General features: G+C 48.7%; 45 protein-coding genes, 1 rRNA gene and 2 pseudogenes (1 of these 48 only partly in view). 35 read left to right on the plus strand and 13 right to left on the minus strand.

Annotated features, from left to right (window positions below):
* From typA to BQ7397_RS04935, 18 genes and pseudogenes are all read left to right on the plus strand, one after another.
* On the plus strand, positions 1 to 1,468 hold the 3' portion of the coding sequence (gene typA / locus BQ7397_RS04850) for a translational GTPase TypA (RefSeq protein ID WP_077074977.1). It extends 353 nt beyond the left edge of the window; 1,468 of the gene's 1,821 nt are visible here — the last part of the coding sequence; its start codon lies beyond the left edge, outside the window; the stop codon is at positions 1,466 to 1,468.
* Positions 1,469 to 1,480: 12 nt separating this feature from the next.
* Positions 1,481 to 1,945 (plus strand): YbaK/EbsC family protein, encoded by a 465-nt coding sequence (locus tag BQ7397_RS04855; RefSeq protein WP_077074978.1) that lies wholly within the window; start codon positions 1,481 to 1,483, stop codon positions 1,943 to 1,945.
* Between the two features lie 70 nt (positions 1,946 to 2,015).
* A complete protein-coding gene (locus tag BQ7397_RS04860) occupies positions 2,016 to 2,297 on the plus strand; it encodes a hypothetical protein (protein WP_077074979.1) in 282 nt (93 codons plus the stop codon).
* A gap of 84 nt (positions 2,298 to 2,381) precedes the next feature.
* Positions 2,382 to 2,954: a hypothetical protein gene (locus tag BQ7397_RS04865; RefSeq protein ID WP_077074980.1), complete on the plus strand. Its 573-nt coding sequence runs from the start codon at positions 2,382 to 2,384 to the stop codon at positions 2,952 to 2,954.
* The gene (locus tag BQ7397_RS04870) at positions 2,951 to 3,757 is read left to right on the plus strand and encodes a CvfB family protein (protein WP_077074981.1); all 807 of its coding nucleotides are present in this window, start codon (positions 2,951 to 2,953) and stop codon (positions 3,755 to 3,757) included. The genes BQ7397_RS04865 and BQ7397_RS04870 overlap by 4 nt, the downstream gene beginning before the upstream one ends.
* Positions 3,757 to 5,031: a 23S rRNA (uracil(1939)-C(5))-methyltransferase RlmD gene (gene rlmD, locus BQ7397_RS04875; RefSeq protein ID WP_077074982.1), complete on the plus strand. Its 1,275-nt coding sequence runs from the start codon at positions 3,757 to 3,759 to the stop codon at positions 5,029 to 5,031. The genes BQ7397_RS04870 and rlmD overlap by 1 nt, the downstream gene beginning before the upstream one ends.
* Positions 5,032 to 5,111: 80 nt before the next feature.
* The gene (lepB, locus tag BQ7397_RS04880) at positions 5,112 to 5,672 is read left to right on the plus strand and encodes a signal peptidase I (protein ID WP_077074983.1); all 561 of its coding nucleotides are present in this window, start codon (positions 5,112 to 5,114) and stop codon (positions 5,670 to 5,672) included.
* 67 nt (positions 5,673 to 5,739) lie between these two features.
* A pseudogene (locus BQ7397_RS09485) lies at positions 5,740 to 5,913 on the plus strand (23S rRNA (uracil(1939)-C(5))-methyltransferase RlmD); the annotation flags it as partial.
* Between the two features lie 279 nt (positions 5,914 to 6,192).
* Positions 6,193 to 6,420, plus strand: coding sequence for a helix-turn-helix transcriptional regulator (locus tag BQ7397_RS04890; RefSeq protein ID WP_068454591.1), 228 nt, complete (start codon positions 6,193 to 6,195; stop codon positions 6,418 to 6,420).
* 5 nt (positions 6,421 to 6,425) lie between these two features.
* A complete protein-coding gene (locus BQ7397_RS04895) occupies positions 6,426 to 7,403 on the plus strand; it encodes a helix-turn-helix domain-containing protein (RefSeq protein WP_077074985.1) in 978 nt (325 codons plus the stop codon).
* A gap of 66 nt (positions 7,404 to 7,469) precedes the next feature.
* Entirely contained in the window at positions 7,470 to 8,063 is a 594-nt protein-coding gene (locus BQ7397_RS04900; protein ID WP_077074986.1) for an MptD family putative ECF transporter S component, read from the plus strand.
* Positions 8,063 to 8,737: an energy-coupling factor transporter transmembrane component T gene (locus BQ7397_RS04905; protein WP_077074987.1), complete on the plus strand. Its 675-nt coding sequence runs from the start codon at positions 8,063 to 8,065 to the stop codon at positions 8,735 to 8,737. The genes BQ7397_RS04900 and BQ7397_RS04905 overlap by 1 nt, the downstream gene beginning before the upstream one ends.
* Entirely contained in the window at positions 8,734 to 10,188 is a 1,455-nt protein-coding gene (locus tag BQ7397_RS04910; protein WP_077074988.1) for an ABC transporter ATP-binding protein, read from the plus strand. The genes BQ7397_RS04905 and BQ7397_RS04910 overlap by 4 nt, the downstream gene beginning before the upstream one ends.
* On the plus strand, positions 10,181 to 11,920 hold the full coding sequence (locus BQ7397_RS04915) for an ABC transporter ATP-binding protein (protein ID WP_077074989.1): 1,740 nt from the start codon (positions 10,181 to 10,183) through the stop codon (positions 11,918 to 11,920). The genes BQ7397_RS04910 and BQ7397_RS04915 overlap by 8 nt, the downstream gene beginning before the upstream one ends.
* A 1-nt stretch (position 11,921) precedes the next feature.
* Positions 11,922 to 13,643 (plus strand): ABC transporter ATP-binding protein, encoded by a 1,722-nt coding sequence (locus BQ7397_RS04920; protein WP_077074990.1) that lies wholly within the window; start codon positions 11,922 to 11,924, stop codon positions 13,641 to 13,643.
* A gap of 79 nt (positions 13,644 to 13,722) precedes the next feature.
* Positions 13,723 to 14,982: pseudogene (locus BQ7397_RS04925) on the plus strand (recombinase family protein); the annotation flags it as partial.
* A gap of 164 nt (positions 14,983 to 15,146) precedes the next feature.
* Positions 15,147 to 15,335, plus strand: a complete 189-nt coding sequence (locus BQ7397_RS04930) for a hypothetical protein (RefSeq protein ID WP_077074991.1) — start codon at positions 15,147 to 15,149, stop codon at positions 15,333 to 15,335.
* Positions 15,336 to 15,382: 47 nt separating this feature from the next.
* A complete protein-coding gene (locus BQ7397_RS04935; protein ID WP_077074992.1) occupies positions 15,383 to 16,129 on the plus strand; it encodes a hypothetical protein in 747 nt (248 codons plus the stop codon).
* 131 nt (positions 16,130 to 16,260) lie between these two features.
* On the opposite strand, the gene BQ7397_RS04940 is transcribed toward BQ7397_RS04935, so the two are convergent.
* The 3 genes from BQ7397_RS04940 to BQ7397_RS04950 form a co-directional block, all read right to left on the minus strand.
* Positions 16,261 to 17,892, minus strand: a complete 1,632-nt coding sequence (locus BQ7397_RS04940; RefSeq protein WP_077074993.1) for a BspA family leucine-rich repeat surface protein — start codon at positions 17,890 to 17,892, stop codon at positions 16,261 to 16,263.
* A gap of 230 nt (positions 17,893 to 18,122) precedes the next feature.
* Positions 18,123 to 18,851: an elongation factor P 5-aminopentanone reductase gene (ymfI, locus tag BQ7397_RS04945; protein WP_077074994.1), complete on the minus strand. Its 729-nt coding sequence runs from the start codon at positions 18,849 to 18,851 to the stop codon at positions 18,123 to 18,125.
* Positions 18,852 to 18,917: 66 nt separating this feature from the next.
* Entirely contained in the window at positions 18,918 to 19,625 is a 708-nt protein-coding gene (locus tag BQ7397_RS04950; RefSeq protein ID WP_335340701.1) for an aspartate dehydrogenase domain-containing protein, read from the minus strand.
* Between the two features lie 2 nt (positions 19,626 to 19,627).
* Here BQ7397_RS04950 and BQ7397_RS04955 point away from each other — a divergent pair, with 2 nt between their 5' ends.
* Positions 19,628 to 19,858 carry a hypothetical protein gene (locus BQ7397_RS04955; protein ID WP_077074996.1) on the plus strand — a complete coding sequence of 77 codons (231 nt, stop codon included), beginning with the start codon at positions 19,628 to 19,630 and terminating at the stop codon, positions 19,856 to 19,858.
* A gap of 113 nt (positions 19,859 to 19,971) precedes the next feature.
* Here BQ7397_RS04955 and bioB (BQ7397_RS04960) read toward each other — a convergent pair whose 3' ends face one another.
* Complete coding sequence (bioB, locus tag BQ7397_RS04960; protein WP_077074997.1) at positions 19,972 to 20,925, minus strand: biotin synthase BioB; 954 nt, start codon at positions 20,923 to 20,925, stop codon at positions 19,972 to 19,974.
* Positions 20,926 to 21,168: 243 nt separating this feature from the next.
* Entirely contained in the window at positions 21,169 to 21,876 is a 708-nt protein-coding gene (locus tag BQ7397_RS04970) for an aspartate dehydrogenase domain-containing protein (RefSeq protein WP_335340702.1), read from the minus strand.
* A gap of 2 nt (positions 21,877 to 21,878) precedes the next feature.
* Here BQ7397_RS04970 and BQ7397_RS04975 point away from each other — a divergent pair, with 2 nt between their 5' ends.
* Positions 21,879 to 22,109 carry a hypothetical protein gene (locus BQ7397_RS04975; RefSeq protein ID WP_077074996.1) on the plus strand — a complete coding sequence of 77 codons (231 nt, stop codon included), beginning with the start codon at positions 21,879 to 21,881 and terminating at the stop codon, positions 22,107 to 22,109.
* Positions 22,110 to 22,222: 113 nt separating this feature from the next.
* On the opposite strand, the gene bioB (BQ7397_RS04980) is transcribed toward BQ7397_RS04975, so the two are convergent.
* The 5 genes from bioB (BQ7397_RS04980) to nadA form a co-directional block, all read right to left on the minus strand.
* The gene (bioB, locus tag BQ7397_RS04980) at positions 22,223 to 23,176 is read right to left on the minus strand and encodes a biotin synthase BioB (RefSeq protein WP_077074997.1); all 954 of its coding nucleotides are present in this window, start codon (positions 23,174 to 23,176) and stop codon (positions 22,223 to 22,225) included.
* A 243-nt stretch (positions 23,177 to 23,419) separates the two neighbouring features.
* Positions 23,420 to 24,223 carry an aspartate dehydrogenase domain-containing protein gene (locus BQ7397_RS04990; RefSeq protein WP_077075000.1) on the minus strand — a complete coding sequence of 268 codons (804 nt, stop codon included), beginning with the start codon at positions 24,221 to 24,223 and terminating at the stop codon, positions 23,420 to 23,422.
* Positions 24,220 to 24,756, minus strand: a complete 537-nt coding sequence (locus BQ7397_RS04995; RefSeq protein ID WP_077075001.1) for a transcription repressor NadR — start codon at positions 24,754 to 24,756, stop codon at positions 24,220 to 24,222. Before BQ7397_RS04995 ends, BQ7397_RS04990 begins: the two co-directional genes overlap by 4 nt.
* Complete coding sequence (nadC, locus tag BQ7397_RS05000) at positions 24,743 to 25,606, minus strand: carboxylating nicotinate-nucleotide diphosphorylase (protein ID WP_077075002.1); 864 nt, start codon at positions 25,604 to 25,606, stop codon at positions 24,743 to 24,745. The genes BQ7397_RS04995 and nadC overlap by 14 nt, the downstream gene beginning before the upstream one ends.
* A 13-nt stretch (positions 25,607 to 25,619) precedes the next feature.
* Positions 25,620 to 26,519, minus strand: coding sequence for a quinolinate synthase NadA (gene nadA, locus BQ7397_RS05005; protein WP_077075003.1), 900 nt, complete (start codon positions 26,517 to 26,519; stop codon positions 25,620 to 25,622).
* 150 nt (positions 26,520 to 26,669) lie between these two features.
* Between nadA and BQ7397_RS05010 the strand changes: the two genes are divergently transcribed.
* The gene (locus tag BQ7397_RS05010) at positions 26,670 to 26,990 is read left to right on the plus strand and encodes a rhodanese-like domain-containing protein (RefSeq protein WP_077075004.1); all 321 of its coding nucleotides are present in this window, start codon (positions 26,670 to 26,672) and stop codon (positions 26,988 to 26,990) included.
* Positions 26,991 to 27,005: 15 nt separating this feature from the next.
* A complete protein-coding gene (locus tag BQ7397_RS05015) occupies positions 27,006 to 27,965 on the plus strand; it encodes an NADH:flavin oxidoreductase (RefSeq protein WP_077075005.1) in 960 nt (319 codons plus the stop codon).
* A 75-nt stretch (positions 27,966 to 28,040) separates the two neighbouring features.
* Here the strand turns inward: BQ7397_RS05015 and BQ7397_RS05020 are convergent, their stop codons facing one another.
* Together BQ7397_RS05020 and BQ7397_RS05025 are read right to left on the minus strand one after the other, a co-directional pair.
* On the minus strand, positions 28,041 to 28,769 hold the full coding sequence (locus BQ7397_RS05020) for a TIGR03915 family putative DNA repair protein (RefSeq protein ID WP_077075006.1): 729 nt from the start codon (positions 28,767 to 28,769) through the stop codon (positions 28,041 to 28,043).
* Positions 28,766 to 29,983 carry a putative DNA modification/repair radical SAM protein gene (locus tag BQ7397_RS05025; RefSeq protein WP_077075007.1) on the minus strand — a complete coding sequence of 406 codons (1,218 nt, stop codon included), beginning with the start codon at positions 29,981 to 29,983 and terminating at the stop codon, positions 28,766 to 28,768. The genes BQ7397_RS05020 and BQ7397_RS05025 overlap by 4 nt, the downstream gene beginning before the upstream one ends.
* 203 nt (positions 29,984 to 30,186) lie before the next feature.
* On the opposite strand from BQ7397_RS05025, the gene BQ7397_RS05030 reads away from it, so the two are divergent.
* From BQ7397_RS05030 to BQ7397_RS05045, 4 genes are read left to right on the plus strand one after another with little or no spacing between them, the layout of a single operon-like run.
* The gene (locus tag BQ7397_RS05030; RefSeq protein WP_077075008.1) at positions 30,187 to 30,456 is read left to right on the plus strand and encodes an ACT domain-containing protein; all 270 of its coding nucleotides are present in this window, start codon (positions 30,187 to 30,189) and stop codon (positions 30,454 to 30,456) included.
* 14 nt (positions 30,457 to 30,470) lie between these two features.
* Positions 30,471 to 31,826 carry a PFL family protein gene (locus BQ7397_RS05035; protein ID WP_077075009.1) on the plus strand — a complete coding sequence of 452 codons (1,356 nt, stop codon included), beginning with the start codon at positions 30,471 to 30,473 and terminating at the stop codon, positions 31,824 to 31,826.
* Positions 31,827 to 31,840: 14 nt separating this feature from the next.
* On the plus strand, positions 31,841 to 32,893 hold the full coding sequence (locus tag BQ7397_RS05040) for an inorganic phosphate transporter (protein ID WP_077075010.1): 1,053 nt from the start codon (positions 31,841 to 31,843) through the stop codon (positions 32,891 to 32,893).
* Between the two features lie 8 nt (positions 32,894 to 32,901).
* Positions 32,902 to 33,528 carry a DUF47 domain-containing protein gene (locus tag BQ7397_RS05045; RefSeq protein WP_077075011.1) on the plus strand — a complete coding sequence of 209 codons (627 nt, stop codon included), beginning with the start codon at positions 32,902 to 32,904 and terminating at the stop codon, positions 33,526 to 33,528.
* Between the two features lie 457 nt (positions 33,529 to 33,985).
* Here the strand turns inward: BQ7397_RS05045 and BQ7397_RS05055 are convergent, their stop codons facing one another.
* The gene (locus tag BQ7397_RS05055; protein WP_077075013.1) at positions 33,986 to 35,848 is read right to left on the minus strand and encodes an ATP-dependent helicase; all 1,863 of its coding nucleotides are present in this window, start codon (positions 35,846 to 35,848) and stop codon (positions 33,986 to 33,988) included.
* A 104-nt stretch (positions 35,849 to 35,952) separates the two neighbouring features.
* Here BQ7397_RS05055 and BQ7397_RS05060 point away from each other — a divergent pair, with 104 nt between their 5' ends.
* The 9 genes from BQ7397_RS05060 to BQ7397_RS05100 form a co-directional block, all read left to right on the plus strand.
* Positions 35,953 to 36,492, plus strand: a complete 540-nt coding sequence (locus BQ7397_RS05060; protein ID WP_077075014.1) for a phosphatase PAP2 family protein — start codon at positions 35,953 to 35,955, stop codon at positions 36,490 to 36,492.
* Between the two features lie 18 nt (positions 36,493 to 36,510).
* Positions 36,511 to 37,314 carry a nitroreductase family protein gene (locus tag BQ7397_RS05065; protein WP_077075015.1) on the plus strand — a complete coding sequence of 268 codons (804 nt, stop codon included), beginning with the start codon at positions 36,511 to 36,513 and terminating at the stop codon, positions 37,312 to 37,314.
* A gap of 116 nt (positions 37,315 to 37,430) precedes the next feature.
* Positions 37,431 to 39,491, plus strand: coding sequence for a heavy metal translocating P-type ATPase (locus BQ7397_RS05070; RefSeq protein WP_077075016.1), 2,061 nt, complete (start codon positions 37,431 to 37,433; stop codon positions 39,489 to 39,491).
* A gap of 29 nt (positions 39,492 to 39,520) precedes the next feature.
* On the plus strand, positions 39,521 to 40,414 hold the full coding sequence (locus BQ7397_RS05075) for a tetratricopeptide repeat protein (RefSeq protein ID WP_077075017.1): 894 nt from the start codon (positions 39,521 to 39,523) through the stop codon (positions 40,412 to 40,414).
* Complete coding sequence (gene map, locus BQ7397_RS05080; RefSeq protein ID WP_077075018.1) at positions 40,411 to 41,163, plus strand: type I methionyl aminopeptidase; 753 nt, start codon at positions 40,411 to 40,413, stop codon at positions 41,161 to 41,163. The genes BQ7397_RS05075 and map overlap by 4 nt, the downstream gene beginning before the upstream one ends.
* A gap of 1 nt (position 41,164) precedes the next feature.
* Entirely contained in the window at positions 41,165 to 41,767 is a 603-nt protein-coding gene (locus BQ7397_RS05085; protein ID WP_077075019.1) for a peptidylprolyl isomerase, read from the plus strand.
* A gap of 197 nt (positions 41,768 to 41,964) precedes the next feature.
* Positions 41,965 to 43,005, plus strand: a complete 1,041-nt coding sequence (locus BQ7397_RS05090; protein WP_077075020.1) for an LCP family protein — start codon at positions 41,965 to 41,967, stop codon at positions 43,003 to 43,005.
* Between the two features lie 83 nt (positions 43,006 to 43,088).
* Positions 43,089 to 43,358 (plus strand): GNAT family N-acetyltransferase, encoded by a 270-nt coding sequence (locus tag BQ7397_RS05095; protein ID WP_077075046.1) that lies wholly within the window; start codon positions 43,089 to 43,091, stop codon positions 43,356 to 43,358.
* 380 nt (positions 43,359 to 43,738) lie between these two features.
* Positions 43,739 to 45,174 (plus strand): 16S ribosomal RNA (locus tag BQ7397_RS05100); the annotation flags it as partial.

The raw sequence follows: 45,174 nt of genomic DNA on the forward strand, positions 1-45,174 counted from the left end.
CGAGCTGGGCCTGGAGGTCATCGTCTGCATTAACAAGGTGGACCGTCCCGGCGCACGCCCGGACGAAGTGGAAAACGAAGTGTTGGATCTGTTTATCGAGCTGGGCGCCGACGAAGACGTGCTGGATTCCCCCTTTATTTTCGCCTCGGCGAAGGAAGGCTGGGCATCGGAGTCTGCCGATGTGAAGGGCGACAGCATGAAGCCTCTCTTCGAAGCGATTTTAAAACACATCGACCCGCCGACGGGCGATGCGAATAAGCCCGCTCAGCTTTTGATCTCCACCATCGACTACAACGAATACGTGGGCCGTATCGGCATCGGCCGCATCGAAAACGGCACCATTAAAAAGGGCGACAGCATGGTGCTGTTAAACGCCAACGATCCCGACAAGCGGGAGTCGGTGAAGATCAACAAAATGTTTGAATTCGAAGGTCTGGATCGGGAGGAAAAAGATATTTCCTACGCCGGCAATATCGTCGCCGTCACCGGCATCGAGGACATTAACATCGGCGACACCATCGCCGATCCCGACGAGGGCGAGGCCTTGGAATTTGTAAAAATCTCCGAGCCCACCTTGGCCATGACATTCTCCGTCAACGACTCGCCCTTTGCGGGCAGAGAAGGGGACTACGTCACCTCCCGTCAACTCAGGACCCGCCTGTATCGGGAGCTTGAAACCGACGTGAGCTTAAAGGTGGAAGACACGGACAGCACCGACGCCTTTAAGGTCAGCGGTCGCGGCGAGCTGCACCTTTCCGTCTTAATCGAAAATCTGCGCCGGGAAGGCTACGAATTCCAAGTCTCCAAGCCGGAGGTTCTCTACAAAATCGTCGACGGCAAGCGCCTCGAGCCCATGGAAAAAGTCACCATCGACGTGAATCAGGAATTTATCGGCTCCATTATCGAAAAGCTGGGCCGCCGCAAGGGCGAGCTCTTAACCATGCAAGAGCCGGACGGCGGCTACTCCCGCCTGGTCTTTCGCATTCCCGCTCGGGGCCTCATCGGCTACCGTCAGGAATTTATTACGGATACCAAGGGCAACGGCATTATGAACTCCCAATTCGAAAACTACGCCCCCTATAAGGGCGACATTCCCCGCCGCAAAACCGGCTCCATCATCTCCTTCGACACGGGCACCGCATCGGCTTACGGCCTGCACAACGCCCAAGACCGTGGGGATCTCTTCGTGGAACCGGGGGAAGAGGTCTACGCCGGCATGGTGGTGGGCTCCTCTCCCAAGGGCTTGGATCTGGAGGTCAGCGTTACCAAGACGAAGAAGCAAACCAATGTCCGCGCCTCCGGCAGCGACGACGCTTTGCGCCTGTCGCCTATTCGAGATTTAAGCTTGGAGGAAGCCATCGAGTTTATCGAAGAGGACGAGCTTATCGAAATTACGCCGAAGTCCTTCAGAATCAGAAAGACTATTTTAGATTCCAACAAGCGCTACAAAGCCAACAAGAACAAGTAATAGGAGGATGCCATGTCCAGGGAAAAAGCCTACGCCTATTTAGAAAAAAAGGGCCTGACGGATCACTTTATCGAAACGGAAGAATCCACGGCCACGGTGCCTATGGCCGCCGCCGTCTTAGGCGTGACGGAGGGGGAGATCGCCAAGTCCCTTACCTTCCGCAATGCCGAGAAGGAACCGATTCTAATCGTCATGGCCGGGGACAAGCGGGTGGACAATAAAAAGTTCAAGGCTGCCTTCCACATCAAGGCCAAAATGCTTTCCGCCGAGGAGGTCGCCGATGAGATCGGCCACGAAGTCGGCGGCGTCACCCCCTTCGGCGTGAACGAGGGCGTGAAGGTATACTTGGACGAAAGCTTAAAGGTCTACGACGTGGTCTATCCCGCCTGCGGCTCCGCTTACGCCGTATCGAAATTCGCCGTAGACGAATTAATCGACGCCGTGGACGGCGAAGGCTTCGTCGACGTATCGAAATAGCCGAGGCTTTCCCGCCTCTTTGCCATGCCTTGGATATTATCTGATATACTGGTAAAAAAGGAGGGAGTCTATGGAAATGACAAGTATGGTTCAGGACGCCGTGGATCGAAAAAAGGAAAAGAAGCGCAGGAAGCGTCGCCGTCGCCGGGTGCGCCGCTTGATTTTTCTCGTCATCCTCTTGGCCGTGCTCGCCAAGCTGGGCTTTCTCGACGGCTTCATCAGCGACCCCCAAGGGCAGGGGCAGGAGCTGGTGCGCCGCCTGTCGCTTTTCGGCACAACCGTCGTGGAGCATCTCCCGGACATTCGCCTGTGGATTGCAGATAAATTAAATGACATCGCGCAGTTTATGTAAGGCTTCGGCTTCGGCCGGAGCTTTTTCCATGCCCATTGTTTGCTTTTGAGAAGAGGCTGTGGGAAAATAATTTTAGGAGGCGCTATGTTTGGATTAAAGAAAAAACCGAAGACCTTATACGAAAAGATCGCCGCCGATCCCCGGGCGGACATCGGCGACGACGGCAGCTACGAATGGGCCGTGCTCAACAAGGAAATCACGCCGACGCCTGTGAACACCGAGGCACTGGACGTGGGCATTATGGAATACTTCGGCAGAGAAGCCTTTGCCCTGGAGCACATCGACCGCTTTTTTGAAACCCACCGGGCACTGGAAGCCGTGGGTCATTTCGAGCAGTGGCTCTTCGCCTTGGATCAAATGGACCGGCCCTTTTTAGGCCTCGCCATTTTGCTTATGCGGGACAGCGAGGTGATCGAGGCTAAAAAATTCGGCATCTACTTGACCCGCTACACCGATCTGTCCCACAAGACCCAGGCGCGAGTCATCGTGGAAAATTTAGGACGCCACGACGCGTTCAGCTACTACGCCCTGGACGCCCTCTTAAAGAGCGAGGGAGGCAGCTACGCCTTTTACGAGCTGGGCTCCACCCTACAGGGGCGGGGTCACGATATTTACGATCACATGGCCAGAGGGCTATTGGAGAAAGGGAAGAAATGAAATTAGGAAAAGTACAAGAGTTAAAACTGGTTGAAAAGGGCAAATACCTTTGGGCCACCGACGGCGAAAAGGAAGTGCCCATTCACGGCGAATTGCGGGGCAAAGACGGCGAGGTGCGGGATGTGTTTCTGTACCGGGAAAACAACGGACAGATCGTCGGCATGTTGGAGGCGCCCTTCATTCAAGTGGGGGAAGTGGCCAAGCTGAAGGTGGTGGCCAAGTCGAAAATCGGCTACTTCGTCGGCATTAACGCGCCGAAAGATATTTTGCTCCCCTTCTCCGAAGCCACGGAGCGCATCGCCGAAGGGGAAAGCTATCTCTTTACCATGTACGTGGACAAGTCCGAACGCCTGGCCGTGTCCATGGAAATTAAAGAGGCGTTGAAATCAAACAGCCCCTACAAGAAAGGGGATCGGGTCAGGGGTACGGTGTACCACGTAGGCAAGAGCGGCATCCTCGTCGCCGTGGACGACATCTACGACGGCCGTATTCCCAAGCAAGAGATGAAGGGCATCTACCGCGCCGGAGACACGGTGGAGGTGCGGGTGGCCAATGTGCTTGACGACGGCAAACTCACCCTCTCTCTGCGTGACTTCGCCCACGTGCAAATGCTTCAAGACTCCGACGTGCTTCTGGGCCTCATGGATGAAATGGGAGGCAAACTTCCCGTCGGTGACAAATCCGATCCCGAGGAGATCAAGCGGCTCACGGGCATGACGAAAAAAGCCTTTAAGCGGGCCGTAGGCAAGCTCTACAAAGAAGGGAAAGCCGTTCCCGGGCCCACGGAAACGAGACGGAAGTAATGGAAGTCTTCGACAAGGTGCGTCTCGCCGTCACGGACTACGACTATCGGGGTCGTGGCATGGGCAAGGCCGACGGCGCCGTGGTCTTTTTAGACGGCGGGGAAATCGGCGATGTGGTGGATGTGACCATCGTGAAAAAGAAGAAGCGCTTTTTCGAAGGAGAAATTACATCCTACGAGAAAAAATCGCCCTACCGTGTAAAAAATCCCTGCCCCTATACGAACTGCAACGGCTGCGCCTTTTTGTCCTTGGATCGCAAAGAGGAGCTGAGCTGGAAACGGCGGCGGGTGGCCGATGCTGCGGCCCGTATCGGCGACGTGGACGTCACCGTGGATCCCGTCACCCTGCGAGGCGAGAGCACGGGCTACCGCAACCACATGCAATTTCACGTGAGAGACAGAAAGCTCACCCTCTACGGCAAGGGCGGCGAAGCTATTACCGTGAAGCGCTGTTTAATGCAGACGGATCGGGCCAATGAAATCCTCGCGGCCATGCAGGGGGAAAAGTGGCTGGACGACGTGGCCCTCGTGGGCATACGGACCACCCGCCGGGGCGAGAGCATGGTCATCTTGTCCGGGCCCAAGGATATGAGCGACAGCCTTCTTCACGGCGCCGTGGCCTTTGCCGTGGAAGCTGGGGTGGACAGTTTGTACTACACGAAAAATACCAATCCCCGCTTCCACTACGGCAGGAAAATGGAACACCTCTACGGAAAGAAAGAGATCATCGAGACCCTGGCCGGCTACGACTACGGCATCTTCGGCGCCAATTTCTTTCAGGTGAACCCCATGGGCGCCGAGGCCATTATCGAAAAAGTGGTGGGCGCCGCAGCGCCGGGGAAAAACGTGGTGGAACTTTACGCCGGCATCGGCACCATCACCCTGCCCTTAAGCGAACAAGCCACGGCCGTCGTGGCCAACGAGTACGCCCAAGCCTCCGTAGACTACGCACGAAAGACGGCGGAGGATAACGGCGTGACGAACGTGCGCTACATCGCCGGGACGGCGGAGAAGATCATGCCCCGCATCGCTGAAGAGGAGAAGGTGGACGTCCTCGTCGTGGATCCGCCGCGGGCCGGGCTCGATCCCGCCGTCATCGAAAGCGCCATGGAGGCGTCGCCTGAGACCATGATCTACGTCAGCTGCAATCCATCCACCTTGGCGCGAGACCTGGCCCTGTTAAAAGAACAATTTCATATCCAATCCCTCACCCCCATCGACATGTTCCCCCATACGGCTGCGGTGGAGTGTGTGGCGGTGTTGAGGAGAAAATAAAGGTTACTCGAATGTGTGAACTATTTTGTGACAGTTAAAAAGCGAAACGAAGCCATAGTAGGGAGACGAATAATGAAAAAATGTTTTACACTACTAATAATTCGAATATAGCAAGAAATCTAAGAGAGTGGGCTTTATGCATAGTAGCAGCGTTCTTGTTGGCCCTATTCATAAGAACCTTTATTTTTCAGGCTGTTCGTGTTGACGGAAGTTCTATACATCCTACCTTTGAAGATCGAGACTTATTAATTGTCAAAAAATACGAAAATATCATCAACCCTAATAAACACACGAGGGGAGACATTATTATTTTCTCTCCTCCAACTAAATATAGTAAAAAATTATACATTAAAAGAGTAATAGGCTTACCGGGTGATAAGATAAGCATAGAAGAAGGCAAGATATATATTAACGACACACCTCTAAATGAAGCATACATCGAAGATGGTTTGTACACGGAGGCAATTCATTTGGCCGGGCCTCATACTATTTCGGATGATGAACTGTTTGTCGTTGGCGATAATAGGGAGCCCGGAGGAAGCATTGATAGTAGGACTTTTGGCGACGTTCCTTTTAAGAATGTCGTAGGTAAAGTGAGTTATCGAGTTTTCCCATTAACAAAAACAAGACATTTTAATTAAATACTATTTAAAAGAACAATTCCATATAGAGCCCCTTATCCCCATCGACATATTTCCCCATAGGTTGGCGGTGGAGACGGTAGCGCTTTTGTCCAAACTCGATGTCGATAAGCATATAAATATTGAAATTGAGCTGGATGAGCTTGATTTGACAAGTGCTGAAAGTGAGGCAACATATGCTCAAATCAAAGAATATGTTTGGAATAAATTTAAATTAAAAGTTCCGACATTATATATTGCACTTGACTTGACAATTCAAGATAAAAAAAGAAGCAGATCCCCAAGGGCTGCTTCGTCAATTTTCCGTAAGTGTCCGTACACTTACTGTGCTTGCTATAAAAGAATAATTAGAGTAACAAGCGTTAAGCTTATATTTGATTGATTGAGAATATTATATCATAAATACATAAATAGTAAAAAAATCATATTTTGATTAAGTAGTCAGGCATTTACTTTTTTCTAAAAGTGAAGTATACTTCGCACATGAAGCGTACTTCACTTTTTTATGATGAGGGAGTTCATGAAAAATATACTTAAACAATTAAGAGAAAATAAGCAGTGGACCCAAAAGGAATTGTCAACTAAATTAGGAGTTTCTACGAGAACAATAATTTCTTTAGAAAATGGGCATTTTAATCCATCAATAAAAGTTGCATATAAGTGCAGTTTAATATTTGGGTGTCCAATAGAAAAAATATTTTGTCTTGAAGAGAATTACGATGATGATAGGAAAGAGATTTTAAGGTAAATAATATGGATTATATGAACCATCTTTATGGAAGAAATAAGAAAAAAATAATAGAAAATTCAAGGAGCAGGATTTACGAGTGTTGTGATTTGGAAAATGGTAAATATGTGATTACAGAATATGAGATTTATAAGGGAGTGAAAGTATTTTATAACGATATACACACATCAAAAATTACAAGTAGTATTCCTAAGAATTCTCTTAATGAGAGACGATATGAAATCAATCATTGCAGAGAAGGAAGATTTGAATGCGTATTAAGAGATGGAACTGTAACATACATGGAAGCTGGAGATTTTGCGATTAACTTAATAAGCAACAGCTCTAAAGAATCATTTTTCCCCATTAGTCATTATCACGGCGTTACTTTTTGTATAACGCCATCTGAATTTGATGAAGAATTACATCTTTTGGAAAAAATGTTTGAAATTGATTATGAGGTTGTTTTAAATGAACTCTGCTATGAAAATAAACTTTTTATACAGAGAGCAACATCAGAGATTGAGCATATTTTTTTTGAAATGTATAAAGTCCCTGATGATATTGTAATCGGATATTTAAAGGTAAAATTCCAAGAATTATTCTTATATCTCACAGCAGTTAAAAATAATATGTCTTATAGCGATAGACAATATTTTGCCAAAAATAATATTGAAATTGCGAAAAAGATAAATGAATATGTATTGCAGAATTTCACTGAAACAATAACATATGAAAAACTGTCTGAAACATTCAATATAAAAATTACTACAATGAAAAACTGTTATAAGAGTATATATGGTGAAACGATCAATGACACGATAATAAAAAAGAGATTAGAAGAGGCAGCACTTTTGTTGAAAAACTCGGCGTTGTCTATAACAGGGATTGCAATTCAAGTTGGATATACGGATCATTCTAAATTTTCCAATGCGTTCAAAAAAAGGTATAATCTGACTCCTTCGGAATATAAAAAAATATCTAAAACAGCACATCTGGTCTGATTCAGCAAGCGATTTGAGTTAGATAGTGCTAACATAAATATTGCTTATAGAAAAGGAGGAATGTTTATGGAAAGCACAAAAAAATTATCCATAAAAGATTTAGCAACTATAGGAATCTTTTCTGCAATTATGATTGTGGTCTTTATAGCTTTTTCGATGATCACAGGAGCATCTCTATTTTTTAACATGATTTTCAATGCGGTGTTTACAGCGTTAATTTTGGGACCTTTTTTCGTTTATATGGCGATGAAAGTTGGAAAGCCCGGAGTTGCTCTAATTTATAATATCTTACAAGCAGTTTTGGCAACTGTGTTTATGGGACCGTTTATGATTCCTTGGTTTGTAGGTGGTGGTATCATCGCAGAATTATCCATGATAGGCACTGATAGTTATAGGAATATAAAAAGAATTACGATTGCTTGGATTATTACATCTCTTACAAGAGCTGCGCATGGAATGAGTGAAATATGGTTTTTCAAAGATGCGTTTATTAAAACAGGGGTGTCTCCGGAACAGGTTCAGATTCAAACACAATATTATACAGATGCGAAGTGGGTTATTATTTCTTTAGCATTAACTGTGGTGGCGGCTGCAATTGGATGCTATTTAGGAAATAAGATGACAGAAAAACACTTTAAAAAGACAGGTATAATAAAGTAATGCATTTGGACTTACGCTCCAAAGTTGCGGTATTTTTTAGTACAGTATTTTTGGCTTCGGTATTGTCCAAAGATACTGTATTTTTTTTGCTGACCGTCATCCTATTACTATATGTTGCCGTATTAGGATATAGCAAATCTACCGTAAAAATTGTGTTTGCGATAGCAATCATTAGCATTATGAGATTGGTTTCAAAAGGAAACGGATTTGGAATTATGCTTCCTGAAATGTTTCTTTTTATAATTATCAGGACATTAGTTATTATTTTGTCTGTCATACCGATTATAAAAACACCTCCGGGAGAATTGATGGCTGTGATGAAGAAAATGAAAGTCCATAGGAATATAGCATTGCCACTTATTTTTATGATGAGGTTTTTTCCGGTAGTAAGAAGTCAATTTTCGGAGATTATTGATTCATTAAAATTAAGAGGCTTAATTTCTTTTAGAAAGCCGTTTGTTACAATGGAATATTTGTTTGTACCTATGATGTTCTCTTCTTCTAAAATTGCCGAGGAATTGGCTGCGGCATCTGAAGTAAGAGGGATCTCTGCCAATGGAAAACATACATCAAGAAGAGAAATAAAATTTAGAAAAATTGATTCTATTGTAGTTATATTGACTGTTCTGCTTACGGTAGGTTTGTACTTTATGGAAGGAGTGATGATGAGATGATCAAACTTAAAAATGTAAGTTTTTCATATAATCAGGACTCCCGAAATATTATTGAAAATATCAACATAGAAATTAAAAAGGGAGAAGTTGTAGCCTTCATTGGAGCCAGTGGATGTGGAAAGACAACGCTGACCAGGATTATCAATGGGCTTGCGTATAAGTTTTATGGCGGGAAGCTAAAAGGAAACATTACAATAGATGGCATGAATCCATGTGAAAAAGAATTGTACGAAATAGGAAGAAGAGTGGGTTCAATTTTTCAAAATCCTAAAAGTCAATTTTTTGCAGAAAATGTAGAAGATGAAATTGTATTTGGATTGGAAAATTATGGCGTAGACCGAGAAAAAATTTCGAGAAGAATTAGAGAAGCACTTTCCTCAATCAATGGAGAAAATTTAATTGATAAGAGCTTATTTCATCTTTCAAGTGGAGAAAGGCAAAAAATCGCAATTGCTTCTATAAATGCTCTTGATCCACCGATTTATGTTTTTGATGAGCCGTCAGCCAATCTTGATATGAAAAGTGTCGAGGCTTTAAGAAAATTGATGCTTTCATTGAAAACACAAGGGAAAACGATGGTGATTTCCGAACATAGAATTTACTATCTGAAGGATCTTGTTGATAAATATTACTACCTTGAAGATGGTGAGATTAGATATTCTTTTTCGGAAAATGAACTTCTGTCAAGCAGTAATGACTTTTTTAGAACAGCAGGGCTAAGGGCATATTCTTTAGAATGTGTTGTCCCAAAGACAAAGAAAATAAAAGAAGTAAATTCGATGGAGTTAGATAAAATAAGCTTTTCATACAAGAATGAGAAGATCATAAGTGAGCTAAGTTATTCTTTTAAGAGTGGAAATGTTTATGGAATTATAGGAGATAACGGCGTTGGTAAAAGCACTTTATTTAAAATTATGAGTGGATTGCTTAAAGAACAGAAAGGCAATTTGTCTATAAATGGTGAAAAAATTAAGAAAGCAAAAAGAAAGAGAAGAGTATATTATCTGTCAAACAATCCTGACAGTAATTTATTTGAGGCTTCTCTTGAAGATGAGTTGAGACTAAATGATTCAAAGGCAGATATAGATTTAATCTTGCATCAATTTCATTTGGAAGAGGCTAAAGATTTGCATCCTCAAATTTTATCAGGAGGTCAGAAACAGAGATTGACTATTGCAGCAGCAGAACTTTTAAAAAGGGATGTATATTTGTTTGATGAGCCAACAAGTGGATTAGATGGAAATAATATGAGGATTATTTCCGAAAGAATGACAGAACTTCAAGAAAAACAGAAAATCATACTTATCATTTCACATGATTATGAGTTTCTAATGAGTTCTTGCAACAAAGTATTATATTTAGACGGACAATCTTTTAAAGAGTTTTCTGCGGAGAATGATAAAGAAAAAATAATGGAAATATTAAAAGGTGAGGTGAAGAACTATGTTTAATAGCGGATTATTAAAGTATTCCGGCAAGTACAAATATCTAACTGTTTTGTCGTGTGTACTATCCATTTTGAGCGCTGCAATATCAATCATTCCGTTAGTTTGTATCTATCAAATTATAAGATTATATGTCGAAAACTTAAGTACGAAAAGTATTATGCATTATGGAGAAATCGCTGTGATTTCATCCGTTTTAAGCATTGCTTTGTATTTTGTGGCATTATCTTTAGCCCATATATCTGCTTTTAGAGTTGCTAAAAATTTAAAATCACAAGCAATCAATAAAGTGATAGATATGCCATTAGGCTTTTTTGAAATGAAGTCTACAGGCGAGATTAGAAAAATTATTGATGAAAACACCATTTTAACAGAAGATTTTTTAGCACATAAATTACCGGATTTTGCGGCGACTGCAATTATGCCACTTATCATTGTAATTAGTTTTTTCTTTTTTGATTGGAGATTAGGTGCTGCTTGCTTTATCCCGTTAATCATTTCTGCGATATGTATAAAGATGATGATGGGCGGAGAAAATAAATTTATGATGGGTAAAATCATGACATTGCAAGAGCAGATGAACAAAGAAGCTGTTGAGTATGTTCGCGGTATACCGATTATCAAAGTATTTCAGCAAACTGTATTTAGTTTCAAAAAATTTCATAATACGATTATGAGTTATAGAGATTTGGTGGCAGGCTACGCAAAAGCTTGTCGTATGCCTAAAACTATTTTCGGGGTTATGTTAAACAGTTTTTTTGTGTTTTTGATAGCTGTAGCTGTAGCTTTATTTAATTCAGCAAGCGATCCAATCGCAGTATTTTTGGATTTGATTTTTTTCATATTACTTAGCCCTTTAATTTCCACAACAATGATGAGGCTAATGATGACTGGAGAGAACTTAATTCAAGCAAAGGAAGCTTTAAATAGAATTGAAACAATTATCTGTGATGATTCATATATAGAAAATGGTAGTGATGAATTCCCTGAAAATACAGAAATTGTTTTTTCGGATGTTTGTTTTTCATATCCTGAGCAAGAAAAAAATGTTATAGAGCATGTATCATTTGAAATTTCAAAAAATCAAAAGGTTGCTTTTGTTGGTTTATCAGGGTCCGGAAAAAGTACCATTCTTTCTTTGATAGGGAAATTTTTTAAGGTTAACTCAGGAACGATAACGATTGATAGCAAGAATATAAATGAAATAAGAAATAGTGAACTTATGAAAAATATTTCCTTTGTTTTCCAAGACAGCAAACTATTTAACGGAACCTTACTTGAAAATATAAGAGTAGGAAATCCTAATGCATCTTTAGAAGAAGTAGATAAAGCTATTACAGTTGCGCAGTGTCAAAGTATTATTGATAAACTTCCGGATGGTATAAATAGTGTTTATGGTAGTAAAGGGATTTTCCTTTCTGGTGGAGAAAGACAGAGAATTGCATTGGCAAGAGCTTTTGTCAAAGACTCTCCAATCATTGTTTTCGATGAAGCAACATCAGGTTGTGATGCTGAAAATGAGTTTTATATCAATAAAGCAATTACAGAAATTTCAAAGAATAAAACTGTAATTTTGGTGGCTCATAGATTAAATACTGTAATTGATGCAGACAAAATAATTGTCATGGATAAAGGAAAAATCGTTGAGCAAGGTACTCATAATGATTTAGTTGAAAGTAATGGAGCATACGCAAATATGTGGAAACAATATCAAGGTGCTTCAGATTGGAGGCTATAAGATGTTTAATAAAATAAAAGAAAAATATCATTTGTCGGATGCTGAAGCAATACTGATTAAAAAAGGAATATTATTTAACACATTATCCAATATTTCTAAAATGTTACCTGTTGGAATATGTGCTTATGTATTATCGCAGATGTATTCAATCATCACAAATAAAAATTATAGTGTAGAATTGCCTATTTTAATGTATTTAGGTGTATCTGCGACAGCTATTTTACTTATGATTTTGTTATCGTACATAGAATACACAAAAACATTCATTGATATTTACCAAGAGAGTGCAAATAGAAGAATTAGTATTTCGGAATTTTTAAGAAAACTTCCGTTGTCGTTTTTTGCGAAAAGAGATATTTCGGATCTTACTACCGTAGTAATGACAGATACATCAGGAATTGAACATGCGTTAGCTCATGTTATTCCTCAGTGTTATGGGACGGTTTTGTCCACTGTAGTAATCTTTTTGTATATGTTAATATTTAACTTTAAAATGGCAATGTCATTATTTTGGGTGATACCGATTGCTTTTGCGGTAGTTTTATTATCCAGAAAACTTCAAAAGAGTTACAGTGAAAAATTTAAAAGTGAGAAGTTGGCATCATCTGATCAAATACAAACAACACTGGAAATGATTAAAGAGATAAAGTCGTTTTCTTTGGAGGAAAAACAAAAAAAGTCTATAAAAGTTCAGTTGGATGCTTTTGAAAAGAAACAAAGAGAATCTGAATTGTTTTCTGCAACTATTTTAGCGTCAGCACAGATGGTTCTCAAATTAGGTATAGCAACCGTAATTTTGGTAGGAGCTTATTTACTGTTGCATGGAGAAATTGATTTATTCACATATATTATTTTCTTGTTTTCTGCTGGTTTAATATATGATCCTATTCATGCGTTGATGAATTCTTTGACAGAGATTTTCTCCACAGATGTATTGGTTAAAAGAATGGATGATATAAAAAAAGAACATATCAATGTTGAGCCATTTTCTGCGAAAACTGATGATATGAGTATTAAGTTTGATAATGTAACATTCGGATATGATGATGAAGATGTTCTCAAAAATGTTACATTTACAGTAAAATCTGGATCTAAAACGGCATTAGTAGGTTCTTCTGGTTCGGGTAAATCGACTGTATTGAAGTTAGCTGCCGGATTTTATAAAGCAAGTTCAGGCAATATATTTTTAGGTGGAACCGATATTTCAAATGTGGATGATGAATCCTTGCTAAAATATTATTCTGTAGTTTTTCAGGATGTATTGCTTTTTGATGGAACAATTATGGATAACATTCGACTGGGAAATAAAAATGCAACGGATGATGAAGTAATAAAAGCGGCAAAATTAGCAAATTGCGATAGCTTTGTGTCAAATTTACCTAATGGATATATGACTACAATAGGTGAAAACGGCAAGCTGTTATCAGGAGGCGAAAAACAGAGAATATCAATAGCGAGAGCAATCATTAAAGATGCACCAATTGTTTTGCTTGATGAAGTTACCTCGGCGTTAGACATTCAAAATGAAAATCTAATACAGAAAGCGGTTAGCCATATAACAAAAAACAAAACTGTCATTGTGATTGCTCATAAGTTAAATACAATCAAAGATTGTGATAATATTTTAGTTTTTGACAAGGGGAAAATTGTTGAGCAAGGAACACATGAAGAATTATTAAAGCAAAATGGATATTACAAAAAATTATATGATATGAGTGCATGAATATTTTGAACTGGAAAAGAGAGGAAAATTTATGTAATTGTAAGCATAGATGGAGGAAGAACATGGAAAAGTTTATGTATCTATCCGTATTCAAACAATGGAAGGTCGCATTCAAAAAGCAAGGGAAGGAAAATGGAATGGTGGCTTTGCTCCGTATGGATATAAACTTGAAGATGGCAAGCTGTTTATAAATGAGGAAGAGGCAATTGCCATAAGAACGATTTTCAACCAGTAAGTAAATACTACGATAGGAGCCAACGGGCTATCTAGATACTTAGAGAATCATGGAATTAGAAAAATCCCAAGACAGAATGGTAAGAATCCTTTGTTTGATGCAGGTCTTATAAGAAAGATATTAAAGAATCCTGTATATAATGGGAAAATAGCATTTGGAAGAAGAACTTTAGAAAAAATTCATGGTACAAGAAATGAATATAAGCAGGTTGAACAAGATGAATATCTAATATCTGAAGGGATACATGAAGCTATAGTTTCCGATGAAGTTTGGCAAGCTGCTCAGGTTAAGCTAAAATCTCAAGCAAAGAAATATGAGCATGTGAATAAAGGAAAAGATTCACGCACGCACTTGCTTTCTGGAATTGTAAAATGCCCGATATGTGGAGTGGGAATGTTTGGAAACAAGTGTATCAAGAAAAAGAAAGATGGCACAAAATATAAAGATTTTTATTACTATGGTTGTAAACATAGGCAGATGATAAGAGGTCATAAGTGTACATTCAGTAAGCAAATTAGAGAAAAATTGTTAGATGATGCTGTTGCAGAGGTGATTGTCAAGATTGTAAGTAATCCGAAATTTGCTTCTATGATGCAAGAAAAAATCAACATGAAGGTGGATACCTCTGAAATAGAAAAAGAAATAGATAATTACCAAAAGGAATTGAGGAAGAGTCATTCTACAAAGTTTAAGCTAATTGAGGAAATAGATAATTTAGATATTGAAGATAAGCACTATAAGAGAAGGAAACAGGATTTAGACGACAGACTTTATCGCATGTATGACAAAATAGATGAATTAGAATCATCATTAATTGATGCGAAAGCAAAGAAACAGACTATTGAAGCTGAAAAACTTACAGGAGATAACATATTTAAGGTACTGATCTATTTTGATAAACTCTATAAAGTCATGAATGATGTAGAGCGTAGGCAGTTAATTACAGCTTTAATTTCTGAAATTCAAGTTTATGAAGCTAAACAACCTAACGGACAATGGCTAAAATCAATTACTTTCAAGCTCCCAATTATAGACGATGACTTGAATATAAGTTTGGACAATGATGAACAAGTTGAGTGTGAGGCGGTGTTAAGGAGAAAATAAAGAAGCAATCGAGTAAGAAAAGTTAAAAGACTTACTCGATTTTTTATTCGATTGCTCTAATAAAAGCCGGAAGTGTTGCCAAAAGCAGAGTGCCGGGTATATGTTATATACAGAGAAAGTATTCTTGAAATGATTTCCTTTGTCCGAATAGGAGGCTTGAGATTATGAATTTTGCACCGGTAGGAATTTTGCTCGTTATGGAACTTATTATCGCCTTTCTCGTCGCCGTCGGCGCAATCAGCTTGGCGTGCTACACCGTTGTTCGCGTGTGCTATAAGGCGAAGAGCGACGCGTTGAAAAAGCATCCGGTCTTGGAGCGGGAAGAAAAAAACGAGTCGACCCGGCGGGATTAAGGGCGTGGCCCGGAGAAGGAAAGACGGGTAAAAAAGAGGCGATCTCTATGAAAATTAGATTTAAGAAAAAACGCCTTTTAAAAAGGCGCGGGATCTCGATTTTATGTGTTCTTTCGATCTGTCTCTTTGCGGTCGCTTGTCAGAAAGCAGAAGAGGCTGAAAGTCCGTCGCGAAATCAGTATAAACGAATCGAAAAAACCACGGACACCGACTATCCGCAGCTTTCTTTCAATGAAATGGCAAACAGCTCCGATTTGGTCGTGGCGGCAGACTTTCTGGGTTTTACGAAGCCCTTTAAGGTATCGCCCTATGGCGGCGGTGACATATCCATTTACAGAGACGCCGTCTTTAAAGTAAAGAAGGTCTATAAGGGAGAAATGAAAGAGGGAAGAACGGTGACCGTGCGAATCCCCGGCGGTGATGTCGTCGACGATGAGAGACAAACCATCTACGCGGAGCCGACGGAAGCGGATTGGATGTATAATGACGAGAATGAGAAAGTCCTGTTTCTCGCTCGCCCAAGGGCGGATCGATACAAGACGCGGGAGGATTATTATAAATTTGTGACCGGTCCCAACGGCATGTACGATCTGCGGGACAACACCCTTTTCGGGCTTTTCCACGAAGATGTCACCTTCGATGCAAAGGCCCTTGATTCCATCGATCCCGCCGTGGATCCGGCGGCAGAGGAGAAGGCGGAAATGGATGAACGGCTTCGGGAAAAATCCATGACTCGGGAAGAATACGACGCATACTTTGAGCAGATGGATCAATACGGGGCAAAGGAGCCCTAAGGAGCTATAGCGCATAAGTAAACGAGCGGGCCGCGAATTCCATCTACGGCAGTTACAAGACACAAAAAACGCCTCCGAAGAGGCGTAAGAGTGAAAAAGGGAGGGCGAATCATCCGATTCACCCTTCTTTTTTATTTTAGTTTTACGTTCCGCGTGATTTCCACTTCTCGCGTCTCGGCGTTCCAGATAATTTCCTTACCGTCGACCAGGCCCAGGGCGCGGGCAACATTGGCGATGGGAAGGTAGGTGCGGTTATTTTTGATCATGGCCTTGGTGTCGCTTACATAGGTTTTGCCGTTGACGATGATTTTGTTCGTATCCACGGGAATTTCCACACGGTTAGTCTTGTCCGTTAAGACGACGGTGCGGGTCTTCTCTATCCATTGCACGTCCAGGCCCAGGCTTTCCGCCACGTGGCGAATGGGGAGCATGGTGCGATTGTTGTGAATAAAGGGAGCGACGTCGACTTTGCCATTTGTCTTTGCGCCTCGGACACTCCGCTGAATATCTTTCGAACCGATTTTTAATTTAACGGAAAGCTGTACGGTGTTCGGCGCAGAGATTTTCTGCTCTTGGCTTTCGGTCGGTTTCAATTGAAGGCGAGGGGATGATGAGGGATGGGAGGGCTTTTTGGGATTCGGCGCATCGGGCTTGCCGGGTTCACCGGGATTGGGCTTACCGGGATTCGGTTTCTCGGGCGTCGTCTTTTCCCATTTGGCGTAGAGGGTCATGTCTCCCACGACGGCGTCGGCGAAGTCGTATGCCTTGGTGAGTTCGGCCTCCGTGTACCATCCGGCGAATTTATGATCCGCCTTGGTGGGATCTTGGGGCCTCGTTAAGAGAAAGCCTTCATTGACCGTGACCGGGCCGATGGGATTGCCGCCATTGGTTTCGAAGGTAATGGTGTAGGTGTTGTTGCTCTTCATACGGAAGTAGCCGGGCTGATCCGCGCCGCCGTCGATTCGTGCGTACTCTTTGTTGACGTGAGCTTCGTTAAAAGCCGTGCCTTTTCCGCCGACGAGGGAGGTGCAGCCGGCAAACATATTGCTCGCGGATATAATCTTGTCGGTGCTGAAGCCTCCTGTGGCGAAGATCGTGCGCAAGTTTTTGCAATGGTAGAACATATTGGCTGTGTACTCTAAATTGGGGGTGTTAAAGCTGGTGAGATCCAGGGTGCGGAGGGAGGAGCAGCCGTTAAACATGCCGATCATGCTGGTGACCGAGGTGACGTCGAAGCCATAGAGGTCGACGGCTTTCAGTGCGCTGCAGCCGTAGAATAGGTAGTCCGCGTTTTTCAATCGGGTCGTGTCGAAGGAAGCGAGGCTGACGCTCTCCAGTTGGGTGCAGTCTTCGAAGAGATTGTTCAGGTCTTCAACTTGGGAGGTGTCCACGGCTTCTGCAAAGTCGACATCCTTCAATTTCTCATAGTTTTGAAACAAGTAGCTGGATTTTGTCGGGAAGGCGATCTTGGAGTTGTCTTCACTTAAGACGTAATAGCGTCCGTTTTTTTCATAGACTTTGATCTTGTCGCTGCCATTGGCGCCCACGGGAGTGCCGTTCAGGTCTTGGATGTGGGGTGCATTATCTGCTTTCGTGCCGAAGATAATTTCCTTAGCTTTTTCTTTCGGTACGGCTGCGTGAAAGGCATTTTTGTCCAGGGTCGTGTTTCCTTGTGCGAAGGCCGCTCGGGGGCTGAAGATGGCGACGGCCAGGCTGAGGCACATTAAAAGGCCCAAGCCCTTGGCGAAAATGTTTTTAATCATAAGCATTTCTCCTGTTCTTTTGTAATTCTGAAAAATTTTATCATGCACAAAAAACCCCAAGCAAGAACAAAGGGCGTCGAATTTCGTCATAATATCTAAGATCGATGGCGGATTACTTTACAAAACGGGGACTTTTGAAGAAAATTAAATATTTTCGGCAATAAAAAAGCCGCCATCGCGGCAGCTTGCTCTTTTCTTTTTGTATACCTGCGGCGAATCCGCCCGTGGCCCTAACGAAAGTGTCCGTCGATGGGGATGATGTCTCCCGTAATATAGGCGGCTTCGTCGGAGATCAGGTATTTCACCAGGCTCGCAATTTCTCCGGGCTTGGCAAAGCGGCTGACGCCCACTTCTTTGCGAAGGGCGGCCAATTCTTCTTCGGAAAAGTCTTTGCGCATCATGTCCGTGTCCACGATGCCGGGAGCCACGGCGTTGACGCGAATGCCGCTGGGCGCCAGCTCTTTGGCCAGGGCCTTGGTCAGGGAATTGATGGCACCTTTTGATGCGGAGTAGCAGGTTTCCATGGCGGCGCCGGCTTCGCCCCATATGGAGCTGATGTTTATGATGACGCCGCCCTTTTTGTGAAGCATATGGGGAAGGGCACGCTTGGAATTGAGGAAGACGGAGTTTAAATTGGTGCCGAGGATGTTCTGCCAGGTTTCAAAGGCCGTATCTTGCAGAAGAGCGTAGTGGGAGATGCCGGCGTTGTTAATGAGTATGTCCACGTGGCCGAGGTTTTTTTCCGCCGTGTTAAAGAGATAGTCCACGTCTTTTTCTTTGCTTACATCGGCTTTTACGGCGATGGTATAGGGATTGGTTTTGCGAAGTTCTTCGAGGAGTGCATGGGCAGACTTTTCACTGCGGAAGTAGTTGATGACGAGTTTGTACTCCGGATTTAATTTTCTCGCGATGGCCGCCCCGATGCCTCGAGACGCGCCGGTAATCAAAACTGTTTTCATAAGACTATTTTACACATGGGGCGCTGTTTCGCCAAATAAAAAAGCCGCCTTCGCGGCAGCTTTTGTTTAGAAGTATTGGACGGGATCGGCCAGATTTTTCAACAGGGCCGCTACGCTCCATGCGGCGGTGACGCTGGATTTCGGATTTTTCGGATCGGGCTTGGAGGTGATTTCCACCACGGCCTTGGCCTTTTCGTTTTCCACGGTGACGCGGTGGGTGTTGCCGGGACTGTTCGGATCGCTTACGATGCGCACCTTGGTGGCATCGGCCCCTGCGGTGGTGAGTCCCGTGGCTACGGCGACATTGGTATTTTTCGGAAAGCCCTTAATGGCTTCTGTGGCATTTCCCTCGAAGGCGACGACCTTTTCGTCCTCGGGAAGCTCTTTGCCATTTAGGTAGGGGGCGCCGTTTAAGCTTTTCGGCGCTTTCGTGCTTTGAATTTCAGATTGTACCCCGCCCATAAGGGTGAAGGTGCGCATCAAATCAAAGCCGCCGATGGCCCCGGAGGTGATGTGCACTTTTCGGCCCACTTTTTTTGCCGCCGATTCGATGGCATCGTATAGGGCGGTATCGGCCAAGGCGCCCACGGAGGTAATGACCACGTCCTTGCCCGCATCGAGAAGGGGCACCACGTATTCCTTTACGGCGCCGACGCCTGCGATTTCAACGACGATGTCCGTGTCGCCTGCCAAAAGGGCGTCGAAATTTTCGTAAAGGGGAATGGTCTCGCCCGAGGGCGGATCGATACAAGACGCGGGAGGATTACTATAAATTTGTGACCGGCCCCAACGGCATGTACGATCTGCGGGACAACACCCTTTTCGGACTTTTCCACGAGGATGTCACCATCGATGCCAAGGCCCTCGATTCCATCGATCCCACCGTGGATCCGGCGGCAGAGGAAAAGGCGGAAATGGATGAACGGCTTCGGGAAAAATCCATGACGCGGGAAGAGTACGACGGGTACTTTGAGAGTTTGGAACAGTATGGAACCAAGGAGCCGTAGAAGATAAAATCATTGAATAAAGATGTGGCGGGTCATTGGGGCCCCGAGACAGACTGCGTGGTATGAAAAAAGGATCCTCTTCCGTCGGTGAGGATCCTTTTTTTCTATGCCGTCTAAAGGAGGCGAAAGCCTTTAGCTTGTATCATGGCCTTATCGTCGGCGACGGCGGCGCCGCAGGTATTTAAAAAGTCGCCGGTAATAGCCGCATTGACGCCACAGTCGAGGGCGTCTTCGCCGTTTTTCCGTAGATTCCTTCTGCCGCCGGCGAGGCGTAAATAGACCTTGGGAAGGAGAAAGCGAAAGAGGGCGGCGGTTTTTAAGAATTCGTCTTCGGGCAGGAGCGGCCGATCCTCCATAGGCGTGCCCTCGATGGGATGGAGAATGTTGAGGGGAACGGAATCCACGGCTAAGTCCTTTAAAGTCAAGGCTAAATCGATGCGATCTGCGCGACTTTCGCCTAAGCCGAAGAGGGCGCCGGAGCAAACCTCGAGGCCCACGTCCTTGGCCGCGGCGATGGTCGCTATTTTTTCGTCGTAGCTGTGGGTCGTGCACAGGGTTGGGAAAAAAGCGCGGGACGTTTCCAGGTTGTTGTGCAGTCGCTCGAGACCCGCGTCCTTTAAAAGGGTCAGGTCTTCTTTATCTAAGAGGCCGCCGGACAGACACAGGTGCAGACGAGTTTCCTTGTGCAGTCTCCGAAAGATTTCGGCCGTCTTCGCCACTTCTGTTTTCGACAGGCGCCGGCCCATGGTCACAAAGCCGTAGCGCAACACCCCCGCCCCATCGGCCGTCAAGGCGTCGCGAAGGATGGCCTCCTCGTCGAACAGATCGAAGACGGGGACCGAGGCCCGGCTCCGTCTCGACTGAACGCAAAAGGCGCAGTCCTCCGTGCAGCGACCGTTTTTTCCGTCGACGATGGTACATAAATCGAAGCTCTCGCCTAAGAAGCGGGTTCGAATGGTCGTGGCTGCGGCGGCCAGCCGGGACAGGTCCTCATCGTAAAGAGCGAGAGCCTCATCTCTCGTAAGCGGTTCTTCTCGTAAAGCTTTTTCCGTAAGGGATTGAATCATGCTTACCTTCCTTTCCTATGGTTTTATCTTAAACCGTAAAAAGGCTGAGATCAACAATGAAAATGTAAAGATGTCCCGGCGAGGCGTTCTCTTGTTGCTTGTCGTAGGCTGCTCGTGCTTACGACCCTGGTTTTTTACATACTTCGCGGGCCATGTCGAAATGAAAAAAGAAGCGGTGCTTTTTTAACGGAAAAAAAGTTCTATGGCAGTGCCTTCATCGGCTGTGTCATAGAACCTTTTTGCTTAGAAGAATTGGACGGGATCGGCCAGGTTTTTCAACAGAGCCGCCACGCTCCATGCGGCGGTGACGCTGGATTTCGGATTTTTCGGATCGGGCTTGGAGGTGATTTCCACCACGGCCTTGGCCTTTTCGTTTTCCACGGTGACGCGGTGGGTGTTGCCGGGACTGTTCGGATCGCTTACGATGCGCACCTTGGTGGCATCGGCCCCTGCGGTGGTGAGTCCCGTAGCTACGGCGACATTGGTATTTTTCGGAAAGCCCTTAATGGCTTCTGTGGCATTTCCCTCGAAGGCGACGACCTTTTCGTCCTCGGGAAGCTCTTTGCCATTTAGGTAGGGGGCGCCGTTTAAGCTTTTCGGCGCTTTCGTGCTTTGAATTTCAGATTGTACCCCGCCCATAAGGGTGAAGGTGCGCATCAAATCAAAGCCGCCGATGGCCCCGGAGGTGATGTGCACTTTTCGGCCCACTTTTTTTGCCGCCGATTCGATGGCATCGTATAGGGCGGTATCGGCCAAGGCGCCCACGGAGGTAATGACCACGTCCTTGCCCGCATCGAGAAGGGGCACCACGTATTCCTTTACGGCGCCGACGCCTGCGATTTCAACGACGATGTCCGTGTCGCCTGCCAAAAGGGCGTCGAAATTTTCGTAAAGGGGAATGGTCTCGCCCGAGGGCGGATCGATACAAGACGCGGGAGGATTACTATAAATTTGTGACCGGCCCCAACGGCATGTACGATCTGCGGGACAACACCCTTTTCGGACTTTTCCACGAGGATGTCACCATCGATGCCAAGGCCCTCGATTCCATCGATCCCACCGTGGATCCGGCGGCAGAGGAAAAGGCGGAAATGGATGAACGGCTTCGGGAAAAATCCATGACGCGGGAAGAGTACGACGGGTACTTTGAGAGTTTGGAACAGTATGGAACCAAGGAGCCGTAGAAGATAAAATCATTGAATAAAGATGTGGCGGGTCATTGGGGCCCCGAGACAGACTGCGTGGTATGAAAAAAGGATCCTCTTCCGTCGGTGAGGATCCTTTTTTTCTATGCCGTCTAAAGGAGGCGAAAGCCTTTAGCTTGTATCATGGCCTTATCGTCGGCGACGGCGGCGCCGCAGGTATTTAAAAAGTCGCCGGTAATAGCCGCATTGACGCCACAGTCGAGGGCGTCTTCGCCGTTTTTCCGTAGATTCCTTCTGCCGCCGGCGAGGCGTAAATAGACCTTGGGAAGGAGAAAGCGAAAGAGGGCGGCGGTTTTTAAGAATTCGTCTTCGGGCAGGAGCGGCCGATCCTCCATAGGCGTGCCCTCGATGGGATGGAGAATGTTGAGGGGAACGGAATCCACGGCTAAGTCCTTTAAAGTCAAGGCTAAATCGATGCGATCTGCGCGACTTTCGCCTAAGCCGAAGAGGGCGCCGGAGCAAACCTCGAGGCCCACGTCCTTGGCCGCGGCGATGGTCGCTATTTTTTCGTCGTAGCTGTGGGTCGTGCACAGGGTTGGGAAAAAAGCGCGGGACGTTTCCAGGTTGTTGTGCAGTCGCTCGAGACCCGCGTCCTTTAAAAGGGTCAGGTCTTCTTTATCTAAGAGGCCGCCGGACAGACACAGGTGCAGACGAGTTTCCTTGTGCAGTCTCCGAAAGATTTCGGCCGTCTTCGCCACTTCTGTTTTCGACAGGCGCCGGCCCATGGTCACAAAGCCGTAGCGCAACACCCCCGCCCCATCGGCCGTCAAGGCGTCGCGAAGGATGGCCTCCTCGTCGAACAGATCGAAGACGGGGACCGAGGCCCGGCTCCGTCTCGACTGAACGCAAAAGGCGCAGTCCTCCGTGCAGCGACCGTTTTTTCCGTCGACGATGGTACATAAATCGAAGCTCTCGCCTAAGAAGCGGGTTCGAATGGTCGTGGCTGCGGCGGCCAGCCGGGACAGGTCCTCATCGTAAAGAGCGAGAGCCTCATCTCTCGTAAGCGGTTCTTCTCGTAAAGCTTTTTCCGTAAGGGATTGAATCATGCTTACCTTCCTTTCCTATGGTTTTATCTTAAACCGTAAAAAGGCTGAGATCAACAATGAAAATGTAAAGATGTCCCGGCGAGGCGTTCTCTTGTTGCTTGTCGTAGGCTGCTCGTGCTTACGACCCTGGTTTTTTACATACTTCGCGGGCCATGTCGAAATGAAAAAAGAAGCGGTGCTTTTTTAACGGAAAAAAAGTTCTATGGCAGTGCCTTCATCGGCTGTGTCATAGAACCTTTTTGCTTAGAAGAATTGGACGGGATCGGCCAGGTTTTTCAACAGAGCCGCCACGCTCCATGCGGCGGTGACGCTGGATTTCGGATTTTTCGGATCGGGCTTGGAGGTGATTTCCACCACGGCCTTGGCCTTTTCGTTTTCCACGGTGACGCGGTGGGTGTTGCCGGGACTGTTCGGATCGCTTACGATGCGCACCTTGGTGGCATCGGCCCCTGCGGTGGTGAGTCCCGTAGCTACGGCGACATTGGTATTTTTCGGAAAGCCCTTAATGGCTTCCGTGGCATTTCCTTCGAAGGCCACGACCTTTTCGTCCTTGGGAAGCTCTTCGCCCTTAAGGTAGGGGGCGCCGTTTAGGCTCTTCGGCGCTTTCGTGCTTTGAATTTCAGATTGTACCCCGCCCATAAGGGTGAAGGTGCGCATCAAATCGAAGCCGCCGATGGCGCCGGAGGTGATGTGTACCTTGCGTTCCGCTTTTTTCGCCGCCGATTCGATGGCATCGTATAAGGCAGTATCGGCCAGGGCGCCGACGGAGGTAATGACCACGTCCTTGCCCGCATCCAGCAGGGGCACCACGTATTCCTTTACGGCGCCGACGCCTGCGATCTCAACGATGATGTCCGTGTCGTCTGCCAAAAGGGCGTCGAAGCTTTCGTAAAGGGGAATGGTCTCGCCCTTTGCTTCAATGCTTTTTTCGTCGAGGGCTTGATCGAAAATCCCCTTGAGGCGATAGTCTTCCTTTAACTTTTCTAAAATAGCGTCCACGAGAATGTGACCCAGGGCGCCGTAGCCGATGACGGCAATATTTTTCATGCTTCCTCCTTGAAGGTTTCGTCGGGCACTAAGAAGCCCGCTTCGGCTAAAGCCGCCTCCACTTCGTCCAAGGTCTCTTCGTCTCGGGCGAAAATCGTGTGGAAGTGGTAGCCGTCGGTGATGTTTTTTAAAGGCGTGCTCACGCTGTGGTAAATGTCGTCCATAAAATGCTTCACGTCTTTACGCGATTGAATATTAAGCGTGGCGGCGATTTTTCCGTAGTAGCGATGCTCCACAAAGACGTCCTCTACCGTGGCTCCAAGGTCCACAATAAGATTCAGTTCTTCGGTGATTTCGTCGTCCCGGTGCCGACACTTAAATGTGCGGCGAAAGCCCGACGGCGTGTCGATGTAGTAGCCTCGATTGGTGGATTGAATGGGCACGTTTTTTGCCCGCAAAAGGCTGATGTCCTGGACGATGACCTGGCGGGAGACGGAAAAGCTTTTAGCCAGGGCGTCGCCGGAAACGGGCTCGGCGGATTTGCGCAGGGCCTGTTCGATTTCGTAGAGCCGCGTTTCTTTATCGAGGATCATCGGGCCTCAGTCCTTTCATGGAAAAATCCAGTACCGGCGCCGAGTGGGTGAGGGCGCCTGAGGAAATAATGTCGGCGCCTAGGTCTTTGTAATTGGAAATGTTGTTTAAATCGACGTTGCCGGAAAGCTCTACCAGGGCGCGGCCGTCGATGAATTCGATGGCCTTTTTTATTTCATCCGCGCTCATATTGTCCAGCATAATAATGTCCGCGCCGGCCTCCACGGCCTCTTTTACCATGGCCATGGTCTCCACCTCCACCTCGATTTTTCGCACGAAGGAGGCATAGGCCTTGGCCCGCTTCACGGCCTCGGCGACGGAGCCCGCGGCGCCGATGTGATTGTCCTTGAGCATGACGCCGTCGGTGAGATTGAAGCGGTGGTTTTCGCCGCCGCCGCAGCGGACGGCGTACTTGGCGAAGATGCGAAAATTCGGCGTGGTCTTTCGCGTGTCCACGATTTTCGTCTTGCTTTTCGCCAGAGCCTTTGCCATTTTATTGGTGTAGGTGGCGATGCCGCTCATGCGCTGCAGAAAATTCAGCGCCACCCGCTCCGCCGTCAAGAGGGCGCGAACGGGGCCGGTAATGGTGGCGACCAAGTCGCCCTTCGACAGGGCGTCGCCGTCTTCGAAATACCACTCTACGGCGGTGCTTTCGTCGAAGAGGGCGAAGGTGCGTTCAAAAACCGGTGCGCCGGAAAGGATACCGTCGGCCTTGGCGAAAAGCTTCACCGAGCCTCTTAGCTCTCCATCCACCACGGCGTTGGTTGAAATGTCTTCCTCGTTTACGTCCTCTTTTAAGGCGGCCAAAATGGCGTCGTCCATTAAAAAAGGCGCCATAGTCAATTTGCCCATAAAGCTCCTTTCTTTACTTGCTTGCAATGGCCAGCATGCGGTCCAAGGGCACCTTGGCCTTTTCAATTAATTCCGGATCCAGGATCACTTCGTTGTCGCCGGTTTCCAGGACGTGAATGATCTTGTCCACGGTGACCATTTTCATGCCGTCGCAGATCATGTCCGGGAAAATAAATTCCTTGTCGGGATAGAGTTTATTTAATTCCCAGCCGATGCCCTCTTCCGTGAGAATAATATTTTCGTCCTTGTTCAAATCGCCGACAGCGCTCAAAATGCCCTTGGTGCTTCCCGTGTAATCGGCAATTTCAAGAACCTCCGGCTTGCATTCCGGGTGGCAGAACACGGCTGCATCGGGATGTTCCTTCTTCAGAGCATTTACGATATTTGCGTTTAAGCTGTCGTGTACCGGGCAGCAGCCGGCGTTGTTAATGAAGTGCTTGTCGGGGAAGGCGCCTTCCGTGTTTTGTCCCAGGTTGCCGTCGGGGATAAAGAAAATATTTTTGGCGTCGATGGCGGCCACCACCTTTGCCGCATTGGAGGAGGTGAGGCAGTAGTCCGAGTTGGCCTTTACTTCGGCGGTGGAGTTGACGTAGGAAACCACGGCGAGATCGTCGTATTTAGCTCTCATCTCTTTAATGGCATCCACGTCCACCATGTGGGCCATGGGGCAGTCGGCTGCGGGGTCGGGAAGGTAGACGGTTTTTTCCGGATTCAAAATCTTTACCGTTTCTCCCATAAATTCCACGCCGGCCATGACGATGACCTTGGCGTCGATGCCTGTGGCAATTTTCGCCAGGGTAAAGGAGTCGCCGACGTAATCGGCCACGTCCTGTACGGCGCCGTCGACGTAGTAGTGGGCGAGGATCACGGCGTCTTTTTCTTTCTTCAAGCGTGCAAGAGTTTCATTTTTCAAAACAGTCTTCCTTTCTTTCGGGTGCGTTAATAAATCTTTCTTAGGATACCACAAGTCAAAGCATATGACAACACGACTGTCTTGTCAGTAAAGAAAATTGAGACTATTTTCGATTCAAGCTATAATGAAATTAGTATAAAGGAGGCGACCATGGTTTTAAAAAAATTATTCGGAGGCAAGGATCGGGTGCCGTCGGTGCCGGCCAAGGAATTAAAGGACACGGCATCGAAATTTATTTTAGACGTGCGGGAGCCCGATGAGGTTGCGGCGGGAAAGATTCCCGGCGCCCGCACCATCCCCTTGGGCGAGTTAAGTGATCGGGAGGGCGAGCTGCCTAAAAATGAAACGATTTACGTCGTGTGCCGATCGGGAAATCGCAGCAAAAGAGCATGCAGCTATTTAAGCGGACGAGGTTTTCAGTGCGTCAATGTAGCCGGGGGCATGCTGGCCTACAAGGGCCCGACGGAATAGAGGGGAAGAGGAGCCATGAAAAAAATTCACGAGACCCTTCGCGCCGGCGTGGACCTTCGTAGCCGATTGGTGATGCCGCCTATGGCGTCGGAAGCGTCGGTGGGCGGCGAGATCGGGGAAAAATCCCTTGCCTATTACAAAAAAATGGCGACGAACGAGCACTTCGGTCTCTTTATTTTGGAACACAACTACGTCTCCGAAGACGGCAGGGCCAGCGAAAAGCAAATGAGCCTGGCGGACGATAGCAAAATCGAGGGCCACAAAAAATTAGTGGCGGCCATTAAAAGCGTAAGGCCGGACCTTGCCCTCTTTTTGCAATTAAACCACGCCGGCATGAAGACCCGAGGCGATTTAATCGGCGCAGACCCCATGGGCCCGTCGGTGCGGCCCTGGGATAAAATGTGTCGCGCCATGACTGCAGAGGATATGGAGCGGGTCAAGGACGACTTTGTGCGGGCGGCCCTGCGGGCGAAGGAAGCGGGCTACGACGGCGTGGAGCTTCACGCCGCCCACGGCTACCTGCTCAATCAATTCTTGTCCCCCCTGACCAATTTCCGCGACGACGAATACGGCGCCGATCGAATCAAGTATCCCTTGGAAGTATTCCTGGCCATGAAGGAGGCTTTGGGAGACTTCCCTCTTGCCGTGCGAATCGGGGGTGTGGAGGCCATGGAAGGCGGCATTACCGTCGATGAAGGCGCATCTATTGCCAAGGCCTTCGATCGTGCCGGCGCCTGCCTCTTGGACATGACCGGCGGCATGACCGGCTATAGTCGGCCGGGGCACAAGGAAGCGGGCTGGTTTAAAGACCTGAGCCTGGCCGTGAAAAAAGAAACCGAAGCCCCGGTGCTCCTGACCGGCGGCATCACCACACTGGCCGAGGCGGAAAAACTACTTGACGAAGGCGCCGCAGACCTTTTCGGCATCGGCCGCGCCTTTTTAAGGGACCCGAAATGGGAAATGAATAAGCTGTAAGAAGAGCCGTGGCATAAGCCGCGGCTTTTTTGCATTAAAAAACCCCCGGCTACGCCGGGGGCTATTTAGTAAACTCTAAATCATATCCTGCATTTCTGTTAAAAATTCCCAGTACCTCTTGGGCATATTGGATCTTTGCAGCTTTTTATTTTCCCTATCTTGGATGGATATCGCCCGGGTAAAGCCCCTCCAAAGGTCCCGGTAGGTCTCCTCTACCTCGGAATAGGTCTCTTCAAGAGAGTCCACCTCTACAAAAGACAGCCGGCCATCCTGGTAGATCAGGCCCGTCCCCCGGCCCAGGTCGTGGATCATAAAAGTCTCGCGGGGCAGTCGGTTTTCAAAGTGGAGGCCCAGGGGGTAGAGGATATTTCCCTTGGGTCGAATGGGACCATAGAGGGCGCCGTTTTCCAATTCCCGAAAGCGCAAAAGTCCCTTGTAGGAATGGACTTCCGAAGAGACGGTCTTGGCATTTTTTACAATGGCCCGTGCCGGGGGCCGGTCGCTGTAGAGGATGTCCTTACCATCATCTATAAGGAGGTAGATGGTTAAGGCCAGGTCATTTTCAATTTCAGGTCGGTCGGCCAAGATGGCCCACTTAAATTCATTTCTTAAAAAATCCGGAAATCTATCTTTTAAATACTTTAGAACCCTTTGGCTTTTGGCCGGGTTGCTTTGAACCTGGACCAGGTCCGGGAGGAAGGAGGGGGTAAAGCCCCTTTCAAAGCGGATATTTTTTCGATAGGGATAGCCGTCAAAGACCGCCGTTAAAAGGCCCTGAGGGGTCCCGTCATATTGAAAAATCATGGTAGAAAACTCAGTTGCTGAGCCACTTGGTCTCGGCCCACCAGGTCCCTGCGGATGTCTTCCAGGTTTTTCCCGGCTCCGGGCAGGGCCTTGCCTTGGGCCAAAATAAAGTGCTTGGCCCTTTTGACAGAAATATTTAAAGAGCGAAAGCTGTCGGTCGTCAAGGCACTGTAGCGCCGAGCCTGTAAAATCCTTCGGGCATACCCGGGACCAATGCCCGGAATTCGCAAGAGCTCCTCATAGGAAGCCCGGTTGATTTCCATGGGAAAGAGATCCATATGGTGGAGGGCCCAGGAAGCCTTGGGGTCCAGGTCCAGGTCAAAATTAGGCTCTTGGTCTGTTAAAATCTCCCGGGCCTCGAATTGATAAAAGCGCAGGAGGAAGTCCCCCTGGTATAGCCGGTGCTCCCGCTTCAAGGGAGGAGGCCCCGCAAGAACCGGGGCGGTTTGGTTCACAGGAACATAGGCTGAAAAATACACCCGCTTCAGGCCCTGTCTCCGGTAAAGGAGCTCGCTAAGGCTTAAAATGTTCCGGTCACTTTCCCCCGAAGCCCCGATAATCATTTGGGTGGTTTGGCCCGCCGGGATAAAGGTCTTTTTTTTTCCCTTCCGGGCCTCCTCTTGTTCCAGGAGGGTCTCGCTAATCTGACTCATGGGCCTCATAATGGATTTCTGCGTTTTTTGTGGGGCCAGCAGGGCCAGACTCTTGGCAGAGGGCAGCTCAATATTAACGCTGCCCCGGTCGATGTAAGACCCCAGTTCAGCCACTAATCTTGCATCGGTGCCGGGGATAATTTTCATGTGGATGTAGCCATAAAAACCCTTTTCCCGGAGTTTTTTGGCCACCTCGATCATTTTTTCCGAAGTCTCGTCAATATTGGGATAGATCCCGGAGGATAAAAAGAGCCCCTCAATATAGTTGCGCCGGTAAAATTCCAGGGTCAAGTCCACCAACTCATCCGGACTAAAGGTTGCCCGGGGCACATGGTTGGACCGACGGTTTAGGCAATAGGCACAGTCAAAAACACATTGGTTGGTCATCAAGACCTTTAAAAGAGAAATGCAGCGACCATCCTCGCTCCAAGAATGGCAAATCCCACTGACATGGCCATTGCCCATGCCCCCCTTGTTGGCCCGTTTGGATCCGGAAGAAGAACAGGACACGTCATACTTGGCGGCATCAGATAAAATTGTCAATTTTTCAAATAAGTTCATTTTTCTCACCTTTTGCCTATTATACAACAGGAAAGAAGGGTTTTGAACATATGTTTTATTTTTTCTTATTTTAAATTTTTGTTCTTTTTCCTGCAAAAAAAGAGGAGCATAAGCCGCGGCTTTTTTCGTTGACGGAACAGCGGAAATCTCCTGAATCACCTACGATTCTCTATGATATAATGGTTCTATTAAGGAGGGATAGGATGAAAGCAGTCGTCAGTGTCCTGGGGAAGGACCAAGTGGGGATTGTCTGTCGCGTCACGACGCTTTTGGCGCAACACGGTTTTAATATTTTGGACATCAGTCAAACCATTGTCAGCTCTTACTTCACCATGATCGTGGTGGTGGAACACGAGGATGAAGATTTCGCCTTGGAAAGTGTGGTCAAGGACTACGAAGCCTTGGGCGAGTCCATGGGTTTGGACATTCGTATGCAGCATGAGGCGCTTTTCCGCCGCATGCACCGTATTTAGAAAGGACGAAGCTCTTGGATAATTCTTCGATTCTCGAAACGATTCACATGCTGGAGCATGAGAATTTGGACATACGGACGGCGACCATGGGGATTTCTCTTATGGATTGCATCGCCGATGATGTGGATGTGGTTTGCGACCGTGTTTACGAAAAGATCACGAACTTGGGCAGGGACTTGGTGAAGGAGGCCGATGCCGTCGCCGCAAAGTACGGAGTGAGCGTGGTGAACAAGCGCATCTCCGTGACGCCGGCGTCTTTAATTTTGCCTCGGGGCACGAAGGATGATTTCGTGAAGCTCGCCAAGGCCTTGGACAAGGCGGCCATCGAAATCGGCGTGGACTTTATCGGCGGCTTTTCCGCCTTGGTTCACAGGGGCATGACGGATAGTGAAAGGGCGTTGATCGCCGCCATTCCCGAAGCCCTGGCTTCCACGGAAAAGGTCTGTTCCTCCGTGAATGTGGGCTCGTCGAAATCGGGCCTCAATATGGATGCCGTGGCTACCATGGGCAAGGTGATTAAGGAGGCGGCCTATTTAAGTCGCGAGGCGGATTCCATCGGCTGTGCGAAGCTGGTGGTCTTTGCCAATGCCGTGGAGGACAATCCCTTTATGGCAGGCGCCTTTCACGGCACGGGTCTCGGGGATCACGTGCTCCACGTGGGCATTTCCGGTCCCGGCGTGGTGAAGACGGCCTTGGAAAAATTCCGCGGCGCGCCTTTCGACGAAGTGGCTCAGTGCATCAGCCAAATGACTTTTAAGATTACCCGCATGGGCGAGCTGGTGGGAAGAGAAATCGCCAAGCGATTGGACACACCCTTCGGCTCCATCGACCTGTCTCTCGCACCGACGCCTGCCGTCGGCGACAGTGTGGCGCGGATTTTGGAAGAAATCGGCGTGGGCACCGTCGGCGGCCACGGCACCACGGCGGCTTTGGCCATGTTAAACGACGCGGTGAAGAAGGGCGGCATTAACGCCTCGGCCCATGTCGGCGGCTTAAGCGGCGCTTTTATTCCCGTCTCGGAAGACGAGGGCATGATTTCCGCCGCCGCATCGGGGGCCCTGTGTCTGGATAAATTGGAAGCCATGACCTGTGTCTGTTCCGTGGGGCTGGACATGATCGCCATTCCCGGAGACACCACGGCGGAAGCTTTGTCGGCCATGATCGCCGATGAAGCCATGATCGGCATTATTAACCACAAGACCACGGCGGTGCGTCTGATTCCCGTGTGGGGCAAGGGCGTGGGCGAAAACGCCACCTTTGGCGGTCTCTTAGGCGAGGCGCCGATTCTGCCCGTTCACGGCAACGACTGCGCGGCCTTTGCGGCACGGGGCGGGTTTATTCCCGCGCCCATTCACAGCTTTAAAAACTAAATCGAAGGGAAGCTATGACTGTTACCATACAAGAGTTCATCTCCATGATATCGACGAACCCCGCCATTTTCTTCACCACTTTTCTGGTTTTAGCGGTGGTGTTCGTCAACGGCTGGACCGATGCGCCCAATGCCATTGCCACCGCCGTATCGACGCGGAGCATCGCACCGCAAAAAGCCATTTACATGGCGACGCTTTTTAATTTTCTCGGCGTCTTCATTATGACCGCCATCAATGCCAATGTGGCGGAGACTATTTACAATATGGTGGATTTTAACGGCAATACCCATGAAGCCATGATCGCCTTGGCCTCGGCTCAGCTGAGCATCGTGATCTGGTCCACGGCGGCGTGGTACTTCGGGATTCCCACGTCGGAATCCCACGCCTTGATCGCCGGCCTCTCGGGCTCCGCCATCGCCCTTCACGGGGGCCTGGCCGGAATCAACGGGGCGGAGTGGATGAAAAACATTTACGGCCTCTTTCTCTCCACGGTCTTGGGCTTCGTCATGGGCTATGCGGTGGTGAAGGTGATCAAGCGGCTGTTGGCCGGGTCGGACCGGCGTCAGTCCAAGAATTTTTTTAAGAACGGCCAGATTATTTCGGCGGCGTCCATGGCCTTTATGCACGGCGCCCAAGACGGGCAGAAGTTTATGGGGGTCTTTATGCTGGCCTTCAGCCTGGCAGCCGGCACCGGCGGCGGAGGCCATTTCGTCATTCCCGCCTGGCTTATGATTTTGATTTCCTTGGTCATCGGCTTCGGCACCAGCTTAGGCGGCCTGCGCATTATTAAATCCGTGGGCATGAACATGGTGAAGCTGGAGGCCTACGAGGGCTTTGCCGCCGACATCGGCGCCGTCGTCAGCTTGTTTGTGGCGTCCTTGGCGGGGATTCCCGTCTCCACTACGCATACCAAGACCACGGCCATTATGGGCGTGGGGGCGTCGAAGCATTTGAAAAACGTCAACTGGTCCGTCGTAAGCGACATGGGCCTGGCGTGGATATTGACCTTTCCCGGCTGCGGCATCATCGGCTTTGTCGTAACCTATTTGCTAATTAATGTACTCTAGGAGAAGGCATGAAAGACAAAAAGTTCGATTATTTTAAAAAATTCAGCGATATGGCGCAAAAGGCGTCCCAAGCGGCGGATCTCTTGCAGACCACGTTAGGCGCCTACGACGCATCCACTTTGAGGGAAAAGACCGACGCCATGAAGCGCATCGAAAACGACTGCGATCAAATCATGCACGACATTATGAACCGTTTGGCCATCGAGTTTTTGCCGCCTATCGAGCGGGAGGACATTATCGAGATTACGGACAAGCTGGACACGGTGGTGGATCGCATCGAAGAAATTTTGCTGGGCCTGTACATGTATCGGGTCCACGAGCTCATTCCCGAGACCTTGGAATTTGTGGACCTTATCGTTCAAAGCACGAGTATGCTGGAGGAAGTGGTTCTGGAATTCAGCAACTTTAAGCGCTCCAACGACGTGAAGGAAAAAATTATCCGCATCAATTCCCTGGAAGGCCAGGGCGATACCCTGTACTTAAATTCCACCCGCGCCCTTTTCGATTTTAACGGCGAATTCGACGCCCGAAAGACCATAATCTGGAAGGAAATGCTTCAGGTGCTGGAAAATTGCTTGGACAGCATCGAAGAATGTGCCAATGAATTTGAATCGGCCATGTTGAAAAACGGTTAAATAAAAATAGCCCTCTCTATTTTTTGAATACCTTTTTTAAATATAGAGATGCTAGAACCCCTATAAAAAAGAAAATTATACTTATATAACTGGAAGGTTTACCATCGAAAAAATAATAAATAAAAAATAGATTCCACGCCAATGGAAATAATAGAACATACCACCAATATAATTTCTTATTATTATAAACCCATGGCATTAAAATGAGAGTGGAAAAACAAAATGGGCTAAGTATATAATAATTTAATTCCGCTAAAAATCCATATAATTGAGATGTACCTACGAAAAGGATTGGGATACAAGCTATTATTGTTAATGTGAGTGAAATGACAAGTATTTTATTTTTCATTTGGAATACCCTCCTGCTTTAACAATTTTTTTCATTCTTACAGGCGAAATGTTTACTCGATTAAGTCCAACTTTATGGGGTCACTCTACGTTTGCTAGAGGGCCTTTTTTAATGCTTTTTTCGCGCGCTTACGATGGCCTCCTTCGCCCAGAGGAAAAATTCCGAGGGCAGGACGGACTCCCGGTCCACGTGGCGGGGCCTGAGGAGATAGAGTCGCTCCTTGGCCCGGGTCATGCCCACGTAAAAGAGACGCCGCTCTTCTTCCAAGAGGCGGGCCTCCTCGGCGGCGTCGGCATGGGCGCCGGGAAGGGAGGGGATGGCGTCGGCATTTAGGTCGATAAGAAAGACGGCGTCGAATTCCAAGCCCTTGGCGCCGTGCAAGGTGGAAAGGACCAGGCCCTTTTCCCCGGCGCGGGAGCCCTGCATGAGACGATCCAGCGTCTCGAGCCTGCCAATAAAGCGTTGGTAGTCGTCGGTTTTTTTGGCGATGTACTTGGCGTAGTAGAGGATGCGCATGGAGGTGGTCTTGGAGGAGCCGAAGGTGGCGGCGTGCCCCGCAATGTATTCCTCGTATTCCAAATCCTTTTGAATAAAGCGGAAGGCCTCGGCGGGGGCCAGGGTTTTTAAGTGCTGAAAATCCCGCTTCAGGGCCTTCACATTTCGCACGGCGTAATCGGGGAGCTTTAAATCCAAGAGGGCGTCAAAGACCGATGGGCCCACGCCTTTTTTCTGCAATTCTTCGATCATCTTTTTCGACAGATAGCCGCGAATTTTGTAATAGAAAGTGGAAAAGGATGCCAAGTCCCCGGGATTTCGGCTGAATTCGTAAATAGTCATTAAATCCTGAAGGACCCAGTGGCGGAAGAAGCGGCTCTTTCGTTCCTTCGAGGCGAAGGGCATGTTATTGCGCTCCAAAAATTCCACGAGACCGATGGAGGAGACGTGGTTTCTGTAGAGGACGGCCACGTCCTTCAAATCGTGTTTTTCGATTTCCGAGGCGATAAAGGCGTACTGCTTGTCCAGATCGTTGAGCTCCACCGCCCGCACCTCGGGCCCCGCTCCCTTCACCGCCACCGGCGTCTTTTTGTAGCGGGCTTTATTTTGCTCGATGAATTTTGCCGAGAGAGAAATAATATTTTCCCGGGAACGGAAATTTTTTGAAAGGTAGTAGAGCTTTAGATCGCCGTATGAATCCTTCAGGTGAAGGAGCTCGCGAAAATCCGCGCCGCGAAAGCCGTAAATGGATTGGTCGTCGTCGGCGACGATAAAGAGATTGTTCTTGGGCTTTGCTATGGCTTCGATAATGGCGAGCTGGCCCTTGGAGGTGTCCTGGCCCTCGTCCACCTGAATGTAGTCGTAGGTGGCGCGCACCGCCCGGAGCAGTCCCGGATCCTGTTTAAAAATCTCAGGCACCAGGGTAATCATATCGTCGAAGTCGATCCACTGCCTGTCCCGCTTTAAATTTTCGTAGCGATTATAAAATTTCAGAAACAGGGGCGTCGTCGCCTCTTTATTGTATTCCGCCGGGTCCAAAACCTTGTTCTTGACGTAGCTGATCTCCCGAAGGAGGGTCTCCACCTGCTCCTCGTTGGGAGAGCGGTGCATGATTTCCCGCCACAGCTCGGCGGCGATGCGCCACTTGCTCAAGGCGCGATTGGATTCGATTAATGTGTAGCTTACGCCGCGGCGCCGCTCGTCGTTTTTCAGCACCGAGTAGCAGAAGCTGTGAATAGTGGAAAAAGCGGGGGGCGCACTGTCGGGAAAAAGTTTTTTGTAGCGAAGGGCCAAATCCCGGGCCGAGGCCTTGGAAAAGGTAATGGTCAGAATCTTTTTTCTCTCCACGCCCTCGTCGATGAGCCGCTTCGTGCGGCTCAGGAGCATGGTGGTCTTGCCGCTGCCGGGCACGGCGAGGACCAAGGCCGGCCCCTTGTCGTGGGCCACGGCTTTTTGTTGTTCGTCCGTTAATTTCATAGTCACCTCCGTGTGAGTATATCACGAGGCGAGGGGAATTGTCCTTTTCAAGACGAGGAGCTTGGTATATAATTAGAAAAGTAGGTATGTACAGGATGGTGAAGATGAAAAATCCGTTTAAAGCGTTTGACGATTATTTTCTGGATCGTATAAACAAGAAATTGAAAAACAAGTATTGTGATTTCTTTTTTTACAACTATACGAATATTGCGGGACCCGGGTTTCTCGTAGTTCTGTCGGTCTTTATGCTGATATTCGGAAAACGTTGGATCGGAAGTGCCGCCACGGAAATGGTTGTGGCCCTGGTGATCTCGACAGGTGTCGCACAAATTTTAAAGCGCGCCATCAGTCGAAGCCGGCCCTATTGGGTGAGTAAAAATTTAAACACCTACGGCATCGACTTGAGGGATTATTCCTTTCCCTCGGGGCATACGACGGCAGCCTTTACGGTGGCGACGACATTTTCTCTGTATTTTCCGAAACTGGCTCCGCTCTTTGTTGTGATGGCGCTTTTGGTGGCTGTATCCAGAACCTATTTGGCCGTTCACTATCCCACCGATGTCTTGGCGGGTGTGATTATCGGCATGATCGTCGGTTACGTGGTACATATGTATGTTTACGACAACCTGGCATATTGGTTGTAATTTGAGGAGGAAGATAATATGGTAATGACAAATTTCCTGCAAAAGAGAAGAACGGTGCGCGAATTCCAACCGACGAAGCTGTCGGCCATGGAAATGGATTGGCTTAAGGATACCCTGGCCAAATTGGAAAAACAATCGGCTGCCAGCGAAGTCAGCTTCGCCCTTTACGAAAACGGCCAAGCCATTGCCGAAGCACTGAAAGGCAAAGCCGGTTACGGCGGCACCATGATCGAAGCGCCCTATTACATCGCCCTGCGCGCCAAAAGCCACGAAAAGGCCGAATTGATTCGCACAGGTTATTATTTGGAAATGATGAATACGGAGCTCATCGAAAAGAATTTCGGCACCTGCTGGATTACTACCGTGCAAGTGGATAAGGATTTAAAGAAATCCCTTTTCGGTGAAGGCGGCGAATTTGTCGACTACATTATCGGCTTCGGCAAGGCTCTGAACCAAGACGTCTTCGATGAAGAGAGAGTCAGCCCCCGCCTCAGCGTAGACAAAATTGTCTTCAAGGATCATTTGGATACGCCGGCGCCCTTGACGGAGCTTGAAAACTACGGTCTCTTTGACGTATTTTCCTCCATTCGCTTCGCACCCAGCCACATTAACGCCCAACCCTGGCGCTTCCTCTTAAAGGACGACGGCACCATTACCCTTTACATGGACAAGAGCAAGGGTCAAAAGAGCTATGTAGACATCGGCGTCGTCATGTATTACTACGAAGCCATGTTGAAAAATACGGGCACGGAAAAAACCTGGACCTTAATCGAAGGCGCGGACGTTAACGGTTTGGAACCGGTGGCCACCATTTCCCTGTAAAAATTTCAGAATACGGAAGGAGCGTCGCAGGACGCTTCTTTTTTTGTTGTTGACATCGTCGGCATAAGGGCATACAATAAGTATGAGCAAATAATCATATGAATGGAGGAGAATATATGCGCACTTATGAATTGAAAAATTTAAACTGTGCTAACTGCGCGGCGAAAATCGAAACCCGCGTCGGCGAATTGCCCCAAGTCTCCGAGGCCAAGCTGGATTTTATTTCCAAGCGCCTCGTGGTGGAAGGGGCGATTTCAGGTGAAGAGATCCAACAGCTTGTCGACAGCATCGAAGACGGCGTCGTGGTGGTGGAAAAAAATCACGGCGAGAAAAAACAAGAAGCGGAAGAAGAGGAAGGCTCTTTAAAAAACGAACTGATTTCCATTGCCTGCGGCATTATGGCCGCCCTCTTGGTGCAGTTCGTCTATAAGGGATCCTATCAAACGGTGCTCTGGGCCGTGATCCTCGCAGCCGCCGGCTTCGATATTTTCAGAAACGCCTTGAAGGGCATTAAAAACGGCGAAGTCTTCGACGAAAATCTTTTAATGAGCGTGGCATCCGTCGCCGCCTTTTACATCGGCGAACACGGGGAAGCTTTGGCCGTGCTCTTGTTCTACCGTCTCGGCGAAGCCCTGCAGGACTACGCCTTGGACCGCGCCACGGATTCCGTGGAAAGCCTGCTGGCCCGCGATGAAGAGACGGCCCACGTGGAAAAAGACGGTGCCGTCGTCGAAGTGGCGGCAGAAGACGTGGCCGTAGGGGACATCATCATCCTCCGCGCCGGGGACACCTTGGCCGCCGACGGTGAAATCGTCGAAGGGGAAGGCCACATCTCCAATCAACACATGACCGGCGAATCCGTGCCTATCTTAGCGAAAGCGGGGGCGGACATGATGGCCGGGGCCATGGCCATAGATGGCGCCTTTAAAGTGCGCGTCACGAAAGTGGCGGGAGAATCCACTATGGCGAAGATTCAGGGACTGGTCGCCGACGCCAGGTTGAACAAGGGCAAGACCGAAGCCTGGATCACCCGCTTCGCCGCCATATACACGCCGGTGGTCGTAGGGCTTGCGGTTCTCGTGGCCGTGCTGCCGCCTCTGGCATTTTCCGGCGACTGGAATACATGGATCTACAAAGCCTGTGCCTTTTTAATTGTTTCCTGTCCCTGTGCCTTGGTGCTTTCCGTGCCCCTTTCCATGTTTGCCGGCGTGGGCCGGGCATCGAAAGACGGGATGTTTATTAAAGGCTCTACCTCATTGGAAGCCTTGGCCGAAGCCGATGCCATCGCCTTCGACAAAACCGGTACCCTTACCGACGGCAAGTTCACCTTGGCCCAAGTGGACGTGTTAAAGGGAACGGAAGAAGATCTCCTTTCCCTGGCCGCCACGGCGGAACAATACTCCAATCACCCCATCGCACGCTCCATTTTGGAAAAAGCCGCGCCCCAGGGAACGCCTGAGAATTATCGGGAGCTTTCCGGTAAAGGCATTACCTGTACCATCGGCGGCAAGACCGTGGCCGCCGGCAACGACGCCATGCTTCAAGCCATGAGCGTGGAAAATCCCCTCCCAAACATTCCCAAGACGTCGGTCTATGTCGTCAAAGACGGGGAGCTCTTGGGCCGCATCGTTTTTTCCGACTCCATTAAACCCGGAGTGAAGGAGGCGCTGAAAAAATTATCCGCCTTCTTAAAAACCTATCTCTTCTCCGGCGACAAAAAGGAATTGGTAGAGGCCGTAGGCAAGGAGCTGGGCGTAGACGAAAGCGTCGGCGGCCTGCTTCCCGGGGAAAAAGTAGAGGCATTAAACCGCGCCTTGGAACGAAATGAAAAAGTGGTTTACGTCGGCGACGGCATCAACGACGCCCCGGTTCTCGCCAAAAGCGATGTGGGCATTGCCATGGGCACCGGCGGATCGGATATGGCCATCGAAACCGCCGACGTGGTCATCTTAGGCGACGACATCGGCCGCCTTCCCTTCCTCTTCGATCTTTCCAAGCAGACGCGAAAAATTTGCTACGGCAATATCGCCTTTGCCCTTCTCATAAAAATCCTCGTCGTAGGTTTAAACATGTTTAACATCGCCAGCCTCTGGCTCGCCGTCTTTGCCGATGTAGGCGTGTCCTTGATCTGCGTCGTCATCGCCATGAGTCTTTTGAAATACAAGGGGCGAAGCTAACTGTGGTATAATACCATCGGGAGGCGACGATGACTGCAAAATGGAACAACTATCGGACTCTGGCGGAGGATTTTCTCAGCCGAGGCGAGAATAAAGCGGCGTTAAAGGCATATTTGAAGGCGGCGACATTCGCTCCGAACAAAGAAGCCCGTGTGGACGCTTACTTTTCCGTGGCCGATATTTATTGGCAAGACGGCAGAGAAAAGAAAGCGGCGTCCTATTACCGGAGAATTCTGTCCATGGGCAGATACGCCGGTGCCGAGTACGCCTTAGGCGTCTTGGCCCAGGACGAGGGAGACGATGTGGCGGCTGTCGAGCACTTCGAAAAAGCCATTAAAATCGATCCCGATTACGAAAGCGCCTGCTACGAGTTGGCCCTCTTATCCGATGCCATGGGTTACAAAGATCGCGCCTTGGAACTTTTCGAGCGCTGTGCGCAACTGGTTCCCGACAACGGCGTGGTCTGGTCCGATATGGCTTCCATTTACGAGGAGCGCAAGGAGTATAAAAAAGCCCTGGCCCTGGCGAACAAAGCCGTAGCCTTGTCTCCGGCCTACAGCATCGGCTATTACAATCTGGGCGTCATTTACCAAAAGATGTTTAAAAACGAAGAGGCCCTGGCCGCCTACGAAGAGGCCTTGGCCCTCGACGAAAGCTATGCGCCGACTTATTTAAATATGTCGGCCATTTACTTGCGCATGAAAGAGCCGAAAAAAGCCATCGCCATCTTAACCCGAGGAATCGACAGGCACCTGAACAGTGTGAATCTATACTACAATCGCTCCTGCAGCCATATGCGCTTAGGGGAAAAGGACGAGGCCCTGAAGGATTTGAAGCGGGCCATCGCCATGAATCCCCACGCGAAATTGTGGGCATCGAGGGATGTGGATTTAAAAGAAATCGTCCGGGAGGTAGAGGATTGATTATAATAAAGACGGAAAAAGAAATCGAAAAAATGCAAAGGGCAGCGGACCTTTTGATCCAAGTGCACCGCGCCCTCAGAAATGAAGTGAAGCCCGGGGTCACCACCCTGGAGCTGGACCGCTTTGTGGAAAAATTTATCACCGACCGCGGCGGCTATCCGGAGCAAAAGGGCTATCAGGGCTTTCCCTACAGCATCTGCGCGTCGGTGAACGACGAAATTTGCCACGGCTTTCCCAGCGAGCGCAAGCTTGAAGACGGTGACCTTTTGACCATCGACATGGTGGTGAATGTGGACGGCTACCTGGCCGATTCTGCCTGGAGCTACGCCGTGGGCGAGCTCTCTGACGAAGCGCAAAAGCTTATGGACGTCACGAAAGAATGCCTGTATAAGGCCATCGACATCGTGAAGCCCGGCACCCGTCTCGGCGACATCGGGCACGTGATCCAAACCCACGCCGAAGCCAACGGCTTTTCCGTGGTGCGGGATTTCGTGGGCCACGGCATCGGCACCAATATGCACGAGGATCCCCAGGTCCTTCACTACGGCCGGCCCAATCGGGGCGTGCGCCTGGAAGAAGGGATGGTCTTTACCATCGAGCCCATGATCAATGCCGGCGACTGGCCCATTGCCATGGATAAAAACGGCTGGACCGCCCGCACCCGCGACGGCTCTTTGTCCTGCCAATACGAACACACCCTGGCGGTGACCAAAGACGGCGTCATCGTCCTGACGGAGCAAGGAGAATAAAATGCTAAAGCAACTGGAAGCGCCGAAGGTCGGCGACACCATGGTGAAGCTCACCACCACCCTCGGCGACATTACCCTGCGCCTGTTTCCCGACGCGGCGCCGAAAGCCGTGGAAAATTTCACCACCCTCGTGGATCGCGGCTACTACGACGGTATTATCTTTCACCGCGTCATCGACGACTTCATGATTCAGGGCGGCGATCCCACGGGCACCGGCCGCGGCGGCGAAAGCATTTGGGGCAAGGGCTTCGAAGACGAATGCACCCCCGAATACAGAAACCTCGTCGGCGCCCTTTCCATGGCCAATGCCGGTCCGAACACCAACGGCAGCCAATTTTTCATCGTGCAAGGCGCGCCGGTGGGCGACGACATCATCCGCCAAATGGAAGATGCGGGAGAAAAATACGGCTATACCCAAGACGTCATCGACGGCTACAAGAAATGCGGCGGCGCCTTTTGGCTCGACGGCAAGCACACGGTCTTCGGTCAAGTGGCGGACGGCATGGACGTGGTTCACGCCATCGCCAAGGTGGAAAAAAACGCCATGGATAAGCCCCTGGAAGACGTCGTGATCCAACGGGCGAACACCTATACCTACGAATAAAACGGGCCCGAAGGCCCGAGGAAGCAAACGGCCACGCTGTTTGCTTTTTATGTGCCTTGAAAAAATTTCGGCACCCTTCCTTATATAAGGTTGTCTCCGGCAGCGGAAAGTTTCATTTCAAAGAGAACGAAAGGAAACTTTTATTGCCAAGAGCCCTTCGATTCGGTAAGATAGTACGAGATAAAAAGAGGTGTTTCATGAGAGTACTTAAAATCATTGTGGCGGCACTCGTCATTGCCGTCCTGTCGGGGGCCTTGGCCTTGGGCTATAAAATGGTCGATCGACCGATATCCAAAAGAACTAAGGAACCGACGCTGGAAGAAGCGAACAACAGCCTGGAAAAATTAAACACGACCAATCCCTTTACCGGAGACGATCCCCTGCACATACTGCTTTTCGGTATCGACAAGACGGCGACCACGGACATGACCGAGGAGGGAAACCCCACCCGAAGCGACGTCATTATGCTCGTCACCATCGATCCCGTGACCAAGCGGGCACAGCTTTTGTCCCTGCCCCGTGATACCTATGTGGACATCGAAGGCCACGAGGGCAAGACCAAGCTGGGCCACGCTTACGCCTACGGCGGCGAAAAGCTGGCGGAAGAAACGGTGGAAAATTTCCTCGACGTAAAAATCGACTACTACGCTACGGTGGACTACAACGCCGTGGAACGACTGGTAGATGCCGTCGGTGGCATCGACGTGGACATCCCCTTCGACTACAGCTACGAAGACACCTACGTCGTGCCCAATCTGCACATCGACTTTAAAAAAGGCAAGCAGAAGCTGGACGGCGCCAACGCCGTGCGCTACCTGCGCATACGGAAGATCTACGAGGATCAGGACATCGACCGGATCCAGGTTCAACAGCGCTTCCTCATGCAGCTGTTCGACAAAGTCAAGCGGCCCATGATGATACTGAAAATCCCCGAGCTCATCGACATCGCTCTGGACAATATTGAAACCAATCTGTCCTATGGGCAAATCGCCTACCTGGCAAAAATGGGCTTGGACATGGATCGCGACGACATCCAAACCGACACCCTGGTCGGCGATAATCAACGCATCGGCAAGATCGAGTATTATGTCGTGGATCAGGCCTCGGCAAGAGAACAGGTGCGCCGCTTCGCCCAAGGCAAGATCGGCTACTACGAAGAGCTCAAGGAACAAAAGAAAGCAACTGACGACACATCCAATGCCGCCGAGAATAACGGCGCGGCATCCGCAGAGGAATAAAGAAAGCTCTCGCTTCGGCGGGAGCTTTTTTCGTGGTTGGGTATAGAGTAAACGGAAGGTAAAGAATAAGAAAGGAACGAATGATGGAAATTAAACATACAGACGGACGCTTTTACATCGGCGATGCCGATCATCCCCAGGGAGTGCTGGACTATCGCATGAAAGACGACAAAACCGTACAGGCCTATCACACGCAAACATCGGAGGACGTGCGCGGCCAAGGTGTAGCCGGGAAACTCTTCGACGCATTTATCGCCTACGTAAACGAGCGCGATCTAAAGGTACAGGCCGACTGCTCCTATGTGGAAAAGAAAATGAAGGAGAACGAGGACTACAGCCGCCGCCTCGTATAGGCAGCTTTCAACTTTACATGACGGTAAACTCCCGCAAATATCCCCTTGACAGAAAAATGGGGAGTTAGTATAATAGCCTAGTCATCGAGTCTAAAAGTCACGCCGCGTCTTGAAATCAAGACGTGAAAAAAGCGATTGACAAGAAGAGAATATCGATGGTAAACTATAAAAGTTATCGCGCGAGGCGTGCGGAAAGAATTTTTACAAAGTATTAAAAAGTTCTTGACAAAGCATGGCCTGCGAGATATACTAAATAAGCTGTTTCGAAAGAGACAGCACTGAACCAAGTTAATTAAATGGTATAAGAGATTAAACCATAACAATCTAAAAGCTTAAAGCGGAACACAGTCAGTGAATCCGAGCTAAGCAAACTCAAAGTTTTTATTGAGAGTTTGATCCTGGCTCAGGACGAACGCTGGCGGCGCGCCTAACACATGCAAGTCGAGCGATGAACATTCAATGATCCCTTCGGGGTGATTTGGCTGGGATTAGCGGCGAACGGGTGAGTAACGCGTGAGGAACCTGCCTCTTACAACGGGATAGCCTCGGGAAACCGGGATTAATACCGTATAAGACTCCGACATCTCCTGATGATGAAGTCAAAGCGTATGCGGTAAGAGATGGCCTCGCGTCTGATTAGTTAGTTGGCGGGGTAACGGCCCACCAAGACGACGATCAGTAACCGGCCTGAGAGGGTGAACGGTCACATTGGAACTGAGACACGGTCCAAACTCCTACGGGAGGCAGCAGTGGGGAATCTTGCACAATGGGGGCAACCCTGATGCAGCGACGCCGCGTGAGCGATGAAGGTTTTCGAATCGTAAAGCTCTGTCCTATGGGAAGATAATGACGGTACCATAGGAGGAAGCCCCGGCTAACTACGTGCCAGCAGCCGCGGTAATACGTAGGGGGCGAGCGTTGTCCGGAATTACTGGGCGTAAAGGGTTCGCAGGCGGCATGGCAAGTCCGATGTAAAAGGCGAAGGCTCAACCTTCGTAAGCATCGGAAACTGTCAAGCTTGAGTGAAGGAGAGGCAAGTGGAATTCCTAGTGTAGCGGTGGAATGCGTAGATATTAGGAGGAATACCGGTGGCGAAGGCGACTTGCTGGACTTCAACTGACGCTGAGGAACGAAAGCGTGGGTAGCAAACAGGATTAGATACCCTGGTAGTCCACGCCGTAAACGATGAGTGCTAGGTGTCGGGGGTCAAACCTCGGTGCCGCCGTTAACACAATAAGCACTCCGCCTGGGGAGTACGTGCGCAAGCATGAAACTCAAAGGAATTGACGGGGACCCGCACAAGCAGCGGAGCATGTGGTTTAATTCGAAGCAACGCGAAGAACCTTACCAGGACTTGAAATACTAGCGTCCGCTTTAGAGATAAAGTTTTTTCTTCGGAAACGCTAATACAGGTGGTGCATGGTTGTCGTCAGCTCGTGTCGTGAGATGTTGGGTTAAGTCCCGCAACGAGCGCAACCCTTACTTTTAGTTGCCAGCACGTAACGGTGGGAACTCTAAAGGGACTGCCGATGATAAATCGGAGGAAGGTGGGGATGACGTCAAATCATCATGCCCTTTATGTCCTGGGCTACACACGTGCTACAATGGTCGGTACAGAGGGCAGCGACAGAGCGATCTCAAGCGAATCTCAAAAAGCCGATCCCAGTTCGGATTGCAGGCTGCAACTCGCCTGCATGAAGTCGGAGTTGCTAGTAATCGCAGATCAGAATGCTGCGGTGAATGCGTTCCCGGGTCTTGTACACACCGCCCGTCACACCATGGGAGTTGGCAATACCCGAAGCCAGCGAGCCAACCG

The organism is Aedoeadaptatus urinae (assembly GCF_900155585.1).
In the GTDB taxonomy this organism is placed as follows: Bacteria; Bacillota; Clostridia; order Tissierellales; family Peptoniphilaceae; genus Aedoeadaptatus; species Aedoeadaptatus urinae.

Bases quoted from the DNA above. Each gene is read 5' to 3' on its own strand.
- BQ7397_RS04855 (WP_077074978.1), top strand. From the start codon at position 1,481: ATGTCCAGGGAAAAAGCCTACGCCTATTTAGAAAAAAAGGGCCTGACG.
- BQ7397_RS04860 (WP_077074979.1), top strand. From the start codon at position 2,016: ATGGAAATGACAAGTATGGTTCAGGACGCCGTGGATCGAAAAAAGGAA.
- BQ7397_RS04865 (WP_077074980.1), top strand. From the start codon at position 2,382: ATGTTTGGATTAAAGAAAAAACCGAAGACCTTATACGAAAAGATCGCC.
- BQ7397_RS04870 (WP_077074981.1), top strand. From the start codon at position 2,951: ATGAAATTAGGAAAAGTACAAGAGTTAAAACTGGTTGAAAAGGGCAAA.
- rlmD (WP_077074982.1), top strand. From the start codon at position 3,757: ATGGAAGTCTTCGACAAGGTGCGTCTCGCCGTCACGGACTACGACTAT.
- lepB (WP_077074983.1), top strand. From the start codon at position 5,112: ATGTTTTACACTACTAATAATTCGAATATAGCAAGAAATCTAAGAGAG.
- BQ7397_RS04890 (WP_068454591.1), top strand. From the start codon at position 6,193: ATGAAAAATATACTTAAACAATTAAGAGAAAATAAGCAGTGGACCCAA.
- BQ7397_RS04895 (WP_077074985.1), top strand. From the start codon at position 6,426: ATGGATTATATGAACCATCTTTATGGAAGAAATAAGAAAAAAATAATA.
- BQ7397_RS04900 (WP_077074986.1), top strand. From the start codon at position 7,470: ATGGAAAGCACAAAAAAATTATCCATAAAAGATTTAGCAACTATAGGA.
- BQ7397_RS04905 (WP_077074987.1), top strand. From the start codon at position 8,063: ATGCATTTGGACTTACGCTCCAAAGTTGCGGTATTTTTTAGTACAGTA.
- BQ7397_RS04910 (WP_077074988.1), top strand. From the start codon at position 8,734: ATGATCAAACTTAAAAATGTAAGTTTTTCATATAATCAGGACTCCCGA.
- BQ7397_RS04915 (WP_077074989.1), top strand. From the start codon at position 10,181: ATGTTTAATAGCGGATTATTAAAGTATTCCGGCAAGTACAAATATCTA.
- BQ7397_RS04920 (WP_077074990.1), top strand. From the start codon at position 11,922: ATGTTTAATAAAATAAAAGAAAAATATCATTTGTCGGATGCTGAAGCA.
- BQ7397_RS04930 (WP_077074991.1), top strand. From the start codon at position 15,147: ATGAATTTTGCACCGGTAGGAATTTTGCTCGTTATGGAACTTATTATC.
- BQ7397_RS04935 (WP_077074992.1), top strand. From the start codon at position 15,383: ATGAAAATTAGATTTAAGAAAAAACGCCTTTTAAAAAGGCGCGGGATC.
- BQ7397_RS04940 (WP_077074993.1), bottom strand. From the start codon at position 17,892: ATGATTAAAAACATTTTCGCCAAGGGCTTGGGCCTTTTAATGTGCCTC.
- ymfI (WP_077074994.1), bottom strand. From the start codon at position 18,851: ATGAAAACAGTTTTGATTACCGGCGCGTCTCGAGGCATCGGGGCGGCC.
- bioB (WP_077074997.1), bottom strand. From the start codon at position 20,925: ATGATTCAATCCCTTACGGAAAAAGCTTTACGAGAAGAACCGCTTACG.
- bioB (WP_077074997.1), bottom strand. From the start codon at position 23,176: ATGATTCAATCCCTTACGGAAAAAGCTTTACGAGAAGAACCGCTTACG.
- BQ7397_RS04990 (WP_077075000.1), bottom strand. From the start codon at position 24,223: ATGAAAAATATTGCCGTCATCGGCTACGGCGCCCTGGGTCACATTCTC.
- BQ7397_RS04995 (WP_077075001.1), bottom strand. From the start codon at position 24,756: ATGATCCTCGATAAAGAAACGCGGCTCTACGAAATCGAACAGGCCCTG.
- nadC (WP_077075002.1), bottom strand. From the start codon at position 25,606: ATGGGCAAATTGACTATGGCGCCTTTTTTAATGGACGACGCCATTTTG.
- BQ7397_RS05010 (WP_077075004.1), top strand. From the start codon at position 26,670: ATGGTTTTAAAAAAATTATTCGGAGGCAAGGATCGGGTGCCGTCGGTG.
- BQ7397_RS05015 (WP_077075005.1), top strand. From the start codon at position 27,006: ATGAAAAAAATTCACGAGACCCTTCGCGCCGGCGTGGACCTTCGTAGC.
- BQ7397_RS05020 (WP_077075006.1), bottom strand. From the start codon at position 28,769: ATGATTTTTCAATATGACGGGACCCCTCAGGGCCTTTTAACGGCGGTC.
- BQ7397_RS05025 (WP_077075007.1), bottom strand. From the start codon at position 29,983: ATGAACTTATTTGAAAAATTGACAATTTTATCTGATGCCGCCAAGTAT.
- BQ7397_RS05030 (WP_077075008.1), top strand. From the start codon at position 30,187: ATGAAAGCAGTCGTCAGTGTCCTGGGGAAGGACCAAGTGGGGATTGTC.
- BQ7397_RS05040 (WP_077075010.1), top strand. From the start codon at position 31,841: ATGACTGTTACCATACAAGAGTTCATCTCCATGATATCGACGAACCCC.
- BQ7397_RS05045 (WP_077075011.1), top strand. From the start codon at position 32,902: ATGAAAGACAAAAAGTTCGATTATTTTAAAAAATTCAGCGATATGGCG.
- BQ7397_RS05055 (WP_077075013.1), bottom strand. From the start codon at position 35,848: ATGAAATTAACGGACGAACAACAAAAAGCCGTGGCCCACGACAAGGGG.
- BQ7397_RS05060 (WP_077075014.1), top strand. From the start codon at position 35,953: ATGAAAAATCCGTTTAAAGCGTTTGACGATTATTTTCTGGATCGTATA.
- BQ7397_RS05065 (WP_077075015.1), top strand. From the start codon at position 36,511: ATGGTAATGACAAATTTCCTGCAAAAGAGAAGAACGGTGCGCGAATTC.
- BQ7397_RS05070 (WP_077075016.1), top strand. From the start codon at position 37,431: ATGCGCACTTATGAATTGAAAAATTTAAACTGTGCTAACTGCGCGGCG.
- BQ7397_RS05075 (WP_077075017.1), top strand. From the start codon at position 39,521: ATGACTGCAAAATGGAACAACTATCGGACTCTGGCGGAGGATTTTCTC.
- BQ7397_RS05085 (WP_077075019.1), top strand. From the start codon at position 41,165: ATGCTAAAGCAACTGGAAGCGCCGAAGGTCGGCGACACCATGGTGAAG.
- BQ7397_RS05090 (WP_077075020.1), top strand. From the start codon at position 41,965: ATGAGAGTACTTAAAATCATTGTGGCGGCACTCGTCATTGCCGTCCTG.
- BQ7397_RS05095 (WP_077075046.1), top strand. From the start codon at position 43,089: ATGGAAATTAAACATACAGACGGACGCTTTTACATCGGCGATGCCGAT.